Origin of the sequence: Streptomyces malaysiensis subsp. malaysiensis (assembly GCF_040653035.1) — a bacterium.
In the GTDB taxonomy this organism is placed as follows: domain Bacteria; phylum Actinomycetota; class Actinomycetes; order Streptomycetales; family Streptomycetaceae; genus Streptomyces; species Streptomyces malaysiensis.
Genome location: NZ_JBEZNG010000035.1, coordinates 1 through 56,233 on the forward strand (window position 1 = coordinate 1; position 56,233 = coordinate 56,233).

Annotated in this window: 48 protein-coding genes and 1 riboswitch; of the genes, 20 read left to right on the top strand and 28 right to left on the bottom strand. The window is 70.4% G+C overall.

Annotated elements, in window-relative coordinates; translation table 11 throughout:
- Nucleotides 1-230: helix-turn-helix domain-containing protein (locus AB0E24_RS40445; protein WP_359384634.1), on the top strand; the 230-nt coding region annotated here is incomplete at its 5' end.
- On the opposite strand, the gene AB0E24_RS40450 is transcribed toward AB0E24_RS40445, so the two are convergent.
- Genes AB0E24_RS40450 through AB0E24_RS40460 form a run of 3 tightly spaced genes read right to left on the bottom strand, consistent with a single transcriptional unit; the run spans nt 170 to nt 3,200 of the window.
- On the bottom strand, nt 170-1,051 hold the full coding sequence (locus AB0E24_RS40450; protein WP_359384636.1) for an ABC transporter ATP-binding protein: 882 nt from the start codon (nt 1,049-1,051) through the stop codon (nt 170-172). The two genes, AB0E24_RS40445 and AB0E24_RS40450, sit on opposite strands and share 61 nt — an antisense overlap.
- Nucleotides 1,048-2,163, bottom strand: coding sequence for a FecCD family ABC transporter permease (locus AB0E24_RS40455; protein WP_435865378.1), 1,116 nt, complete (start codon nt 2,161-2,163; stop codon nt 1,048-1,050). Before AB0E24_RS40455 ends, AB0E24_RS40450 begins: the two co-directional genes overlap by 4 nt.
- The gene (locus tag AB0E24_RS40460) at nt 2,160-3,200 is read right to left on the bottom strand and encodes an ABC transporter substrate-binding protein (protein ID WP_359384638.1); all 1,041 of its coding nucleotides are present in this window, start codon (nt 3,198-3,200) and stop codon (nt 2,160-2,162) included. Before AB0E24_RS40460 ends, AB0E24_RS40455 begins: the two co-directional genes overlap by 4 nt.
- A 30-nt stretch (nt 3,201-3,230) precedes the next feature.
- Nucleotides 3,231-3,420: riboswitch (cobalamin riboswitch) on the bottom strand.
- Between the two features lie 222 nt (nt 3,421-3,642).
- Between AB0E24_RS40460 and AB0E24_RS40465 the strand changes: the two genes are divergently transcribed.
- Nucleotides 3,643-4,530, top strand: coding sequence for a serine hydrolase (locus tag AB0E24_RS40465; protein WP_232636995.1), 888 nt, complete (start codon nt 3,643-3,645; stop codon nt 4,528-4,530).
- 16 nt (nt 4,531-4,546) lie between these two features.
- Here the strand turns inward: AB0E24_RS40465 and AB0E24_RS40470 are convergent, their stop codons facing one another.
- A complete protein-coding gene (locus tag AB0E24_RS40470; protein ID WP_359384641.1) occupies nt 4,547-6,673 on the bottom strand; it encodes a SpoIIE family protein phosphatase in 2,127 nt (708 codons plus the stop codon).
- 347 nt (nt 6,674-7,020) lie between these two features.
- Here AB0E24_RS40470 and AB0E24_RS40475 point away from each other — a divergent pair, with 347 nt between their 5' ends.
- Complete coding sequence (locus AB0E24_RS40475) at nt 7,021-8,349, top strand: hypothetical protein (protein ID WP_359384643.1); 1,329 nt, start codon at nt 7,021-7,023, stop codon at nt 8,347-8,349.
- Nucleotides 8,350-8,539: 190 nt separating this feature from the next.
- On the opposite strand, the gene AB0E24_RS40480 is transcribed toward AB0E24_RS40475, so the two are convergent.
- From AB0E24_RS40480 to AB0E24_RS40495, 4 genes are all read right to left on the bottom strand, one after another.
- The gene (locus AB0E24_RS40480) at nt 8,540-9,055 is read right to left on the bottom strand and encodes a DAPG hydrolase family protein (protein WP_359384695.1); all 516 of its coding nucleotides are present in this window, start codon (nt 9,053-9,055) and stop codon (nt 8,540-8,542) included.
- The gene (locus tag AB0E24_RS40485) at nt 8,979-9,362 is read right to left on the bottom strand and encodes a hypothetical protein (protein WP_347234963.1); all 384 of its coding nucleotides are present in this window, start codon (nt 9,360-9,362) and stop codon (nt 8,979-8,981) included. Before AB0E24_RS40485 ends, AB0E24_RS40480 begins: the two co-directional genes overlap by 77 nt.
- Nucleotides 9,359-10,288, bottom strand: a complete 930-nt coding sequence (locus AB0E24_RS40490) for an NAD-dependent epimerase/dehydratase family protein (RefSeq protein WP_251773750.1) — start codon at nt 10,286-10,288, stop codon at nt 9,359-9,361. Before AB0E24_RS40490 ends, AB0E24_RS40485 begins: the two co-directional genes overlap by 4 nt.
- A 90-nt stretch (nt 10,289-10,378) precedes the next feature.
- On the bottom strand, nt 10,379-10,861 hold the full coding sequence (locus AB0E24_RS40495) for an aldehyde dehydrogenase family protein (RefSeq protein WP_359384646.1): 483 nt from the start codon (nt 10,859-10,861) through the stop codon (nt 10,379-10,381).
- A gap of 169 nt (nt 10,862-11,030) precedes the next feature.
- Between AB0E24_RS40495 and AB0E24_RS40500 the strand changes: the two genes are divergently transcribed.
- Nucleotides 11,031-11,750, top strand: coding sequence for a TetR/AcrR family transcriptional regulator (locus tag AB0E24_RS40500; RefSeq protein WP_099016195.1), 720 nt, complete (start codon nt 11,031-11,033; stop codon nt 11,748-11,750).
- 107 nt (nt 11,751-11,857) lie between these two features.
- Here the strand turns inward: AB0E24_RS40500 and AB0E24_RS40505 are convergent, their stop codons facing one another.
- Nucleotides 11,858-12,640 (bottom strand): SDR family NAD(P)-dependent oxidoreductase, encoded by a 783-nt coding sequence (locus AB0E24_RS40505; RefSeq protein WP_359384648.1) that lies wholly within the window; start codon nt 12,638-12,640, stop codon nt 11,858-11,860.
- A 266-nt stretch (nt 12,641-12,906) separates the two neighbouring features.
- Between AB0E24_RS40505 and AB0E24_RS40510 the strand changes: the two genes are divergently transcribed.
- Complete coding sequence (locus tag AB0E24_RS40510) at nt 12,907-13,353, top strand: LLM class flavin-dependent oxidoreductase (protein ID WP_359384650.1); 447 nt, start codon at nt 12,907-12,909, stop codon at nt 13,351-13,353.
- A gap of 90 nt (nt 13,354-13,443) precedes the next feature.
- On the opposite strand, the gene AB0E24_RS40515 is transcribed toward AB0E24_RS40510, so the two are convergent.
- Nucleotides 13,444-14,025, bottom strand: a complete 582-nt coding sequence (locus AB0E24_RS40515; protein ID WP_359384652.1) for a TetR/AcrR family transcriptional regulator — start codon at nt 14,023-14,025, stop codon at nt 13,444-13,446.
- Between the two features lie 87 nt (nt 14,026-14,112).
- On the opposite strand from AB0E24_RS40515, the gene AB0E24_RS40520 reads away from it, so the two are divergent.
- Complete coding sequence (locus AB0E24_RS40520) at nt 14,113-15,300, top strand: MFS transporter (protein WP_359384654.1); 1,188 nt, start codon at nt 14,113-14,115, stop codon at nt 15,298-15,300.
- A 33-nt stretch (nt 15,301-15,333) separates the two neighbouring features.
- Here the strand turns inward: AB0E24_RS40520 and AB0E24_RS40525 are convergent, their stop codons facing one another.
- Entirely contained in the window at nt 15,334-15,909 is a 576-nt protein-coding gene (locus tag AB0E24_RS40525; RefSeq protein ID WP_359384656.1) for a CGNR zinc finger domain-containing protein, read from the bottom strand.
- A 37-nt stretch (nt 15,910-15,946) separates the two neighbouring features.
- Here AB0E24_RS40525 and AB0E24_RS40530 point away from each other — a divergent pair, with 37 nt between their 5' ends.
- The 3 genes from AB0E24_RS40530 (at nt 15,947) to AB0E24_RS40540 (ending at nt 21,234) form a co-directional block, all read left to right on the top strand.
- Nucleotides 15,947-16,831: an alpha/beta fold hydrolase gene (locus tag AB0E24_RS40530; RefSeq protein ID WP_102936236.1), complete on the top strand. Its 885-nt coding sequence runs from the start codon at nt 15,947-15,949 to the stop codon at nt 16,829-16,831.
- 183 nt (nt 16,832-17,014) lie between these two features.
- The gene (locus AB0E24_RS40535; RefSeq protein ID WP_359384659.1) at nt 17,015-19,471 is read left to right on the top strand and encodes a SpoIIE family protein phosphatase; all 2,457 of its coding nucleotides are present in this window, start codon (nt 17,015-17,017) and stop codon (nt 19,469-19,471) included.
- A 332-nt stretch (nt 19,472-19,803) separates the two neighbouring features.
- Nucleotides 19,804-21,234, top strand: a complete 1,431-nt coding sequence (locus AB0E24_RS40540; RefSeq protein WP_099016202.1) for a sodium:solute symporter family protein — start codon at nt 19,804-19,806, stop codon at nt 21,232-21,234.
- A gap of 31 nt (nt 21,235-21,265) precedes the next feature.
- Here AB0E24_RS40540 and AB0E24_RS40545 read toward each other — a convergent pair whose 3' ends face one another.
- From AB0E24_RS40545 to AB0E24_RS40555, 3 genes are read right to left on the bottom strand one after another with little or no spacing between them, the layout of a single operon-like run.
- Nucleotides 21,266-22,054, bottom strand: coding sequence for an MBL fold metallo-hydrolase (locus tag AB0E24_RS40545; RefSeq protein WP_147966398.1), 789 nt, complete (start codon nt 22,052-22,054; stop codon nt 21,266-21,268).
- A complete protein-coding gene (locus AB0E24_RS40550) occupies nt 22,051-22,614 on the bottom strand; it encodes an ester cyclase (protein WP_069874368.1) in 564 nt (187 codons plus the stop codon). The genes AB0E24_RS40545 and AB0E24_RS40550 overlap by 4 nt, the downstream gene beginning before the upstream one ends.
- Nucleotides 22,611-23,714, bottom strand: a complete 1,104-nt coding sequence (locus tag AB0E24_RS40555; protein WP_102936233.1) for an MBL fold metallo-hydrolase — start codon at nt 23,712-23,714, stop codon at nt 22,611-22,613. The genes AB0E24_RS40550 and AB0E24_RS40555 overlap by 4 nt, the downstream gene beginning before the upstream one ends.
- A gap of 178 nt (nt 23,715-23,892) precedes the next feature.
- On the opposite strand from AB0E24_RS40555, the gene AB0E24_RS40560 reads away from it, so the two are divergent.
- The 4 genes from AB0E24_RS40560 to AB0E24_RS40575 all read left to right on the top strand — a co-directional run bounded on the left by AB0E24_RS40560 (nt 23,893) and on the right by AB0E24_RS40575 (nt 29,533).
- Entirely contained in the window at nt 23,893-24,558 is a 666-nt protein-coding gene (locus tag AB0E24_RS40560; protein WP_100805053.1) for a TetR/AcrR family transcriptional regulator C-terminal domain-containing protein, read from the top strand.
- 325 nt (nt 24,559-24,883) lie between these two features.
- Nucleotides 24,884-27,904, top strand: a complete 3,021-nt coding sequence (locus AB0E24_RS40565) for a 3-keto-alpha-glucoside-1,2-lyase-like domain-containing protein (RefSeq protein WP_435865379.1) — start codon at nt 24,884-24,886, stop codon at nt 27,902-27,904.
- 278 nt (nt 27,905-28,182) lie between these two features.
- Nucleotides 28,183-28,950 (top strand): DUF8017 domain-containing protein, encoded by a 768-nt coding sequence (locus AB0E24_RS40570; RefSeq protein WP_347234950.1) that lies wholly within the window; start codon nt 28,183-28,185, stop codon nt 28,948-28,950.
- A 211-nt stretch (nt 28,951-29,161) separates the two neighbouring features.
- Nucleotides 29,162-29,533, top strand: a complete 372-nt coding sequence (locus AB0E24_RS40575) for a hypothetical protein (RefSeq protein WP_093702577.1) — start codon at nt 29,162-29,164, stop codon at nt 29,531-29,533.
- 72 nt (nt 29,534-29,605) lie between these two features.
- Here the strand turns inward: AB0E24_RS40575 and AB0E24_RS40580 are convergent, their stop codons facing one another.
- A complete protein-coding gene (locus AB0E24_RS40580; protein ID WP_359384666.1) occupies nt 29,606-30,874 on the bottom strand; it encodes a glucuronyl esterase domain-containing protein in 1,269 nt (422 codons plus the stop codon).
- A 495-nt stretch (nt 30,875-31,369) separates the two neighbouring features.
- On the opposite strand from AB0E24_RS40580, the gene AB0E24_RS40585 reads away from it, so the two are divergent.
- Entirely contained in the window at nt 31,370-32,596 is a 1,227-nt protein-coding gene (locus tag AB0E24_RS40585; RefSeq protein ID WP_250849361.1) for a cation:proton antiporter, read from the top strand.
- A gap of 18 nt (nt 32,597-32,614) precedes the next feature.
- On the opposite strand, the gene AB0E24_RS40590 is transcribed toward AB0E24_RS40585, so the two are convergent.
- The 3 genes from AB0E24_RS40590 to AB0E24_RS40600 form a co-directional block, all read right to left on the bottom strand.
- Nucleotides 32,615-35,026: a SpoIIE family protein phosphatase gene (locus tag AB0E24_RS40590; protein ID WP_359384668.1), complete on the bottom strand. Its 2,412-nt coding sequence runs from the start codon at nt 35,024-35,026 to the stop codon at nt 32,615-32,617.
- A gap of 254 nt (nt 35,027-35,280) precedes the next feature.
- The gene (locus tag AB0E24_RS40595) at nt 35,281-38,208 is read right to left on the bottom strand and encodes an alpha-glucuronidase family glycosyl hydrolase (RefSeq protein WP_359384670.1); all 2,928 of its coding nucleotides are present in this window, start codon (nt 38,206-38,208) and stop codon (nt 35,281-35,283) included.
- A gap of 269 nt (nt 38,209-38,477) precedes the next feature.
- Nucleotides 38,478-39,338 (bottom strand): LysR family transcriptional regulator, encoded by an 861-nt coding sequence (locus AB0E24_RS40600; protein ID WP_359384672.1) that lies wholly within the window; start codon nt 39,336-39,338, stop codon nt 38,478-38,480.
- Between the two features lie 147 nt (nt 39,339-39,485).
- On the opposite strand from AB0E24_RS40600, the gene AB0E24_RS40605 reads away from it, so the two are divergent.
- A complete protein-coding gene (locus AB0E24_RS40605; protein WP_359384674.1) occupies nt 39,486-40,454 on the top strand; it encodes an NADP-dependent oxidoreductase in 969 nt (322 codons plus the stop codon).
- 214 nt (nt 40,455-40,668) lie between these two features.
- Nucleotides 40,669-41,844, top strand: a complete 1,176-nt coding sequence (locus tag AB0E24_RS40610; RefSeq protein WP_250849362.1) for a PP2C family protein-serine/threonine phosphatase — start codon at nt 40,669-40,671, stop codon at nt 41,842-41,844.
- Between the two features lie 175 nt (nt 41,845-42,019).
- On the opposite strand, the gene AB0E24_RS40615 is transcribed toward AB0E24_RS40610, so the two are convergent.
- Nucleotides 42,020-43,129, bottom strand: a complete 1,110-nt coding sequence (locus tag AB0E24_RS40615) for a mandelate racemase/muconate lactonizing enzyme family protein (protein ID WP_174886101.1) — start codon at nt 43,127-43,129, stop codon at nt 42,020-42,022.
- 15 nt (nt 43,130-43,144) lie between these two features.
- On the bottom strand, nt 43,145-43,927 hold the full coding sequence (locus AB0E24_RS40620) for a creatininase family protein (RefSeq protein ID WP_079153796.1): 783 nt from the start codon (nt 43,925-43,927) through the stop codon (nt 43,145-43,147).
- Here AB0E24_RS40620 and AB0E24_RS40625 point away from each other — a divergent pair.
- Nucleotides 43,926-44,891: an ROK family protein gene (locus AB0E24_RS40625; RefSeq protein WP_404820427.1), complete on the top strand. Its 966-nt coding sequence runs from the start codon at nt 43,926-43,928 to the stop codon at nt 44,889-44,891. The two genes, AB0E24_RS40620 and AB0E24_RS40625, sit on opposite strands and share 2 nt — an antisense overlap.
- Here the strand turns inward: AB0E24_RS40625 and AB0E24_RS40630 are convergent.
- The 5 genes from AB0E24_RS40630 to AB0E24_RS40650 are packed head-to-tail and all read right to left on the bottom strand — an operon-like array spanning nt 44,878 to nt 49,877.
- Entirely contained in the window at nt 44,878-45,738 is an 861-nt protein-coding gene (locus AB0E24_RS40630) for an ATP-binding cassette domain-containing protein (protein WP_359384677.1), read from the bottom strand. The two genes, AB0E24_RS40625 and AB0E24_RS40630, sit on opposite strands and share 14 nt — an antisense overlap.
- On the bottom strand, nt 45,735-46,544 hold the full coding sequence (locus tag AB0E24_RS40635) for an ATP-binding cassette domain-containing protein (RefSeq protein ID WP_069874325.1): 810 nt from the start codon (nt 46,542-46,544) through the stop codon (nt 45,735-45,737). Before AB0E24_RS40635 ends, AB0E24_RS40630 begins: the two co-directional genes overlap by 4 nt.
- Nucleotides 46,541-47,377, bottom strand: coding sequence for an ABC transporter permease (locus tag AB0E24_RS40640; RefSeq protein ID WP_069874322.1), 837 nt, complete (start codon nt 47,375-47,377; stop codon nt 46,541-46,543). The genes AB0E24_RS40635 and AB0E24_RS40640 overlap by 4 nt, the downstream gene beginning before the upstream one ends.
- The gene (locus AB0E24_RS40645; protein ID WP_069874320.1) at nt 47,374-48,348 is read right to left on the bottom strand and encodes an ABC transporter permease; all 975 of its coding nucleotides are present in this window, start codon (nt 48,346-48,348) and stop codon (nt 47,374-47,376) included. Before AB0E24_RS40645 ends, AB0E24_RS40640 begins: the two co-directional genes overlap by 4 nt.
- Nucleotides 48,345-49,877, bottom strand: coding sequence for an ABC transporter substrate-binding protein (locus AB0E24_RS40650; protein ID WP_099016220.1), 1,533 nt, complete (start codon nt 49,875-49,877; stop codon nt 48,345-48,347). Before AB0E24_RS40650 ends, AB0E24_RS40645 begins: the two co-directional genes overlap by 4 nt.
- 95 nt (nt 49,878-49,972) lie before the next feature.
- On the opposite strand from AB0E24_RS40650, the gene AB0E24_RS40655 reads away from it, so the two are divergent.
- Both AB0E24_RS40655 and AB0E24_RS40660 read left to right on the top strand, forming a co-directional pair.
- Nucleotides 49,973-50,806 carry an IclR family transcriptional regulator gene (locus AB0E24_RS40655; RefSeq protein ID WP_100805043.1) on the top strand — a complete coding sequence of 278 codons (834 nt, stop codon included), beginning with the start codon at nt 49,973-49,975 and terminating at the stop codon, nt 50,804-50,806.
- Between the two features lie 179 nt (nt 50,807-50,985).
- The gene (locus AB0E24_RS40660) at nt 50,986-52,137 is read left to right on the top strand and encodes a serine hydrolase domain-containing protein (protein ID WP_359384681.1); all 1,152 of its coding nucleotides are present in this window, start codon (nt 50,986-50,988) and stop codon (nt 52,135-52,137) included.
- Here the strand turns inward: AB0E24_RS40660 and AB0E24_RS40665 are convergent.
- From AB0E24_RS40665 to AB0E24_RS40675, 3 genes are read right to left on the bottom strand one after another with little or no spacing between them, the layout of a single operon-like run.
- A complete protein-coding gene (locus AB0E24_RS40665) occupies nt 52,113-52,586 on the bottom strand; it encodes a winged helix-turn-helix transcriptional regulator (RefSeq protein ID WP_093704690.1) in 474 nt (157 codons plus the stop codon). The two genes, AB0E24_RS40660 and AB0E24_RS40665, sit on opposite strands and share 25 nt — an antisense overlap.
- Nucleotides 52,570-53,625, bottom strand: coding sequence for an LLM class F420-dependent oxidoreductase (locus AB0E24_RS40670; protein WP_359384682.1), 1,056 nt, complete (start codon nt 53,623-53,625; stop codon nt 52,570-52,572). The genes AB0E24_RS40665 and AB0E24_RS40670 overlap by 17 nt, the downstream gene beginning before the upstream one ends.
- The gene (locus AB0E24_RS40675) at nt 53,622-54,794 is read right to left on the bottom strand and encodes an acyl-CoA dehydrogenase family protein (RefSeq protein WP_359384684.1); all 1,173 of its coding nucleotides are present in this window, start codon (nt 54,792-54,794) and stop codon (nt 53,622-53,624) included. The genes AB0E24_RS40670 and AB0E24_RS40675 overlap by 4 nt, the downstream gene beginning before the upstream one ends.
- A 163-nt stretch (nt 54,795-54,957) precedes the next feature.
- Between AB0E24_RS40675 and AB0E24_RS40680 the strand changes: the two genes are divergently transcribed.
- Nucleotides 54,958-55,956, top strand: coding sequence for an NADP-dependent oxidoreductase (locus tag AB0E24_RS40680; protein ID WP_093704684.1), 999 nt, complete (start codon nt 54,958-54,960; stop codon nt 55,954-55,956).
- Nucleotides 55,957-56,233 lie beyond the last annotated feature (277 nt).

Sequence of the window (56,233 nt, forward strand, 5' to 3'; positions counted from 1 at the left end):
CCGTCTCCCGCGAATCCCTCATGGCACAGGTGTGGGACGAGAACTGGTACGGACCGACCAAAACCCTCGACGTCACCATCTCCTCGCTACGCCGCAGGTTGCAGACCGCGGCCTCCGCCACGCCCGGGCCCGTGACCCTGCCCGACCTCACCACCCTGCGCGGACACGGCTACCGACTCGACCCGCCCGGCTCCTTGGGCAGCGGCGAGGTGCCCCCGGAGCCCTTTTGAGCGGGCCGGTGGGGAGGTGGCGCCACGGGCGGGATCGCCGCGGTGGGCTCCCCCGGGAGGAAGGTCACCTGAGGTGCCCCCGTGCGCGGGTGGACGGCGACCTCGGCCGTCACTCCGTACACCTCGGCGAGCAGATACGGGGTGAGCACCTCGGCGGGTGTCCCCGACGCGATGACCTCGCCGGCGCGCAGGACGTAGAGGCGGTCGCAGTAGTACGCGGCGAGGTTGAGGTCGTGCAGGGCCACCAGAACGGTGGCGGGCAGCCGTCGCAGAATGCCGAGCACATCCAGCTGGTGGCGGATGTCCAGATGGTTGGTCGGTTCGTCCAGGACCAGCAGGAAGGGCTGCTGGGCCAGGGCACGGGCGATGAGCACGCGCTGGCGTTCGCCTCCGGAGAGGCGGTCGAAGGAGCGGCCGGCCAGACCGGCGGCGTCGACCGCCTCCAGGGCCGCGCCGATGAGCCGGGCGTCCTCGGCGGTGTCGCCGTCGAGCAGGCGTTTGTGCGGGGTACGGCCCATCGCGACGACCTCGCGAACGGTCAGGTCGATGCCGGCGCCGGACTCCTGGACCACGGCGGCCAGAGTGCGGGCCAGCCGCCGTACCGGCAGCGACCAGGCGTCCGCCCCGTCCACGCGTACGCACCCCGTGTCGGGGCGCAGCACGCGGTAGACCGCGCGCAGCAGACTCGACTTACCGCTTCCGTTGGGGCCGACGAGGCCGATGACCTCCCCGGGCCGGGCGGTCAGGGAGACGTCCCGTACGAGGTGGTGTGCGCCGGCGGTGAGCGTCAACCCCTCGACGGCGAGTTCGGTCGCGCTCATCCCACTCCTCGATCGGCGTCGCGCCGGGCGTCCCGGCGCATCAGCCACAGAAAGAACGGCCCTCCGCACAGGGCCGTCAGGACCCCGACGGGGATCTCCATCGGGGCGGCGACCGTGCGCGCGGCGACGTCGGCCCAGATGAGGAACACCGCTCCGGCCAGTGCGGCGGTCGGCAGTACGCGGCGGTGGTCGCCGCCCACGAACAGCCGCACGATATGAGGGAGGATCAGGCCGACGAAGCCGATCGGCCCGGCCGCCGCCACCAGGACCCCGGTGACCAGGGACAGCAGGACGAACATCCGGGCACGGAACCGGGCCACGTCCAACCCCATCGTGGTGGCGGCCTCCTCGCCCGCCAGAAGCAGGTTGAGCGAGCGGGCCTGGACCACCAGGACGACGGTGCCGAGCAGCAGGGCCGCGCCCGGCAGCCACAGCGTGCCCCACTGGACGCCACCGAGGCCACCGAGCGTCCAGGCGAGAACCGCCCGCGCCTCGTTGCCCCGGCCGGTGGTCAGGAGCAGCAGATCCATCACCGCGGTGAGCACCGACGCCACCGCCACCCCCGACAGCACCAGCCGGGCCGAGGTGATACGGCCGCCGGCCCGGGCCGTGGTGTACACGAGCAGCAGCGTGAGCAGCGCACCGGCGAACGCGGCGGCCGACAGCGACACCGGCCCGAACAGGCTCACCCCGAAGACGATCACGACGACGGCACCGAGCGAGGCCCCGGAGGACACCCCCAGCAGATACGGCTCCGCGAGCGGATTGCGCACCAGCGCCTGCATGGCGGCACCCACCACCGCGAGCCCGGCACCCGTCACGGCCCCGAGCGCCACCCGCGGAGCCCGTACCTTCAGCACGATCGTCTCGTGCGCCCGCGACGGAACCGGCGCCGACCAGTCGGCGCCCAGCGCGTGCGTCACGATGCGCCACACCTCACCGGGCGGCACATGGACCGAACCGATGGCCATGCCCGCCGTGGCGGAGACCAGGAGCAGGATGCCGAGCGCCGCCAGGACCATGGCGAAGGACACCCGGTGAGCCCCGCCCTCACCGCTCTTGCGTCCGGGGCCGGTATCCGCCGCCGGAGCGTTCCGTACGGTGTCCGTCACCGGAACTTCTCGGGGTGCAGTGCGCGCGCCAGATCCGAGGCCGCGTAGGGCGGACGGACGCCGATGACCGTCGCGGTCAGCGGAAGCACGACGAACCGTTTGTTCTTCACGGCGGGGACGTCGGCGAGTGCGGGCCGCGAGAGCAGGAACCGCTTCTTCCGCTCGACGCTCCCGGCACCCCCGTAGTCGTAGATCGCGATGACCTCGGGTTTGCGGGCGACGACCTGCTCCCACGACGCGTCACCGAAGACCTCGTCGAGGTCGTCGAACACGTTCCGGCCGCCGGCCAGCCGGATGATCTCGGTGCCCAGACCCTTGCCGCCCGCGGTGAACGCCGCCTTGTCCCCGCTGTCGTACACGAACACCGGCACGGCCCGTGCGCCCCGCACCGCCCGGGTGGTCCGCTCGACCCGCCGCTGGAGGTCGGCGACCACCTTGTCGGCGCGCTCCCGCACTCCGAAGATCGCGCCGATGGCACGGATCTCGTCGTAGGTGTCCTTCATCGACACGCGCTTCTCGCCGCAGTACTCGCGGTTGAGGTACGTGTTGATGCCCGCGTCCGCGAACGCCTTGCGGGAACGGCCCTCGTTCCCGGCGAACGCGCTGCCGTAGCCGCCGTAGACGAAGTCCGGATCGGCGTTGAGGACGGTCTCGAAGGACGGTTCCCTCTTCGCCAGTTCGGGAATGGCCGCGAAGTCCTTCCGGTACCGCGGCAGAACGGCCGAGTCGAGGAAGGCGGTGCCCACCATACGGTCCTTCAGACCGAGGGCCAGCATGAGCTCGGCGGGGTGCTGATGGATGGTGACCGCCCGCTCGGGCGGCTTCTCGTACGTGGTGCGGGTCCCGCAGTTGTCGATGGTGACCGGGAAGCCCTTGAGCGACGACGCCGCGCTCGCCGGCTTGTCCGCCGGGCCCTCGCCTCCGGCACAGCCGGTCAGCAGGGTCGTGGACAAGGCGACGGCGGCGGCGACGCGCAGGGCGCGACGGCGGGGAAACGCCGGGGGAGAGAAAACAGGACGGGACATGCCGTCGTACACGTAGAGCCTCCTGGGGAGTCCGCGCTCCTCGGAACGGGCCCGCGACAGACCAGTGTCCTGACTCCCGGATCGACGCTCCCCCGGCCTTCCCACGCGGTGCGCAGTGGCATGTCGAAGGGTTGCACTCCCCGGTCACAGTGGCGGGACCGTGCCGGAATCGCACCGGCTTCCTGTCTCCCGTCGCGGTGATGACCGGCTGATCTTACGTAGGGGTGGCCGAGGGGCGAAAGGGCGCCCGGCCGGAACCGTGCGTACGGGGCAGGGGCTCCCGGCGCTCAGCGATGCTGTGTCCATTGTGGAGCGATCTTGTGAGACTCGGACGCGTCGCTGAACCTCACCCGTCCCCGGCTCGTCATCCAGAGCCGGAGCACCGGGACATCTTCGCGATGGAGCGAAGTCCCCGTGTGCGGAAACGCACCGCGAACGAATGGACGAGCACGCCATGGGGCGACACCGACGAATATCCCAGCTTCCCCGTACCACCCTGGCGTCAAGAGCGGCGCTGGCCGCGGGGGTACTCGTGCCGACGGTCGTCTCGGTGGGGTCGGCTCACGCGGCCACCCCGCAGGCGGCGATCTGCGCCTCGGACAAGCCGGAACTCGCCGAGAAGCTCTCCGAGGACATCAACTCCGCACTGGACGGCGCCTCCGCCACGACGGCGATCAGCCTCCACGACCGCACCACGAACACCACCTGCGCTCTCGACGCGGACCGGAAGTTCGACTCCGCGAGCACGGTCAAGGTGACCGTGCTCGCCACGCTGCTGTGGGACGCGCAGAAGGACGATCGCGCCCTGACGCAGGAGGAGAAGGACCGTGCCACCGCCATGATCACGAAGTCCGACAACGATGCCACCACCGCGCTGTGGAACCAACTCGGGGCGGCCAAGGTCAACGCGTTTCTGCTGGCCGCGGGGATGACCAACACCGTCCTCGACAGCGAGGGGCACTGGGGGCTCACCCAGATCACCGCGAACGATGAGGAGAAGCTCCTCCAACTGGTGACCCACGCGAACCCGGTGCTCGGTGAGGACTCCCGCGCCTACATCCTGAAGCTGACCGGCGAGGTCATCCCCTCGCAGCGCTGGGGGACCCCGGCCGGTGCGCCGGGCGACGCACAGGTGCATGTGAAGAACGGCTGGCTGGAGCGGGCCACGAACGGCTGGCGTGTGCACAGCCTCGGCGCTTTCACCGGCGGTGACCACGACTACACGATCACGGTGCTCACGCAGGACAACGCCACGATGGACGACGGCATCGCCAACATCGAGGGCATCGCCCGCGCGGTCCACGAGAACCTCAACGCACCCGCGGCCGGCGCCCGGCCCTAGGCGTCTCCGCTTCGCGTCAGGCCGCCGGCCGGCGGTGCCCCCTGTGGGCGGCCGCCCGGCCGCTGTCGCCGGTGCGTGTCCGGGCCACGAGGAGCGCGATGTCGTCCTCCGGGGGCGCGTCCGTGGTCATCCTCGAGATGACACGGGCACACAGGTCATCGAGGCTCGCCGGGGGACGTTCCAGCGCGGTGAGCAGCCGCTCCAGTCCGGCATCGATGTCGCCGTGCCGGGACTCCACCAGCCCGTCGGTGAAGAAGGCGAGCAGGCTGCCCTCGGGCAGTTCGAGGTCGACGGATTCATAGCGACCGGCGCCTATTCCGACCGGCGGGCCCACCGGTGTCTCGGCGATCGTGGCATGGCCGTCGGGTGTCACCAGCATCGGTGGCGGATGCCCGGCGCGGGCCAGGGTGCAGATGCGAGTGGCCGGGTCGTAGACGGCGTAGACGCAGCTTCCGCCGGCGATCGAGGAGTACCCCGGGGACCAGGTGCCCCTCTCGGCGAGCTGGGCGGTGACCTTGTCCAGGTGGTCGAGCAGCTCCGCGGGGTGCTGGTCGAGGGCGGCGAGGGTGTGGACCGCGGTGCGCATCCTGCCCATGGCGGCGGCGGCGTTGATGCCATGGCCGATGACATCGCCGATGACCAGGGCTATCCGGCCGCCCGGCAGCCCGATGGCGTCCATCCAGTCCCCGCCCACCCCTTCGTGCCGGTCCGACGGCAGATAGCGGCCGGCCAGGTCCGCCGCGGCGCCGCCCGACAGCTCCTGCGGCAGGAGACTGCGCTGAAGGGCGAGGGCGGCGGCCCGCTCCCGTGTGTAGCGGCGGGCGTTGTCCAGGCTCAACGCCGCTTGGACGCAGAGTTCCTCGGCCAGCAGCAGATCGTCCCGGGAGAAGGGCACGGCGTTGTCGGTCCGCGTGAACACGGCGATGCCCAGGATGGTGCCGCGGGCCCTGAGCGCGATCATCATCACCGAGTGCATGCCGGTGTTGTGGATGAGAAGTCTGCGCTGCGGGTCGCGGTCGAGCCATGTCCCCGGGCCGGTTTCCATCGTCGGCTCGAAGTAGGACTGGTCCCCGTACAGCGCGGTGAGGAACGGCGATCCGGGCGGTACGTACACCACGTCCCCCACCAGGAAGGCGGCCTCGGGCACGCCCTCGTGGACGGAGGACTGACCCGCGCGGCGGAAGACGGGGATGCCGGAGGGGGCCTCGGGCATCCGCTTCAGCGGCTCCCCGCCCAGCGGCACGGTATCAACCAGATCCACCGTGACGTAGTCGGCGAGGGCGGGGACGGCCATGTCCGCCAGTTCCTGCGCGGTGGTCATCACATCGAGCGTGGTACCGATCTGGTTGGCCGCCCTGCCGAGCAGCGCCAGCCGCTCGCGCTGCCCACTCTTGGTGATCAGGGAGACGGTGCACACGCCCAGCGGGTCACCGCCCCTGGGGGCGAGGGGAAAGAGACAGGAGGAGAAGACCACCTCCCGGCCGTGCTCCGGCGACACCCACCGCAGCACGTGGTCGCCGACCGGCTCCCGCGATGTCAGCGCCTGCCGTATCACCGGCTCGACGACGGTCCGGTCGAAACCGCGCACGACGCGCCGCGTCGACCGGGTGGGCGCCTCCGTCCCGGAGCGGCCCACGACCTCTCTACAGGTCCGGTTCGACCACAGCGGCCGCGTGCCCGCGTCCCACACCGCCACGGCCAGCGGTGATCGGTCCAGGAGCGCCGCCTCGGCCTCGGCGGTCCGTACCCCGTCCGGCGCCTCCGTGACGGCGACGAGCCGACAGCTCTCACCGTCCGCGCCGGTCAGCGCGATGACCTCCACCGTCAGACGGAGGCTCCCGCCATCCCGGTGCCCGACCTTCACGACCGCGCTGGTGGCATGCCGACCGCCGAGCTGCCCCATGGCTCCCGGAGCCGGGGACCACCGCACCGCCTCGACGGGGGTCTCCAGCAGCCGCCGCGCCGACAGCCCCACGACGTCCTCCGCGCGGTGCCCGAGCAGCCGCCGGCAGCCCTCGCCCCATTCCAGGATGGTGCCGTCGGAGCCCAGTAGGGCGAGGGCCGGAGCGGGCGCCTCAGGCACGTCCGCGAAGCGGATGGACATCCGCTTCGTGTCGGAATCGGCCCCGGCTCTACGCGCCATCCGGATACCCTCCGTGGTCACCCCCACCGGTCGTTACCCTCTGGCAAAGGGTAACGCGCCTGAACAGCGGCCGGGCCGTGGAAGCCGCGGGAACGCACAGTGACGCGAGGGGCGGGATTCGTGAGTCGGCGCCGGGTTGGGCTGTGCCGGATCCCTCGGTCGGGTGGTTCCCGAATGAGCCAGGCTTCGCCGCTGCCGACATGGACGCGGCTGATGGCGCCGATCGACGGCCCGGCCCCGGGAAGAATGCCGTTTCGGGGTGGGACCGGTCCCGTGGACCCCGCGGTACGTTCCTGGCTTTGTCGGCTGAGCCGCTGAGTCGGCACCGAGCGCCAGGATGGAAACCGATGGATGACCTGCAAGAGCTGATCGACAGGCTGGAACACTGGCAGCGGGCCGATACCGGCTTCGACGGGCCGACTCCCAGACACCGGGCCATCGACGCGTTGCGAGAGCGCGGTCCGGGTGTGGTTCCGGCGCTCGTCGGTCGACTTGAAGACCTCCTGGCCGCCACCGCCCGGCATCACGAGAGGGTCGCCGCCGTCCAGGAGGTGTGGGACGCCTGGTACGAGGAGGGCGACAGGCTCACCGATGAGTACGGGTTGGGGGCCGACATCGAGCCCTACCGCACCGTTTCCAGCGACAGCCTTCCCCAGCAGTCGGCGCGGGACCAGGACTACCGAGATCCGTACCACCTCAAACAGGGGATCATCGAGGCTTTGCACCACCTCGGCGACCGACGCGCGGCGCCCGTGCTCACCGCCGCGCTGTCCGACCTCGCCTGTGTTCCCGCGGCGGCGCGGGCCCTGCGTGACATCCAGGCCGACCAGCCGGTGCCCGCGCTGCTGGACGCTGTCACCCTTATCGACCACCACGCCAATAAAGACATCGTGTTCGATCCGGTGTTGGCCGCGCTGCGGCATTACGGGGTCTCCGTGGGGCAGGCGCGGGAACGGTTCGAGGCCGAGAGCTCACCGCTCGGCCGGGTGCGCCTCATGCACCTGCTGGAGGAGCTGCCCGACGACGGTGCCGACCGACCCGCCAAGTCGCAGATCAGGGACTCACTCATCTTCCTGGCGATGGATGACAGGGACACCCTGGTCCAGTCCCAGGCCATTCGCGCACTCGGCGAGCTCGACAACCGCGGGATGGAGAGGGGATCAGGGGTTTCCGGGATGGACACGCCGCCCCCGGCTGCCGTCGTCCGCTCGGCGATCGCCTTGGCCGCTCATGGGAACCCGCCGGGCCACGACCGCGAGTTGACGAGCAGGCTCCGCCGCTTGGCGGTGGACACCCCGACGGTGTTTCGCGCCGTCGAGGCCGTCCTGACCCAGGATTTCCCCACGCCGGACGAGAAGGAACTCCGCCTCGCTCTGCGCCTCGCGCTACAGGTGAACATCTCCACGATGGACGCCGACGCCCCGATGCGGCTGATCCGTGCGCTGTACAGCGCGTCGTCGCACCCCCAGGTCGGCGACCGCGCGCTGTTCGTCCTGCGCCGACATGACTACGTCCTGTTCGAGCAGATGACGCAGGACGACGACGCGCTCCGTGCGGAGGCGCGAGCCATTTTCGAGGCCATCGCGGGACCCGGAGATCACGCCAGGTTGGCCCAGTTCAGCGCGGGCCGACGGGGCCGCTGGTCAAGGCTCCTCAGCCGGATCACACGCCGATGAGGCACTGTGGGCGGAGCTTGGGTGACCGGCCCGCCGCCGTGGCAACCGGCGACGGCAGGGACAACGGAGCGGGCCGACGGCGGAGGCCAGGGCTTCTGATACGGCGCTGGTCATGAGGCTCCAAAGGCAGAAGGGCACACGGATGAGAGGGGTGGGCCGCGCCGGTGAGGGCGGACACGGCCCACCCCGATCAGATGGCGGAGGGGGAGCCGAACTCGGCGTACAGCTCGGGCAGCAGACCGGCGAGGTGGGTCATGCCGACCTGGTCGTTGAACAGCTGCTCGTAGGCCGTCGTGGTGTTGATGAGCCGCCGTTTGAGGCCGAGCGCGCCGAGTGCGGGCGCCAGGTCGAGGGTGCCGACCGGGGTGGCGACACCGACGCGCTCGCCCAGCCAGAACCGGGTGCGCAGCTCGAAGCCGTGGTCGGTGCGGCGGGCCAGGCGCAGCATCCGGCCCACGCCGGCGCCGGCCAGGATGATCTCGCCGCAGACGTGGGCCACGATCCCGGCCTCCTTGAAGCGGCTGGTGTCCATCCCCCACGCGGAGGGGTCCACGAAGCGGGTCCTGACCTTCACCAGGTTCGGGCCCACGTACTCGGCCACGCGTACGGTGTTGCCCACATATCTCTGCTCATGGGTCAGTCCGGGCCGGGTCAGCGCCGAGGGGTCCTCCGCGCGGGCGGAGACGCGCGTGTAGGGGCCCCACAGGGAGTAGCGTTCGGACTCGCACTCGCCGGGTGGTGCCGTCGTCGGTGTGCTGGATGCCGACCCCGTCGGTCAGGGCGGTCCAGAAGTAGTCCAGGACGTGGCGGTGTGCGGGCAGACGCCCGCCCGGGGGCACCTGGATGCCCCATACCCTCAGGTCCTCGGTCTCCGACAGCAGCACGGAGCCGACCTGGTGGTTGAAGGCGTTGTCGGTGAACTCCTTCCGCAGCTCCGGGCTCCAGCCGTCGAACTCCTCGGCGACCAGCTCGCCGGCCGGGGGAGAGGTGCGGATGGTGCCGGGGGCGGTCACGGGGTCACCGCCTCGGTCACCAGCGACACCTCGCGGTGCCCCCACACCTTCCGGTAGGAGCCGTGCACCAGGTCCTCGGTCAGGGACGGCCCCTGGGGCGCCCAGCCCAGTTCGGTGCGTGCCTTCGTCGCGTCCACGCGGACGTTGCCGGCCATGCCCATCGCGTAGCGTGGCCCGATCGCCTCGGCCATGTCGTCCAGCGTGGTGGACACCGCCTCGCCCAGGCCGAGCACCTCGGCGATGCCCTCCGCGATCTCACGCATCGTGGCCTCGTCCGCGGCGAGGTTGTACTCGCTGCCGGGCGGCGCCGATTCCAGCGCCAGGACGTAGGCCCGCGCGACATCGTCCAGGTACACGTTGGGGTAGCGGTTCAGCCCCTGCCCGGTGTAGCGGCTGACCTGATCGCGCAGCGCCGCGCGCAACAGCAGCGGCAGTTGCTCGCTGCCGCCCTGCCCGTAGACCATGCCCGGGCGCAGTACGACGGTGTGCGCGCCGTTCCGGGCGGCGGCCATGACGCGCAGGTCCTGGTTGTAGCGGTGCGAGAGCTCCGGGATGGGGACGAAGTCGGTGTCCTCCGTGTGCACGGTGTCGCTGGGTTCGCCGCCGGACAGCTCGGTGTAGACGCCGACACCGCTGGTGCGCAGGTAGCGCTTGCCGGTACCGGCGACCAGCTCCAGCAGCGCCTCGGTGGCCCGGTCGTTGTCGGCGTCGCCGGTTTCGACGACCGCGTCGGCGTCCTCGACCGCGGTGCGCAGCGACACCGGGTCGGTCAGATCGCCGCGCACGGGGCGGAATCCGCCCGCGGCCAGGGCCTTCAGGCCCGCCTCGCCGCGGGCCATGGCGGTGACCTGGTGGCCTGCTCCGTGCAGGCGCTGGGCGACGGCCCGGCCCAGGTATCCGGTCGCTCCGGTGACAAGGATGTTCATGACGCTCCTCGATGAGTCATTCGGTGGGGTGATGAGTCATTCGGTGGGGTGGGGGAGAGGTCGGGGGTGGGGGAGGGTCGCGGCGGGGTCTCAGCGGATCCGCAGAGCCTTCAGGGCCCGGAGCGAGGCGGTGAACACGGCGCCCTGCCGACGGCGGGTGCGCAGCACGCCCGGGGCCTGCCGCGCCGCGTACAGGGACGCGGTGGCGGCCTCCAGCACCTCGTCGAAGGCGTCGCGGCGGGCTTTGCCGGTCTCCCACTGGAGCAGGTCGAGGATCTCGTCCTGCCGGGCCAACAGCACGTCGTGGAACCGCGTGAAGGGCCTGGCCCGCTGCCGCGGGGACAGCTCGGCCCACTCCCGCTGGGCCGCGCGGGCGGCGGTGAACGCCCGCTCCACATCGGCCGACGTGGACTGGGGGATATGTGCGAGGGGCCGCCCGGTGAACGGAGCGCGGGTGGTGACGGGCTCGGCGGAGGTGCCGACGCCGGCGGTCAGGCGCTCGACGAGCGCGGGGTCCAGCCGCGACCGCGCCGCGCCGGTGGCGTGGGGTCGCGGCTGTGTGGATGAGGTCATACGAGATCTCCGTGGGCGGAAACGGCCGGGCCGACGGCTGCGGCGTCGAGGAGCCGGGCCGATGCGAATGGGCCCGGGGACCCGGCACCCATCAGCTTAACTTAACAGCGTTCCTGTACGGCGTTCATGTATGCTATGCATGAAACATGTACGGGGTAGAGTTGTCAACATGGCGAACAGAAAGACCGCGGCCGCCCGGCAGGAGCGGCTGAGCCGGGAGGTGATCGCGGACAGTGCGATCGCCCTCGCCGATGACGAGGGCCTGGAGGCGGTCACCATCCGCCGGCTGGCGCAGCACCATCACGTCACGCCCACCGCCTTGTACTGGCATTTCAAGGAGAAGGACCAGCTGCTCGACGGCATGGCGGAGCGACTGTTCGCCGATGTCGCCCTCCCGCCCGAGAGCGCCGACCCGTGGCCGCGGCAGCTGCGCGCGGTCCTGGAGGCGTTCCTGGCCGTGCTGCGGCCCCACCCCGCCCTCGCTCCCCTGCTGCCGCCCCGGGTGCTCACGTCCACGGCCGGCATGGCCCTGACCGAGCGGACCCTCTCGCTGCTGCGCCAGGGCGGCCTGCCGCCCGACCGGACCGCTGAGGTCGGTGGCTACCTGCTCAGCGCGGTCGTCGCGCTGGTTGCGGCGGAGCCGGGGCGCGAGCACCCCAGCGATGAGGAGGAGCGGGAGGACGCCATCCGCGCCAAGCGCGCCTCGCTCACCGCGCTGTCGCCCCGCCGCTACCCGACCGTGGTCTGGTGCGCGGACGCCCTGGCCGACTGCGCGCGCCCGGACGAGTACTACGCCTTCAACCTCGACATGCTCATCGGCGGCGTCACATCCATGGCGCGAGTGCCGGCCCGGGGTGCAGCCGGCGCGGTGTCACCGGACGCCGGTTGAGCCGCGGCGGTGGGGCGGACCCGTCCGCGACGCACGGGCCCGTCCCACCGCCTTCGCCTCCGGGCCCACTACTCGAGCCGGCTGATCAGATCCGCGGCACTTGCTGATCAGATCTGCGGCAACGCACCGCCGTCCACGGTCCATTCGGCGCCGGTGACCTGCCGGGAGAGCGGGGAGAGCAGATAGGCGATGACCCCGGCGACATCGTCCGGCTCGCCGAAGCGCCCAGTCATGAGCGGCCTCAGCGTGGTCACGATCTGGTCGAGGGCCGACTCGCGGTCGACCCCGAGCGCCTGGGCGATCTGGTCGCCGAAGTCGCCGGGGCGATCGTAGAGCGGGGTCCGGGTCGGGTCGGGTGTCACCACGTTCGAGCGCACTCCCCGCGGGGTGAACTCCCCGGCCAGGGACTTCGACATGGACACCAGGGCGATCTTCGCGGCGGCGTAGTCAGGGGCGTTGGTGGCGGCCAGGCGCGCCGATTCACTGGCCACGTGGACCATGCTGCCCCCTCCGGCGGCGAGCAGCGCCGGCAGTGCGGCGGCCGTCATCCGGCGCGCGGCGTGGAAGTTGAGCTGGAAGGTGTGGAGCCAGCCGGCTTCGTCGACGTCCAGGAAGCCGGAGCGCAGCTTCAGTCCGCCTGCGTTGTTGACCAGCGCGTCGATGCGGCCGTGCCGCTCGAGCGCCTCCTCCACGATGCGCGGTGCGCTGTCGGCGTCGGTGAGGTCCGCCTGGATGGAACTGCCGCGCTCTCCGAGGCCGTCCTCGACCGGATTGCGGTCGACGCCCACGACGACGGCTCCTTCGTGGGTCAGCAGGCGGGCCGTCGCCTGCCCGATGCCTCCGGCCGCGCCGGTGATGACGACGACCTTGTCTGCGAGTTGCAAGTCCATGGTGCGGCTCCTGGCCTGGTGGTGGGGGCGGGAATGACCTGAGGGAACACCGGTCGCGACAGCGCTCACTTCGACAGGAAACCCCGCCCCGTAGGGAGCGGGGGAGCGGTCCGATACGGTGTACCTGCACGACGTACATGAACATAGTTCAGGAGAGGGTGTCAACATGCTGAAGAGCGGGCGGGCCGGTCTCCGTATGCGTTGTCGACGGGCTGCGACTGGACGCCTGCGCCCTCCCGGCGGAGGTCCCCGCCGTCCTGGCCGGTGTGCGCGGCCCCCGGTCCCTGGCCGTGTCCGGCGACGTGGCCGACGGCACCCTGCTCGCGGAACCGGTGACACCCGCCTACGTACGACAAGCCCTCACACACATCGCCCCCAGCCGCCCGCACCGCCTGGTCGCCTACAACATCGCGTCAGTCCACGACGACCCCGCCGCCGCACGCGCGGCCGTTCGCCCCGCCCTCGAGGTGGTCGGCGAACCCGACTGGCGCCCCCACATCACCCCACTGCCGTTCCACGACGAACTCGTCTCCGTGCGCTCACGCTGCGACAGCCCGCGGGAGTTCGCCCGGGTCCTGCCGGACGAGTGGGTGGGTCAGCTCGCCGTGGCGGGCACGCCGCGACAGGCCCGGTCCCGGCTGTCGGACCTGTTCGACGCGGGCGTCAGCAGTGCCGTCCTCGCCCCGGTGGGCTCCGACTGCCCCCGCCGCTGAATTCGCTCGCCGCGGTGCTGTGAACGGTCCATCGGCGTCGCCCGCGCGCCATCGCGGCGATCGGGCCATGCGGCGGGGAGGGCGAAGAGGTCAGAGCTGTTCGTCGGGGAGGTCGGGCGCGGCGCTGACGACGGCGTGCACGACTCCGGCGACCAGTTGCCGGTTGAGGGGGGTGGCGTCGAACCGGCGGTGCATGGGCCAGCCCTCGATCAGGGCGTCGAGGGCTCGCGCCACTCCGGGGGTGAAGTGCAGGGCGAGACTCTCCCGGCTGCGCCTCAGCCAGGAGCGGGTGGTCGCGGCCACCGCGGTGTTGTGGTTGGCGTAGGCGTACATCTCGAAGATGAGCGTCATATCGCGTTCGGTGGCGTAGGCGGGCCCGCAGATCAGCTCGACCACGGACGCCTCGGCCTCGGCGGGCGACCCGGCGCCGTGCAGGGTGCGGCGGTAGAGCTGGGACATCGTCTCGGCGAGCCGGGCGAACGCCAGCGCCAGCAGATCGTCCATGCCGTTGAAGTAGTACGTCAGCGAGCCCAGCGGGACGCCGGCCCGTGAAGCGATCTTGCGGTGGGTCGTCCTGTGCACGCCGCCCTCGGCGATGACGTCGAGGGCGGCATCGAGAATCCGGTCCCTGCGTCCGGGGTCGTTGGGGATCTCACGCCGTGTGCCGCTCACGCCACCAATGTGTCACAGGGCGACTCCGGTCGAGTGCGTACGATCGTACAGACTTCTCCGTTCGGTCATCCACTGGAGGCATGCCCTGTGACCGTCAGCCTCGGCAGGCGTCGGACCGCCACGTTCGCCCTGTTCTTCCTGCCCGGCCTGGCCATGGCGTCCTGGGTGACGCGCACCCCCGATGTGCGCGATCTGCTCGGAGCCTCCACCGGGCGCATGGGCCTGGTCCTGTTCGGGCTCTCGGTCGGGTCCATGGCGGGCATCCTCTGTTCGGGGCCGCTCGTGGCCCGCTGGGGCGCCCGGCCCCTCATCGCGGCCGGAACGCTGGCGACCGCCGCGGGATCCGGCGTCATCGGCCTGGGGGCCGCGGCGGGCGCGGACGCGGTCGTGGCCCTCGGGCTCGGACTCATCGGCCTCGGAATGGGCGGCGGCGAGGTGGCCCTCAACATCGAAGGGGCGGAGGTGGAGCGGCTGCTCGGCCGGTCCACCCTCCCCGCGATGCACGGCTTCTACAGTCTCGGTACGGTCGTCGGCGCGATCGCGGGCATGGTCCTGACAGCCGTCTCGTTCCCCGTCGGGTGGCATCTCGCCGTCGTCACCGCCTTGGTGCTGGCCGTGCTGGTGCCGACGATCCGATGCGTTCCCGCCGGGGTGGGCCGACGAACCGGCGACGGCGGCGGCGCTCACGTGCGGGCATCCGCCGGTCCCGCGGTGTGGAGGGAACCGAGGCTGCTGCTCATCGGCGGGATCATTCTCGCCCTCGCCATGGCCGAGGGCACGGCGAACGACTGGCTGCCGCTGGTCATGGTCGACGGCCATGGCTTCGACCCCGCGCTCGGATCGGCCGTGTACGCGGTCTTCGCGGCCTCGATGACCCTCGGCCGCTTCGTGGGCGGCCGGTTCGTGGACCGCTACGGACGCGCGGCCGCCCTGTGCGCCAGCGCGGTCGTCGGTGCGGTCGGCATCGCACTCGTGATCCTGGTCGACAACCAGGCCGTCGCGGCGACGGCCGCCGTCCTGTGGGGCATCGGCGCGTCCCTGGGCTTCCCCGTCGCGCTCTCCGCGGCCGGCGACTCCGGCGACAACTCCGCCGCAAGGGTCTCCCTCGCCGCCACCCTCGGCTATGTCGCCTTCCTCGTGGGGCCGCCCTCACTCGGCCATCTTGGCGAGCGCTTCGGACTCCGCAACGCGCTGTTCCTGGTTCTGATACTCGTGGTGGCCGCGTCCTTCGCCACACCCGCCGCCCGTACGGCCCATCCCGCCCGCACCCCGTGATCGGCGCCTCCGCGGCGTGTACGGGCGCTGGATTCAGCTCGGATTGTCCCGGGGGGCCGTCTCGCCGGTACGTCGCCTTCGGGCGTGGGTGCGGGCCTTCATCCGGTTGCCGCAGGTGGCCATGGAGCACCAGCGTGCCGTGCCGGGGCGGCTGTGGTCGACGAGGAACAGATTGCATTCCTCGTTCGCGCACGGCCGCAGTCGTCCCGGTAGCTCGTCGCGGACCGTCGACCATGCGAGGACGACACGGACAGCGAGCTCATGATCGCTCGCGGCTTCGAGCTGCCATTCCAGGCCCTCGCTCGTGGCCATGGGGCGCAGCCGGGCCTGCCCGAGGACGGCGTTGAGGGCGTCCAGGCCGGTGGAGGTCCCGCGGATCAGCCGGTGCAGAGCGTCGCGCACGTCTCGGACCGCTTCGCGCTCGGCCGCCGTTCCGCACCCTCCCAGCCCGCGGAGCCAGCGCGACGCTTCCTCTGCCGGTTCCAGTGCGTCCGTGGGTCTGCCGTCGATCACCGGAGCGCTGTTGACCACCGCGAGCAGCAGCTCCTCGCCCTCGACCATCCCCTGCTCCTCCTTGACAAACGCGTTCAGGCCACGAACACTCACCATAGCCTAACCGGTTAAATTGATTTAAGGGGTTACCGCCATGGTCGCTGTTCATCACCGCACTGTCGAGGTCGACGGGCTGACGGTCTTCTACCGCGAGGCCGGTCCGGCGGATGCTCCCGTGCTGTTGCTGCTGCACGGGTACCCGACCAGCTCGCACATGTTCCGGCACCTCATCCCGGCCCTGGCCGGCCCCTACCGGGTGATCGCCCCCGACCACATCGGTTTCGGGAGGTCGTCGGCGCCGAGCGTCGAAGAGTTCCCCTACACCTTCGACGCGCTCGCCGAGGTCACCCGCCGCATGCTGGCCGTGATCGACGTGGACCGTTACGCCATCTACGTCCAGGACTACGGGGCGCCCGTCGGCTGGCGGCTCGCACTGGCGGATCCGGATGCCGTGGTCGCGGTCGTCTCCCAGAACGGCAATGCCTACGAGGAAGGCTTCGTCCCTGAATTCTGGGCGCCGATCTGGGCCTATGGAGCCGATCCGAGCGCCGAGCACGAGGCGCGGTTGCGGCCCGCACTCGGACGCGAGGCCGTCGAATGGCAATACACCCACGGAGTGGCCGACTTCAGCCTGGTCGACCCCGATGCCTGGGAGCACGACCTGACCCTGCTGGCCCGTCCGGGAGTGGACCGCGCACAGCTCGCCCTGTTCGGCGACTACGCCACCAACCGTGCCCTGTACCCGGCCGTGCACGAGTGGCTGCGCTCCCGCGGTGTTCCGGTTCTCGCGGTCTGGGGCCGTAACGACGAGATATTCGCTCCCGCGGGTGCGGAGGCTTTCCGCCGCGACGCACCCGATGCCGAGATCCTTCTCCTCGACGGCGGGCATTTCCTGCTGGAAACGCATCTCGACGATGTCGCACAGGCGATCCTCGCCTTTCGCGAGCGGGTGTGCGGCGAGTACGCACTCCCCGGATGACGAGGGCGGCGCACCCGCCGCAGCGGAGGACCCGTTCCGTGCTGAAGGCACCCCTTCGGATTCCGGGCAGTTTGAATCCGACCCCGTTAGCCTGGAAGACGGTGAGGGTGGGAGGAAGTAGATCCCGGCCTTACTTTAGGGGTCAAGTTCTTACCTGTTGTAAGTTTGAGGGCTTATGGACTTATGAATCCGCGAGACTCCGATACCGAGTGGAATCGCCCGGGGCCACTGGAGACACGTCACACTGCCACGGTGCTGCTCGACGAGACGGGTGAGGTGATCGCGTGGAGCCCGGGGGCGAGTCGTCTGCTCGGCTACTCGGCGGCGGAGGCGGAGGGCCGTTCCGCGGAAATTCTCCTGGCCGCGGGCGAATCCGAAGCGGTTCGGCGTTTCGTCCTCGGTGCCGAGGCCGGAGCCATGACGGCCGTGCTCCGGGGAAAGGACGGGCAAAGCGTCACCGTCGAGTTGGTGGCGACCCCGTCGTATGAGCGGTCCGCCCGGTCAGCGAGCGGGCACCGGCTTCTGGTGCTCACGCCGCTCATGGATACGCGGCGCGAACTGCTCGAGTGGAGCTTCGATCAGTTTCCCTTCATCGCCGGAATCACCGACCTGGATCTGCACTACATTCGCCTCAACAAGGAGGCCGGAAAGGCATTTCAGGCCACTGAGGCCGATCTGGTCGGCAGGACGACCGCCGAGAACGTAGGGGGCCCGGAGGGGGACAGGATCGAGCAGGCCATGCGTCTGGCCAGGGACACGGGCGAGTCGGCGAGCCTGGACATCTACGTGAAGCTCCCGAACGAGCAGCTCGGTTACGCCTGGCAAGGTCATTTCGTGCCGCTCAAGGACGCCCGCGGACGGGTGCGCGGCATGTATGCGGTGGGCCTTGACGCCGGTGTCCAGCACCTTGCCCGGGAGCGGCTGGCCCTGCTCAATCAGGCGAGCACCACCGTCGGCAGCACCCTGGACGTGGCTCGTACGGCGCAGGAACTGGCGGAGGTACTGGTTCCGGGGATCGCCGACTTCGTCACCGTCGACCTGCTGGAATCGGTGCTGACCGACGAGGAGCCGGAGTTCCTGCCGGTGGAGCCGGGGTTCCCGCCGCCGAGCCGTGAGGTGACCATGCGCCGGATGGCGCAGCACTCCGTATGGGAAGGGGCTCCCGAGGCCGTCCTGAACCCCGGCGATGTGGACGTCTACCCGAGCGACGGTCCGCATGTGCGGGTGCTGGTCACGGGCGAGTCCTATATGGTTCCGCCCGGGTCCGACGCCTCATCCATGGACTGGGTCAACTTCTCCGAGCGGAGGATGGCCAGCACCCGGGCCTTCGGCCTGCACTCCGCGATGATCGTCCCGTTGCGTGCTCGTGGCACCTTGCTCGGCCTTGCCGTCTTCATCCGGCATCAAAAGCCCGAGGACTTCGACTCCGACGACCTGCTGCTCGCCGAGGAGATCACCACCCGGGCGGCGGTCAGCCTCGACAACGCGCTGCGCTTCACCCGCCAACGCGCCACCGCGCTGGCGCTCCAGCACAGTCTGCTGCCGCAGCGGCTACCCGAACAGACGGCGGTCGAGGCGGCCGGCCGCTATCTGCCCGCGGACACCAAGGCGGGCGTGGGCGGTGACTGGTACGACCTCATCCCCCTGTCCGGAGCACGAGTGGCCCTGGTCGTGGGCGATGTGGTCGGCCACGGACTGCGCGCGTCGGCCACCATGGGCCGGTTGCGAACGGCTGTGCGCACGCTTTCCGATATCGAAATGCCCCCCGACGAGCTTCTCGCCCAACTCGATGTCATCGTCGGCCGGCCCATCGCCGGTGAGTCCCCCGCGGAGGGGGAGCCCGAGGCGGACACGGGAGCCTCCTGTCTGTACGCGGTCTACGATCCGGTCTCCCGGCGCTGCACCTTGGCCCGTGCGGGCCATCCGCCACCGCTCCTCGCCTATCCCGACGGCAGGGTCGAATCCGTTGCGGTGCCGGTCGGTCCGCCCTTGGGCCTCGGCGGGTTTCCCTTCGAGAGCGTGGAGGTCGAACTTCCCGAGGACTCCCTCCTGGTCCTGTACACCGACGGTTTGATCAGGACCCGCGACGGCGACCTGGACGAGCGCCGGGAGATGCTGCGCCGCTCGTTGATCGACGCACCCGGCTCTCTGGAGGGGGCCTGCGACGCCGTGCTGCGGACCATGCTCCCGGACCGCGCCGAAGACGACATCGCCCTGCTGCTGGCCCGTACCCGGAGCCTCGACTGCGACCAGGTCGCGACGTGGGAACTGCCCATGGATCCGGAGGCCGTCGCCGAGGCGCGCGACCTCACCACCCGCCAGCTCTCCGACTGGGGGCTGGAGGAGGCGACCTTCACCACCGAACTCATCGTCAGCGAACTGGTCACCAACGCCATCCGGTACGCGTCCGGACCCATTGGGCTACGGCTGATCCTGCAAGACACACTGATCTGCGAGGTGGCGGACTCCAGCGATACCTATCCGCACCTCCGCCAGGCCCGCATCTATGACGAGGGCGGTCGTGGACTGATGCTGGTCGCTCAGCTCAGTGAGCGATGGGGAACCAGGCCCACCAGCAGCGGCAAGATCATCTGGGCCGATCAGTCGCTTCCGCCCCGCGTAGGTCGGTCCGCCGCCTGAACGCTCGCGCGGCACTGGACCGCATTGCTCGCATCGGCGCCGGTGGGGGACGCGCAGGAGGCCCGCGCGGAACTGCTGTCCATGCGCGCCGGACATGGTGTGGACACCGGTACCGGAATCGCCGCTTTCCATAATGACGCGGAAATGCCCGCCACTGCCGATGGAACCGGAATGGTGAACAGCGTTCTGTGGGGGGTTTATGTCAAAGACCGCCTTTCCGGGTCCAGTTGACGCGATTCGACGGCAGCCTTGCCTCACTCTTCGGAGTCGGCCGAGCGCCGGAACCGTCAACTCAAGGAGAAACAGTGTCGTCTTTCCAGATAGTTGCTCTGATGGCGGTGGCCTACATCGTCGTCATCGCGGCGGTGAGCTTCATCGCCCGTAAGGCGGGCGCGACTTCGGAAGGCTTTGTCCGCGGCGGCCGGGTCTTCCCCGCGGCCGTGATCGGTCTGTTCATGGCTTCCGAAGTCGTGGGCACCACGGCCAGTATCGGGACGGCCCAAGGCGCCTTCACTTACGGAATCTCCGCCGCCTGGAACCTCGGCGCCCTGGGAATCGGGTTCATCGTCTTCGCCGTGCTGTTCGCGAGGCGATTCAAACAACTCGACGAGGTGACCATCTCCGGTGCCCTGGAACGGGGATACGGAGTGGGCGTACGGCGAGCGGCTTCCGTGATCATGATCGTATCGCTCCTCCTGGTGGCCACCGCGGCCTATGTGAGCGGCGGAGCGATGATCTCGGCTCTGCTCAGGATCGATGCCAACTGGGCCGTCGTGATCGTTGGCGTTCTGTCGAGTGTCTACGTGGTGATCGGCGGAATGCGCTCCGTCATCTACACCAATCTGATCAACGTCTTCGTCAAAGTCGTGGGGATCGTCGTCGTCGCGGTGTCCGCGTACTCCGCCGCGGGGGGCTACGAACACATCAGCGTCTCTTTGCCGTCGAAGATGCTCGACTGGGACGGAGTCGGCTGGAATCAGATAGGCGCCTGGCTCATCGCCGGCGGCGGCGCCATGTTCGCGACGCAGTACGTAGTACAGGCGATGACCGCGGTCGACAACGAGGCCAAAGCGCGGAACGCGGGCTTCTACACCAGCCTCGTCCTGATCCCGTATGGCTTCCTCGCGGCATTGATCGGTGTCTGCGCGGCCGTGGTGCACCCCGACATCGACAGCATCCAGGCACTTCCGACCATGGTCGTCCGGCTCAGCCCGATTCTTCAGGGCATTGCGGTAACCGGACTGATCGCATCAGTGTTCGGCCTCATATCCGCCCTGACGATCGGCGCTTCCACTCTGCTGCTGAAGGACTTCTACCAGCCGTATTTCAACCCGTCGGACAACGAGAGGAAGGCCGTGCGATTCGCCCGGCTCTCCACCCTCGGCTGCGGGCTGATCCCGGTGGCGGCGGCCCTGGGCGCATCGGATGTGCTCGGCATGACGTTCCTCGCCAAGGCGCTCCGGGCCTCCCTGGCCGTGTTCGTCGTCCTGATGTTCCGCCGGCCGTCGTACGGCTCCCGGCAGGGTGCCCTGGCCGCCCTCTGCCTGTCCCTGCCCGCGGTCATCGGCTGGTACGCGGCGGGTGACCCCTTCGGCATCGACAATGCGTACATCGCCATCCTCACCCCCCTGCTGGTCATGACGATCGCCCAGCTCAGCGGGCGAGGCACCAAGGCGAGCGCACCCCTCGCCCGCACCCCCTCGACGGCGGCCACCGCATCGGTCGCCGACTCGTGCCGGGAAACGGCGCGCACGGACACATGAGGATCCCCCGCGGCTCGTTCGTCGTCTTGTCTCAGCCGGCCCGCATCTTCTCGTACAGGCCCGGGTCGTGGGCGCAGACGATCGCCAGGTCGGGTTCCGCGCGCCGGTGCAGTTCGGCGAGGCGGGCGTGGTTGGCGCGGACCTGTTTCAGGTCGTATGCGACGGCTGTTTCCATGCCGCGGAGGGCCGCGGGCACGGGGGTCCGGCCGTCGAGGGTGCCGGGGTGGTAGAAGGCGTCGCCGGCGTGCAGGATCCAGCGGGTGCCGGTGTCGACCGCGACACAGGCGTGGCCGCGGGTGTGGCCGGGGAGGGAGACCAGGACGATACCGGGGGCGATGGAGTCGAGCTCCTTGGCGGCGGCGAATCCGCGCCATGCTTCGCCGTCAGGGGCGTGTTCGACGATGCTCGGGCCGTGGGCCCACTGGGCGGGGCGGAAGCGGAGGCGTTCGCGCCAGGACGGGGCGTGGATCGCGCCGAGTGCCTCGGCCGAGGTGATGTGGACGGTGGCGTGCGGGAAGTCGGCGAGGCCGCCGATGTGGTCGGAGTCGACGTGGGTGAGAACGATGTGGCGGACGTCGGCGCGCTGGAAGCCGAGCCGTTCGACCTGGCGGGCGGCGGTTTCCTCGGGGTCGAAGGCCGGTCTGATGTAGTGGCGGACCGGGCCCAGGCGGCGGCCGGGGGCGGCGATGTCCATGAGGCCGAAGCCGGAGTCGACGAGCACGAGCCCCTGCGTGTCCGTCTCGAGGAGGAGGACATGGCAGACCAGCCGTGGTCCGCCGCGCAGGTGCATGGTGCCGCAGTTGAGGTGGTGGACCTTCACGACAGGGTGGCCTTCGGAGTGTTGACGAGGGCGGGGTCCGGGGTGCCGCCGGCTTCCTTGAGGAGTCCGCGCAGACAGCGGAGGGCCAGGGGCCAGTTGCGCGGGTTGCGCAGGTTCAGGCCGCCGATCAGCTGTTTCAGCAGCGTGAGGCTGTCGAAGTAGATCCGCTCGCAGACGAGGTTCTCACCGCCGTTTCCGTCGTCGTCGAAGACGAAGTACGCGGTCATGCGGACACGGAAGCGGTTTCCGGTGGGCGGGATCGCGCCCAGCGGGCCGAGGTGCGTGCCCAGCAGCCAGAATTCGACGATCACGGCGTCGTCGCTGTGGCGCAGGGCGATGATCTCGTGGTCCTGGTCGGGGAAGGCGCGGCGGCTGTGGCGGTAATAGCCGCGTACCGCCGCGTCGCCGTCGTGGACCGTCATGGTGGGGATCAGCTCGTAGCGCGGATGCGGGAAGGTGGCCAGGACGTCGTCCCACTCCTGGCGGACCTCGTCATGGAAGTGGTCCAGGACCAGCTTCTGGCGGGACTTGCGGATCTCGTCACTGATCAGGGTGGTCATCGGTGGGTTACCGCCTTGTGCGTGAAGGTGGGGCTGGTGCCGGGGTTGGTCCAGACGCCGGTCAGTTCGCTGGAGGGGAAGAATTGCAGGAAGCGGGGGTCGGCCTGGGCGTGGTCGACGAGCGTCTTCTCGACGATGAGCGAGTTGTACTGCTCGGCCGTGGTCTCGATGGTGTTGGCGTTGAGCACGACCTCCTGCTGCCAGGCGCGAGCCCAGCGGGCGATGCCGGGGACGCGAGAGTGCTCGGGAGTCAGGCACTCGGCGGCGATGGCGTTCTCGCTGGACGCCCAGATGCCGCTGGAGGTGTTCAACAGAAGGGTCTGGTTGCCCAGGACGTGGCCGGGGGTGGAGATGACCGCGACACCGGGGCCGAGGAGCAGCGAGCCGTCGACGGCGAGAAAGGCGTCGGGCCGCACGTCCCGGTAGGCGTCGGGCTGGTACCAGGGGCGCTGAAGCGGGTGGAGCTCGGACATGGCCAGCAGTTCGTGCCGCTGCACGATCACCTTGGCGTGCGGGAACACCGGCTCGACCGGACCGCCGCCCAAGTCCGGCTGGGGTGTGCTGGTGCCGATCCACCGGCGTAGGTCCTGGGTGTGCAGATGGTCGAAGAGGAGATAGTCGACATCCTCGGGCGCGATGCCGAGCCTGGCCAGATGCCCGAGGACCGTGCCGTGTTCGGTGACCAACAGGGATCGCACCGGGCGGGGTGTGCGGCGGGCGAGCGCGGCGAAGTACGGGGTGTTGCGGCCGAGTTCCACATCGCTCGGCTCGAACAGGAGCACACGCCGCCGCCCGTCGCTCTCCGTCCAGCGGACGACGAGCATGCGGTTGGTGATGGCGAGGAACGGGGCGATGGCCCGGGAGGCACGGAAGAGGCCGAACTTCGTCGGATAGGGAAGGGTGACCAGGTCACACGTGGTGACGCTGTCCGGTGTACCGGTCGCCGCGAACTCGGTACGCAGCGCCTTCGCCCGCGCACGGGCCCATACGAGCTGTGCGCCGTAGCCGCCGGGTATGTCACCGAGGCCGCTGAGGGTGGTGATCGGAGTGCCGAGCGTGGGCATGTCGAGGACGTCGGTGTCCTGCCAGGCGAGTTTCATCGGTGGGTCCTTCCTGGTCGGCCGAGCCGGTGGTTGGGGGTGCCGGTCCAGGTCGGCCGCCAAGTCCCGTACGAGGGCGAACCCAGGCGATCACTCAAAGCGACACTTGCACCGCAAGTCTTTCGATGGATCGGGACGCTAGACTTACGGTGCAAGTGATGTCAAGGGAAGGTGACGCATGACGGCGCGAGGGGCCGGACGTGGCAGGCGACTCGGCCTGACCCGCGACAAGGTGATCGCGGCAGCGGTGACGATGATCGACCGCGATGGCCCCGACGCCTTCTCCCTGCGCAAACTGGCCACGGAGCTCGGCATCGAGAACATGTCGCTCTACAACCACATCCCGAACAAGGACGCCCTTCTCGACGGTGTCGCCGAAGCGGTGCTGGCCGGCATCGTCTTCCCCGAACAGCGGGGCGGAACATGGCAGGAGAGGATCCGGGCTCACGCCGCCGCCTTCCGCGCCGCCGCCAAGCAGCATCCGAAAGCGTTCCCTCTGGTGCTGACCCGGCCCACGCAGTCGCCCGCCGCGCTGGAAGCCATGCGCTCCACGCTGGCCTGCTTCGACGAACTCCGCCTCGCCCCCGAGGAGGTGGTCCACGTCCTGCGCGGCTATACCGCCTTCATGGTCGGCTCGATCATGCGCGAACTGGGCTACGCCATCTACCTGGGCACCATGGACAACGACCAGGTCCAGCAGCGCACCGAAGCCATCGCCGCCTCCGGCGACCCGCTGCTGACCGCGACCGCGCCCTATCTGGCCGACAGCGATCCCGACACGGAGTTCCAGTACGGCCTGGAGCTGTTGATCTCCGGCCTGGCCGCCAGGGTCGGCGGCTCCTGAGACTGCGGCCGAACGGGAAGTACGACACCGGGTGTGTCATGAGCGGGACCGGGCCCCGAACGAACCGGTGACGGCGCCCGCCACCACCGTGCCGGCCCAGGCACCGACCGTCCGTCAGGAACATGGCGAGGGGCGGGGACTTTCGACTTGTTGTGGACAAAGTATGGACGGTTCGGGGCGATGTTCGTACGCTGGGCGTCGCTTTCGTAGGGACGTCTGCGTGCATCACGGCGGAATGCCGCCGCACCACCCGTACACGGACGAGCTCCACTCTATGCCCGCGGTCCGCCGTCGACCGCGCCCCTAGCGCCCAGCAGGAGGAAGAGTGACGCTACGCAAGTACCCGAGACCACATGGCCATCGCCGTGGACCGCGAAGAACCGGCCTGTTCCTCGCGGCGCTTCTGGCCGGCGCTCTCGTGACGCCGACCGCCGAAGCGGACGAGAAGCCCTTCGCGGATCTGCCGCCCCAGGAACCCGGCGTCACCCTCCGCGTCTTCGACATCCAGTCCCCGCTGAGCAAGCTCTGCGACCTCAAGCCGGCCCAGACCCCCAACGTGGACAAGCTGATCCCCAACGTCGACTGGTCCTCCACCGAGGGCTTCGGTTTCACCGACAACTTCGTGTCGCAGATCATCGGCAACATCAGCGTCCCCACCGACGGCACGTACACATTCCGTCTGATCAGCGACGACGGTTCCCGATTGCTCATCGGCGACAAGAAGGTCATCGACCACGACGGACTGCACGGCGCCGAGCCCAAGGACGGCGAGATCGCCCTGGCACCCGGCTACCATTCCCTGCGCATCGACCACTTCGACCGTGGCGGCGACCAGCAGGTCACCCTCCAGTGGAAGCCCCCGGGCGCCGACGACTTCTCCCTCGTCCCGAACTCCGTGCTCAGCACCGACGCCGGCGTCGTCCGTGTCACCGCCCCGGGCCGCAAGGAGTGCGAGGGCAACTACGACACCCCCGGCGACGGACTCCCGCTGACCTCGGTCAACCCCGGCTACACCCTCACCAATCTGCGCCCCGAGGGCTTCGAGCCCCAGGTCTCCGCGATGGACTGGCTGCCGGACGGCAAGCTGGCCGTGACGACGTGGGGCGGCAGCACCGAGACGAAGGGAGAGGTGTACATCCTCGACCATGTCACGGGTGACACCGGCCCGGAGAAGGTCACATACAAGAAGATCGCCGACGGCCTGCGGGAGCCGATGGGGATCAAGTACGTCGATGGAAAGCTCTACGTCTCGGAGAAGCACCAGCTCACCGAGTTGTCCGACATCGAGGGCGACAACACCGCGAGCGAGATCCGCAAGGTCGCCGATTGGCCGTACGGAGAGAACTTCCACGAGTTCGCCTTCGGGCTGCTCTACGAGAAGGGGAACTTCTATCTGAACCTCTCCGTGGCCATCAACTACGGCGGTGCCACGACCGATCCACAGCCCGTCGCGAACCGCGGCACCACCATCAAGGTGAACAAGAAGACCGGCAAGGTGAGTTACCTGGCGGGCGGCCTCCGCACACCGAACGGGATCGGGCGGGGCCCCGAGGGGGATCTCTTCGTCACCGACAATCAGGGCGGCTGGCTGCCCGCCTCCAAGCTGCTCCACATCAAGCAGGACCGCTTCTTCAACCACTACACCAACCCGGACGGACCGTTCGACGACCGCCCGGTCACCAAACCCGTGCTCTGGCTGCCGCAGAACGAGATAGCCAACTCGCCCAGCACACCGATGCTGTTGGACAAGGGACCCTTCGCCGGGCAAATGCTCTTCGGCGACGTCACCTACGGCGGAATCCAGCGCGCCGACCTGGAGAAGGTGGACGGCGAGTACCAGGGCGCGGTGTTCCGGCACACCCAGGGCCTGGAGGTCGGCATCACCCGCATCAGCACCGGACCGGACGGTGCCATCTACGCGGGCGGTCTCGGCGCCGACGGAAACTGGGGCCAGGAAGGCAAACTCCGCTTCGGCCTTCAGAAACTCACGCCGAACGGCAAGACCGCCTTCGACATCAAGACCATGCGCGCCACCCGCGACGGCTTCGAACTCACCTACACCAAGCCCCTGTCGGCGGAGACCGCCGCCAAGCTGACGAACGGCGCCTACTCCGTCGAGCAGTGGCGCTACGTCCCCACCCCGGCCTACGGTGGCCCCAAGGTGGACGAAGAGGCCCTCCCCGTCGCCGCCGCCCGACTGTCCGCCGACCGTCGCACGGTCCGGCTCACCATCCCCGGCCTCAAGACCGACCGGGTGGTGCACGTACGCTCACCGCGCCCCTTCGCCTCGGACGCCGGTGAGCAGCTCTGGTCCACCGAAGCCTGGTACACGCTGAACGCACGCCCCGGCCCGGAGCAGCCCATCACCTCGTACGACGCGGAATCGGCACGCCTGACCGGCGGAGCCGCCATCGACACCGAGCACGCCGGCTACACCGGCGGCGGCTTCGCCGACGGCTTCGGCACGCCGGGCGCCACCGCCACCTTCGAGGTCGACGCGCCCGCGAAGGGCAGCTACGACGTGGGGCTGCGCTACGCCAACGGCCCCCACCCGTTCACCGGCACCAAGACCATGGGCCTCACCGTCAACGGCGGCCAGGCGCAGCAGACCAGCCTCCCCTCCACCGGCGCCTGGAACCGCTGGTCCACCAAGACCGAGCGGCTCTCCCTGCGCAAGGGCCGCAACACCATCGCCTATGCCTATCGGCCCGAGGACACCGGCCACGTCAACCTCGACATGATCGAGGTGCGCGGATCCGGCAGCCGGATCGACCTGTTCTCCGGCGGCAGCGTCTCCACCGCCTGGCAGCACACCGATGGCCGCAGCGTCGAATGGCCGCGCTCCGCCGAGGACTCCATCGAGGTGTGCTGCGGCGACATCCGCACCAAACAGGCGTTCGGCGACTTCAGGCTGCACGCCGAATTCCGGGTGCCGAAGCTGCCGGACGATGTCACCGGGCAGGACCGCGGCAACAGCGGCATCTACCTCCAGGAGCGGTACGAGATCCAGATCCTGGACTCCTACGGAGTGGAGAAACTCGCCCCAAACGAGGCGGCGTCCATCTACAACAAGAAAGCCGCCGACCTCAACGCCGCCATGCCACCGGAAAGCTGGCAGACATACGACATCGACTTCCGCGCGGCCCGTTTCGACGCCGAAGGCAAGAAGACCGATGACGCCAGGATCACCGTGGTGTGGAACGGCAGGAAAGTCCACGACAACGTGGCGGTGGACGGCCCGACCGGCGGCGGCGACGCCGAATCGGCCGCGGCGGGCGCCATCCGGCTCCAGGACCACGGCAACAAGGTCCGCTTCAGAAACCTCTGGATCGAACCGCTGGACTGACGCCACGAAGAGAGCTCTCCCGGGCCGGTGAACCCACCGTGCCTCCGCCGGGCGCATGACGCGCCCATGCCCCAAGCCCCGGACACATGGCGTCCGGGGCTTCGGGCATGTTTCAGCCTTATGCGATGTGTCACGGGTAGGTACCCGTCTCGCGGTGGGGCGTCCACATGGGGGAGGGGCGGCAGCGCGGCGCGCATAGAGTGCCGATCATGTTCAAGCCAAAGACCCTCAAGCGCGTTGCTCAGCGTCCCCGGTCCACTCGGGGGCCGTCACGACGAATGAAGAAGACCCTGATCGCGGCCGTCGGCATCGGCATGGCCGTCTCTTTGAGCGGATGCAACGACGACACCGGCGATGCCACGGACAAGAACACCGACGCCGCGGGGTCGAAGGCGCCCTCGGCGGGGTCGTCCGAGTCCGCAGCCCCGGCGAGCCCCTCGGGCGATCAGCCGTCGGTCGCGGGATGGCAGACGCAGACCGCGCAGAAGCACCACTTCCGCTACGACGTGCCCGGCAAGGCCAAGAAGTGGAGGGTCTTCCAGGAGGACACGGCCCTCTCCTACACGGACAAGAACGGCCGGCCGATCGTCGTCATGACCGGGGCGGGCAACTACCGTGAGGGCGGCTGCGCATCGAGTCCCAACCCCAAGGCCCTCGGTGAGGCGGGCAAGGGTCAGCTGGCCACCGTCGGTACCACGGGCGGCGGCAAGGACGGCAGCCTCCAGGAGAACGCTCGTAACTGGGCGGGGAATTGGGGCTTCGCCGCGTACGGGGGTGAGGACCACAAGCCCAAGATCACGGTGAGTGAGGCCAAGCCGTGGAAGCACGGGGGCATCGAGGGCTACACCGCGACCGCCCAGGTGACCGTCACCAACCGCCCGAGCTCATGCGTTCCGCCGAAGGCGGTTGTGCACAGCGTCGCGCAGAAGCTCCCCGACGGCACCATGCACGGCTGGGTGATCTACGCGGACCAAGGAGTCCCGAACGCGCTGACGGCCGCCGAGATCGAGAAGGTCATGAGCACCGTCCGGTCGACGGACAGCTGACGCCGCTCGGCCCGTGAGGGCGGCGAGCCGCGTACCGCCCCGCACCCCTGTGTCTCCGCCACCGGGCCGGTGCGCGGCCGCGTGTGGCCGACTCTGTCCGAGAGCCGTCTTCAAGTCCCGCCGCTCCAGCGGAAGTTCTGTGATCGAGATCAAATAACTGCTTTAATTAGGTAGCTGATCTTGAGTCCCGGCCCTCGGAAAGGCAATTTTGATGTCCCCCGCCCGCTACCAGTCCCGCTCCCGTTCCGAGGTTCCGTTCGAGGCTGTCGGCGCCGGCGTTCTCCGCGTCCTGTCCGACTCCCGTACTCCGGTGTTTCTCACCGTGCACGCGAGTGGACGACGCCGGTACGGCTACTGGCAGCCGCACGACCACGCCACCGACAGGGGCGGCTGCTACGTGGCGCTGCCCACCCCCATCTGCGACAGGCTGTACTCCGAGGGGCGGATCGCGCTCGGTGACCCCCTGGTGGATCCGGCCAAGACCACATACCGCGTGTGGCTCGCCTATGACCCGGTCACACCGGTGCGTATCCCGGTGGCGCCCCTGTCCGCGGTGGCGGTGGCACAGACGCTCGCCGCGTGATCGCGATGCGCGTGAGCCCGTCGAGGTCGTGGCCCGAAGCCCGGCGCGTATCGCCGGGCTTCGCCACTCACCTCAGGACCCGGTGAGGACCGGAGTCTGCCAGTTCCGCCATTCGGCCAGGTTGCCGGCCTTCTTGCCCGAGACCCTGATCACGCCGGGAGCGTTGCCCGTCTTGAGTAGGAACTTCTGGATGTTCTGCTGCAAGGGGGCCTTCCACTCGGACCGGACGGCGCAGTGGTTGCCGTCCTGGATGTCGGACCAGTAGCTGATGTTGCTCCCCGCGCCGAGCGCTTTGTAGACCTCCGCTCCGCCCAGCGCCGCCACGCTTCCGGACTTGGCGCCCAGCCAGTCGATATGCGGGTTCTCCATGATGAACAGCCCCCGTGGCGCGACCATGCCCACGATCTCGTGGGTGTCCACCGGCAGCGTGGCCGGGTTGCCGGTGAAGGAGCCGAACGCGTCGCCCAGCCACGGCTGTTCGGAGTAGGCGCTGCTCAGCGGCTGTGCGCCGCCCTCTCCCGGAACTCCGCGGAAGATGGGGGCACCGGCGGTGCCGGACTCGATCGGCATGGTCAGGGCGATGCGCTGGTCGAACGCGCCGACCGCGAAGGCGCCCTTGCCGTACCGCGAGCATCCCGTGACGCCGACCGCGTCCGCCTTGAGAATGCCGCCGCCCGACTGCTCGATGACATCGATGATCCGGCTCGCACCCCAGGCCCAGGCCATGAGCAGCCCCGTGCTGCTCTGCGAGCCGTAGACGCTGTAGAACGCGCCTTGTTTGTTGTTCCGCGGAGTGCCCTCTCGGCCGACGGCGAGGGGGTCGTAGGAGATGACGGCCGCGCCGGAGGCTTTGATGGTGGCCGTGTCCGCCCCGAATCCGCCCAGGACGACGACGGCCGGGAACGGTCCGGTGCCACTGGGCAGCTCGACCTTGGCCGAGAAGCTGGAGCTGCGGCCCTGGTCCGTCACGTTCACGGTGATGCCGGTGCGGGAGACCGAGCCGGTGACGCTCGCGGGTTTCGTGTGCTTCTCGCCGTAGACGAACCTCTCCGCCAGCTTCTTGATCTCCGCCCGCCGGCACCGCCAGTCGGACACCGTGGCGATACGCGTACCGTTCAGCTTGGTGAAGGGGTCGGGAAGTTTGGCGTTGGCGGTCAAAGCGCCCGGGTCGGGCACCGCGCAGTCGGCACCGTCGTCCTCCGAACCGGGCTTGATGTCCGCGCCCGCCCCGATTCTGCCGGCGGCACCGGCCGGTGCGCCGAAAGCGGTGGCCGCCAGGCTCGCGACGGCCAGGAAGACCGCGGCTGCCCATGCCCGGGGCCGATGTCGATGAATGCGCATGGGGGACCTCCGTGGAAGGCGCACGATCGCGGCGGGCGATGGCCCCTGTCGGACGGCATGGAGTCATGAACGCGCCGGTGCACGCCAGATGGTGGGGAGTGCGCGGGCCAACGATGTCATCGAGGCCGCCCCCAGCCCCTCAATCGCGGTGCCCACGCGCTTTGGGAGCGCTCCCACTCTAGGAGCGGGCCGAGGCGCCGACAACGTCCGGAACGCCGCGCCGCGAAGTTGGCTGCTTTTCTTCCCCGTTGAACCACGTGAACCACGGGTCATGGCGTGCGCCCGATGCGATGTGCGGAACGTCTCCGACCGGTAGAACCCGTAACGTCGGTATTCGCCGATGTCATTCCGGTGGGAGTGCTTGATCGTGATGCGAAGGAAAGTCTGTCGGCTGAGCGGGGAGAGACGGCCAACGTGGGACAAAATGCCATAGCTGCCCGCTCCGCCGAGGCGGTGAGCGGAGACCTTCTCGCCGGGCTCGCCGTGATTCTCGCCGTGGCATTCGTATTCTCCCGGCTCGCCGTGCGGATGAGACAGCCGGCTGTCGTGGGCGAGATCATCGCCGGTATCGCCCTGGGACCGAGTCTGCTGGGTCTGTTTCCGGGCAACCCCACCGAAGCGGTGCTCCCAGCGGATACGCGACCCATTCTGCAAGCGCTCTCACAACTCGGCCTCGTCCTTTTCATGTTCGGTATCGGATACGGGCTCGACCTCTTCCATCTGCGCGGGAACAGCCGTCAGGTCACCCTGATCTCCCTGGGCTCGGTGACCTTGCCCTTCGCCCTGGGCGCCGGGCTGGCGGCGATGCTCTACCCCTGGTACGACAAGAGCCAGCTCTCCACCGATGGAGCGCTCGCGCCGGTGCTCTTCCTCGGGGCGGCGATGTCCATCACCGCCTTCCCCGTGCTGGCCCGGATCGTCGCCGAACGGGGCATGCGGCGCAGCCGCGTCGGCGTGATGGCTCTCGCCTGCGCCGCCATCGAGGACTTTCTCGCCTGGTGTGTGCTGGCCGTCATCGTCGTCGTCATCACCGCCGGTGGGCCCTGGCCCCTGGTGCGCATGGTGCTCGAGTCGGCCCTGTTCCTCCTGCTGCTCGCCTATGCCGTACGCCGCGGACTGCGCTGGCTGCTGGCACCGGAGCGGCGATGGGCGATCGGCGGCCCCCTCATCCACGCCATCGTCCTCACCGGGCTTCTGCTGTCCGCCTGGGCCACGACGGAGATCGGACTGCACGCGGTCTTCGGCGCCTTCGCCTTCGGGGTCGCCGTACCACGCGCCGAGATCGAGGCGTCGGCCCCCGAGGTCGCCGAGCGCATCGAGCAGACCAGTCTCTTCCTGCTGCCGGTCTTCTTCACCGTCACCGGGCTTTCGGTGGACCCGCGTGGACTCGGCGAGCACGGCATCACCATCATCTTCGCCGTCATCCTGGTGGCGTGTACGGGGAAATTCGTGGGAGCCGCCGTTTCCGCGCGCCTTTCAGGAGTCTCCCGGAGCGAGTCGGTCGTGCTCGGTGTTCTGCTCAACGCCCGCGGACTCACCGAGCTGGTCATCCTGAACGTGGGCCTGGAGCTGGGTGTGCTGGACAGCCAGATGTTCACCGTCATGGTCATCATGGCCCTGGTGACCACGGTCATGACCGGGCCACTCCTCCAGCGTCTCGGCTTTCACCAGGAGATCCGCCCCGCCTTCGGCTCGCGGAAGAGCGTCGGGACGAGTGTGTGAGCCCGAATCCGTCCGCTGCTATCCGGACGCGCCGGTCAGACGCTGTTCGGTCCAGATCGTCTTTCCCCGCCGGCCGTATCGGCAGCCCCACTTGGCGGTGCACTGGGAGACGATGAACAACCCCCGGCCGCCCTCGTCCATGTCCCTGGCCTTCCGCACCCGCGGCTGGGTGTTGCTGCAATCGCCGACCTCGCAGATGAGCAGGTCGTCGTCCCGGATCAGACGCAGGCGAATCCTGCCGCTGGCGTGGAGGATGGCATTGGTGACGAGCTCGCTGACCAGCAATTCGGTGGTGAAGGCAAGTTCGTCGAGATCCCACGCCGACAGCTGCCGGTCAACCGCGTCGCGGGCCCTGGCGACCGCCGCGGTCTCCGCCGGGAAGTCCCATACGGCGATGTGGTCGGGCGCCACCCGCCTGGTCCGGGCGAGCAGCAGGGCGATGTCGTCACGTGTCGCGGCCTCGCCGTGAAGAAGGGCGTCGCCGATGGTGTGCAGCGGAACACCGGCTTGTATCTGTTCGGCGAGTTCCCGCCGGAGCCGCGCGAGCCCCGCGTCCCCGGAGAAGCGCTGGATCCCGAAGATCCCGTCGGTGTAGAGCGCGAGTACGCTTCCGGGCGCCAGCGTCACCGAGGTGGTCTCGAACAGGTCCGATCCCAGGCCGAGCGGCGCTCCCGGACGCACATCCACCAGCTCGGTCGAGCCGTCCGGGTTGATCACCAGGGGTGGGTGATGGCCCGCGGTCGCGATGCCGCACTGGCCGCTGGTCGGGTCGTACACCGCGTACAGGCACATGGCCGCCACCGTGTCACGCCGGTCGGCCGTGGTCTCGGCCGCCAGCTGCTGGACGAGGTCGTCCAGATGGCCCAGCACCTCGGTCGGGTCGAGTTCCAACGTCGCGTAGGTGTGGATGGCGGTGCGCAACCGGCCCATGGTCGCGGTGGCGCTCAGACCGTGCCCGAAGACGTCACCGATGACGAAGGCCACCCGGGTCGACGGCAGCGGGATGACGTCGTACCAGTCGCCGCCGATGCCGTAGTGGCCGGCCGCCGGCTGGTACAGGCCCGCGGTTGTGGCGGCCGAGCTGTCCGTCGACGCCTGGGGCAGCAGGAGTTTCTGGAGGGACAGGGCCGCTTGGCGCTCCCGGGTGTACCGCCTGGCGTTGTCCATGGCGAGAACCGCCCGCGAGGCGATCTCCGACACGAGGTCGACGTCGCTCTCCTCGAACGGGGTGCCCTCCTCGTAACGCCAGACGGTCACACTTCCCTGCATCAGCCCGCGGGCGAACAGCGGTACGGCGAGCACGGCCTGGGCGCCGGAGGGCAGGAGCAGCCTGGCCACCTCGTCGCCCTCCAGGGCCACGGCCATACGGTCCCGTTCCAGGCGGATCGGCTGTCCCCGCTGGAGCTGGCGCAGCTCGGGGCTGTCGGGGAGCCTGGGGTACCGTCCGCCCACCGGCAGCAGATCCGGCGGATACGCGATGTGCAGGGGGGCTCGGGCCACCCGCACCATCGACGTCTGGAGGGCCCCGACGGCGGTCGGGGGCTCGTCGCCGGAGAGGATCGACTGTGACACGTCGACGGTGACCAGATCGCCGAGACCACCGCTGTACACCACGTCCGCCAGCGACTGCGCCGTCTCGGCCATGTCCAGGGACATGCCGATGCGGTCGGCCGCCAGGTGCAGCACGGCCCGGTGCCGGCGTATCCGGTCCCGCTCGGTCTGGTCCTGGGAGACGAGGATGACCCCGAAGGGAGCCCCGCGGTGGTCCACCATGCGGAAGGCCGAGAGGGAGAGAAGCCATTGACGGCCCGGCATCGCGAGTGGCCGCATGCGGAACGACTCGGAGATGATGGCCTCGCCGGTGTCCAGAACACGCCGCATCATCGCCTCGATCGCCGACGCGTCTTCGGACCGCATGACGTCGTGGAATCGTTCGCCGGGGCCGGCCGCGGGGGCTCCGAACATCTCGGTCGTGATATTCGTGGCGACGAGAGCCATGTCGGTGTCATGGATGGACACGCCGAAGTATTCCTGGACGAAGATGGCGCGCAAGAAGGCCGTGGCTCGCTCCCACTGGGTTCCGCTCTCCTCGGGCATGGCGAGGACGAGCCGATCCGTCGTGCCGTGGCCGGTCGGTCCGCTCCGCAGCGGCACGACCCACACCCGACGGTGGCGCATTTCGCCCGTGGATCCGGCCATACGCACATACCCGTCGAATGCCGGGCCGCCCGGTGCCACGGCGGCCCTCGCCTCGGGATCGGGGAACAGCTCGCTCAGCGGCCTGCCGAGCAGATCGGAGTCGACCTCGCCGAGCAGATGCCCGGCCTCGGCCGAGGCGCCTGTCACCCGGCCGGAATCGCCGACGATCAGCGCCGCCAGCTGTGCGGCGTGGATCGTCGGGTAGCGTCCGCGGTCATCGGGTTCGGCCATCTCACCTCCCTCCCTCGAACCGCTGTCTGGAGAGACGCAAGAGAGCATCGACCGAAAGTGTCCCAAAGGGCGCATCCGGACATGGGCAGCTGTCCTGAGCCACACCCCCAGTCTAGAACCGGACCCGGGCGTGCGGCCTGATCAGCGGCCCTTTGTGCGCGTAGCGTGCCGATGCCGCTACCGACGGATATAACGATGCCGCCCGGCAACGCGCTGGGCGCGGTACCGGGCGGAACGTGTACCCCAGACAGGCCCTAGACCCGACTCCGGTCGTCCGCCAGTACCACGCAGGCGCTGAGATGCCAGGTCTCGCGCTCGTTCGCGGACAGTTCCAGGTCCACCGCGCGTCCGGAGGATCCGCCGTCCAACGGGATCCGGAGCCAGGTGAACTCCCGGCCGTCGAGCTGCTCACTGCGGGCCTTCTCGACCCCGTTCACACGGACGATCAGCGACCTGTTAAAGGTATTGGGGTCGCCGGTGAGCAGATGCGCGGTGCAGGGTCCGGCGGGCAGCCTCAGCCGCAGCACGGCCGGGGCGCTGTCGCGTACGTAGTCCCGGCGGACGACATCGAACAGTCCGGTGTCCGTGGCGTCGGGTGTGTTGCCGACCCAGCCGAAGTCGGCGCCCTCGTGCCAGCCGCCGGCCGGTGAGAGCCGGGTGTAGCCCGTCAGCACCGGCGCCGAGTCGGGCCCGGCGTCCAGCGCGTGTACGCATCGTGCGGCGGGCGGGACGACGACGACCTTGGCCAGGCTGCGCAGCGAGGAGTCGAGCACCCGCACCGTGCCCGACCTCGGGCGCGCGTGCAGTGTGGCGAGCGCGGGGGCGGACGGCGGCACGACGGGCATCTTCACCGTCTCGCCCTCCCGCGAGGCCACGTAAGCGGTCGCCTCCTCGGACCGCCAGCCCTCGGGTACCTCCAGCGTGGTCACCGTGCGCAGCCCGGCGCCCGTGGCGTTGACCACCTGCACCGGCAGTTCGTTGCGCTCCCCGCCCAGCAGCGCCGTGTCGGCCGGGGCGACGATCGCCTGGAGCCAGCCGCGGCGCTCATCGCGGATCCGGCTCAGGTCGAACCAGTAGGCGACCAGGGTGTCCCGCCACTGGGCGGCCCCGGTGAGCTGCTCCCCGAACTGGCGGTGCACATCGGTGAACCGCCGGAGGTCGACACGGCGGCGCAGCCCCTCCCACTCCGTGCGCATGTCCGCCACCCGCGCCGCGCCGGAGAAGTGGGTGTCGTAGATGTGCTGGATCACGGTCTTTCCACTGGCCAGCCGGTGGGTGTACGGGACGTGGTGGAGGAAGAGGAGCAGTTCCTCCGGGCAGTTCTCCAGCGACTCGTAGGCGTCCCGGGTCGCCGGTGCGTACAGCTCGGTGAAACCGTCGCCGGTGGCGGCGGTGCGGTCGTAGCCGATGCCCTCGCGGTCCGACTTGTGGAACTGGGTGGTCGTCGTCGGGCTGGGGTCGAAGTGCCCGGTGACCGAGCCGTCCGGCGGATGGGTGAGGTATCCCGTGCCCAGTGGCGAGGTGTAGTCCTCGTAGGTGTGCCAGGAGTCCAGGAGCAGGGCGGAGACCGTCTCGACGACGTGCGGATCGTTGCCGAAGGTCATCCGGGTCCACTCGGTGGCCAGGTCCTGAGCGGACAGGTCCGGGTTCCAGGAGAGCCGTCCGTAGCCATGGGTGTTGGCGGCGGCCAGGTGTGAGCCGGTCCAGTTCCTGGCATCGCCGAAGTTCAGCACTCCGGCGAAGCCGAAGTGCGCGTAGGAGTGCACCCGGCCGGTCACGACACGGGCCACGGTGCTGCCCTCGCCGGCCTTGAGCGTGTCGAAGTCCAGGACTTCCTTCCACTGCGGAACGAGATAGCACAGATGGGTGGCGTGCCCCGTGTACTCCTGTGTCACCTGGAGTTCGATCATCGAGTTGGTCCGTGGCAGCGAGCCGAAGAGGGGGTGGGCGGGCTCGCGGACCTGGAAGTCGATCGGCCCGTTCTTGATCTGCACAATGGCGTTGTCCGCGAACTTCCCGTCCAGCGGTGTGAAGTCGAGGTATGCCTGCCGGTCCCACTTCGCGTCGGTGTCGTGCACGAACGCCCGCCACATCACGATCCCGCCGTACGGTCTCAGCGCGCCCGCCAGCACATTGGCCCCGTCGGCGTGGGTGCGTCCGTAGTCCAACGGCCCGGGGCGGCCCTCGGAGTTGGCCTTCACCAGGAAGCCGCCGAAGTCCTCGATCCTGCCGTAGATCTCCTCCGCCTTCCTCGTCCACCAGGTGCGCACCTCCGGGTCGAAGGGGTCGGCGGTGTCCAGCCCGCCCAGGTCGATGGGGGCGGCGAAGTTGGCCGTGACGTACAGCGCCACTCCGTAGCGGCGCAGAACACCGGCGAGCGCGGCCAGCTTGGTCAGGAACGGCTCGGCGAGGTAGTCCGCGGGTGTGTTGACATTGTTGATCACGGCGCCGTTGATGCCGAGCGAGGCCAGGACACGTGCGTAGTCCGTGTACCGGTCGTCGAGTCGCGGCAGCTCCTCCCAGTCGAAGAAGGACAGGCCCGCATAGCCGCGCTCGATCGAACCGTCCTTGTTGTCCCAGTGGTCGGCCACGCGCAGCGGGGCGGCCGGGCGCTCGGTGAGGTCGACGCGCTCCAGCGGCTGTCGGGTCTGTACGAGACGCAGCAGGTGGAACGCACCGTAGAGCACACCGCGGTCGGCGTGGGCCGCCACCACGGTGAAGTCCACGCCGCGCCGGGTGACCCGGCGGACGATGTAGCCCTCGTCGCCGAGCTCGGCCAGGTCGGCCGCGGGGACGAGCTCCCGGACCAGGGGTGAACTCGCCGGGGTGCCCACCACGAGTGCCGCGTGGGAGGGGGCGTCGGCGCGTGGCCGCACCCGGGTGCCGAGCAGCCCGGTGAGCCCGCGGGCCAACTCGTCCGCCGCGGACCGCTGGAGGGGGCCGCCTCCCTGTCGGACCAGGGTTCCCAAGGCGGCCCGGTACCGCTTGAGTTGACCGGGGTCCTCCACCCGCCGGTACCGCAGCCACAGGTCGTACCCGTCCTCGGCGGGCAGTGCGGACGCCGGTGGTTCGGCGCCGGGGACCGGCTGCGCGGAGGCGGGTGAGGAGAGACCGAGCGAACCGACCGTGCTTCCCAGAGCGGCCGCGGACAGAATGCTGCGGCGCCGTATTCCTGAGCTCATGAGTCCCACTTCCGTTGCGGAACGAACAGTGCACATCCAGGTCAGGACCACGCCCCGCCACCGTCACACGCGGTACGACAGGTGTCAACACAATGAACCACAAAGGAACATGGCGACCTTGGGTACGCAACGCCCCTGGTTCATCAGTGAATTGATCGTGCCGTGTCCATGCGCGAGTTCGGCACGGTATGACGGGAGGATCTCCGCATACATGAACGCCGGTCGTGTATGCCAACGATCAAAATCAAACACACCTGAAGGAGCGTCAGCTACGACGGCGGGCTCATGCCGCGCTGCTGGGCGACGGTGGTCGCCGCGCGGACCAGCGTGGCCACGCCTCGGCTGCGGGAGTGCTCGGGCCAGGCGATGACCAGGGTGGCCGGAGGGCAGTCCTCGATGGGTGCGTAGACCACCGCGGGCCGGGGGTATCTGGCGGCAACCGAGCTCGGAAGTACGGTGATCGCTTTGCCGAGCGCCACGAGCGCGAGCAACTGCGCCAGGTCCTGCACGCCCTGCTTGTCGATGTCGCGTTCCGCTCGTTCGTCGACGTCCTCGGGGTCGATGTCGAGATCGGCGAGTCGTAGCCGCGGGGCTCCGGCGAGGGCGTGGTCGGCGGGCAGCGCCGCCACACGGGGTTCGGTGGCCACGATGTCGGCGTCGATTCCCTGTGGATCGTAGGGCTCGAACATGAGCGCGACATCGGCTTCGCCTGTCCGCAACAGCCGAGTGTGCTCCTTCCAGCCGCACAGACGCACCGCGACGGGTTCGGCGCCGGGCTCGGCGGCCACCGCGGCGAGGGTGTCTTGCAGCAGCCCCCCATCGGCGTCGGCCTTGACCGCGAGCAGCACGCTGCGATGAGGCTCGGACGCGCGCACGGCACGGCGGACCGCCGCGTCGAGGGCTTCGAGCGCGGGCCGGGCCTGAGCCAGCAGTACCGCGCCGGACTCGGTCAGCTCCACCACCCGTGTCGAACGTTCGAAAAGGCGCGCGCCGATGTCGGCCTCGAGGTTGCGGATCGCTCGTGACAGCGCGGGGCCCGCGATGCCGAGCCGCCGTGCGGCGCGAGTGAAGTTGCGCTCCTCCGCCACCGCGACGAAGTACCGCAGGGGCCGGGACTCCGCTGCTGCCATGCTCCCCACATTACTGCCTCATCGGCATCGCCATTGCTACCCATGGGGTCATAGTCGCTGCTGGATCGGTCCTTCTCCGGAGCCTTGCGCCGACCGCAGGCTGGTGCCGCCGCGATGCGGTGAATGCTCGGCGAAATGGGAGAGAACATGCGAGCGATTGGTATCGAGCGGTTCGGCGACACCCCGGAACTGAGGGAGCTGCCCGTGCCCGAACCCGCCTGGGGGCAGGTGCAGGTCGCCATCGAGGCAGCGGCGATCAACCCCCTGGACATGGCCATTGCCTCCGGGTCGCTGAGGACGCTCGGGGAGTACCGGTTCCCGCTCACGCTCGGCATGGACGGCGCCGGTACCGTCACCGCCATCGGCGGTGGAATCACCGAGTACCGCGTCGGCGACCGCGTCTTCGGCCAGTTCTGGAGCCAGCCGTTGGAGTTCGGCACCTTCGCGGAGGTCTGTGTCGTACAGGAGGCCCCCGCGTTCGGTGCGCTGGCAGCCATTCCCGACGACATACCGAGCCAGGTGGCCGCCGCGCTTCCGACCTCGGGCATGACCGCGCTCGGCGCGATCGACCACACACATGTGCCCGAGGGCGGCACACTGCTCGTCATCGGCGCCACGGGCGGGGTCGGCACCTTCGTCGTGCAGACCGCCGCCGCCCGTGGGATCAAGGTCATCGCAACGGCCGCCGCCCACCTCGCCGATCAGGTACGAGGACTCGGCGCCGACGAGATCGTCATCCGCGGAGAGCAGCCGATCGAGGAGGCTCTGAACAAGATCGCGCCCGACGGCGTGGACGCGATCATCGACGCCGTCGGCGACCACCGCATCACCAGCGCCGTGGCCACCGCCGTGCGGGACGGCGGCTCGCTGCTGTCCACCGCATTCGGCCTCGACCAGCGGCTTCTCGACGACAGCCGCATCCACACCGCCAACTACCGGCTCGATCGCAAACCCGAACGGCTCGCCGAGCTCACCAGGCTGGCCACGGCGGGCACCATCCGCCCCGTCATCGGCACGGCACTCTCCCTCGAAGAGGGACCGGCCGCCCTCACCGGCGGTGCGGGCAGCACTGGGCTGCGCGGCAAAACCGTCCTCGTGATGCGTCATCCCGCGTAGGGCGGCCGGCCTCGGGACGCCACCGTCGCCCCATGGCGCCGCGGTGCGGTGATCCGCGCGGGCGCTTGGTGGCGCCCCTTCACCCCCGCCCGCCACCGATCGGGCGGTGATCGGCGTGGGGGCCGTACTCCTGCCGTGCCGTCGGGTATGGCGGTACCGGCGGGAGAGCCCTCTCTCCCCACTGTGGCGGGACACCGGAGCGGGAGATGAGCGGATGGCAGGCGAGATGAGGTCCGGTGGCCCCGGAGCCGGTGACCCGGGAGCCGGTGCGCGCCGGAATGTGGTGGGCGGGCCGGAGGAGCGGGCGCGCGGTGGCTGGGCCGGGGTGCTCGTCATGGTTCCGGTGCTGCTGCTGATCGGCGGTGTGGTGCTGGACGCCTTCGGGCCGGTGCCGTACGGCGGGCTCCCCCTGTTGTCCGCCGCTCCGCTCGCGGCCTGCATGGTGCTGACGTTCCGGGGCGCGGCGATCACCGCGGCCGGCGCGTGTGTGGTGTCGGTGTGTGTGGACGTGCTGGTGGGCCGCCCGCTGACGGCGCTCGTGGTGGATCTGCTGGACGTGGCGGTGATCAGCGGAATCGCGCTGTGGCTGAAGTGGGTGGTCCAGAGCCAGGGGCAGCGCTTCGCCGCGGTGCGCGCCGTGGCCGAGGTGGCGCAGCGGGCGGTCCTGCCACCGCCGCCCGCACGGGTGGGGGCGGTGTCGGTGGCCACCCGCTACGAGTGTGCGTACGCGGAGGCGCTGATCGGCGGTGACTTCTACGCGGTGCGCGGTTCGCCGTTCGGGGTGCGGGCGCTGATCGGGGACGTACGGGGCAAGGGGCTGCCCGCCGTGTCCACCATGGCCGTGGCGACCAGCGCTTTCCGTGAGGCGGCGGAGCAGGCGGCCACGTTGCGGGAGCTCGCCGAGTACATGGAGCGGGCTCTGGTCCGGTTCGCGGCGGACGTCGGCGACCAGCCGGACGCACTGGAGCGGTTCGCCACCGCCGTACTGGTCGAGGTCAGCGAGGAGGAGGGGCGGGTGCGGTTGTACCACCGCGGTCATCCGCCGCCGTATCTGATCCGCGGGGGCCGGGTGACGACGCTGGAGCCATCGGTTCCTGGGCTTCCCCTGGGGCTGGGGATGCCGGAGGGCGTCGGCGCCTCCGGCTGTGACATCTTCCCCTTCCACCAGGGGGACTATCTGCTGCTGGTGACCGACGGTGTCACCGAGGCGCGCGACCGGCACGGGGTCTTCTACGAACCCCGCACGAGACTGGCCGATCGGGAGTTCCGCACCGCGTCGGAGGTGGTGGACACGCTCGCCGCGGATGTCACCGACTGGACCGGGGGCCAGCGGCACGACGACATGGCAATCGTGGTCCTCACACCGCTTTCCGCCCGGTCACCGGACTAGGCAGGTCGGAGGAAGTCCGCTACGGCTCGGGCAGCGCCCCGAAGGGGCGCGGGGCTGTGTCGATATGCGGCTCCGCCGCGGCTGTGTTGATATGCGGCTCCGCCGCGTGGGACCAGCCACGACGGCGCTGCGGTCGGCCGACGACGCATCGCGACACTTCCAGCGGAGCGCTTGGTCATCCCGTCAGGTCGCCCTCCCGCTCGTTCACCGCCGCGTAGTGCCGCAGCTTCTCCTCGTCGACGCGTACGCCCAGGCCCGGGCCCTGCGGGACGGTGAGGCGGCCGTCGATGAGCGGGATCGGATCGGCGATGTCATCGGCGTGCAGGTAGTACATGCTGTCGATGGCGCGGCTGAGCACCGGAGTGCTGGCGACCACGGCGAGGTGGGCGGCGGTGGCTATGCCGAGCTCGCCGCCGCTGTGCAGGTTCATGCCGAGGCCGAAGGTCTCGCAGTGGGCGGCGAGGGCCTTGGTCGGTGCGATACCGCCCCACTTGTAGACATCGCCGTGGACGATGTCCACCGCGCCGAGCCGCACCGCCGGTGCGAAGTCCTCGAAGCGGACGACACACATATTGGTGCACAGCGGGATGCGCACCTTGCTCCGCACCTGGCTCATGCCCTCGATACCGGGGCACGGGTCCTCCAGGTACTCCAGGTTCAGGTCCTCCAGCTTGATGCCCGCGCGTACCGAATCCGGCACCGACCAGGCGGCGTTGGGGTCGACGCGCAGCTCGGTGTCCGGCAGCGCGGCACGCAGCGCGCGGAGGTTGGCGACATCGCCGTCCACATCGCCGGTGCCCTTGAGCTTGACCGCCCGGAAGCCGCCCTCGGCGACCACCCGGCCGGCGTGCTCGGCGAGGGCCTCCGGGGTGGCGCCGTCGGCGCGGGTGACCAGCGCGGTGAGCGGCACGGTGTCGCGTACCGCCCCGCCGAGCAGATCGGTGAGCGAATGGCCGGTGGCCTTGCCCATGGCGTCCCAGCAGGCCACGTCCAGGGCGGCGATGGCGGCGTAGCCGAGGTAGCCGTGGAAGAACGGCACCATGTGCTGCTTGCGGTGGAAGGACTCCAGGGCGAACGGGCTGGTGCCGATGAGGTCGGGCGCCAGCTTGCGGACCAGCGCGGCCACCGGCCGCCCCCACATCGTCTCGCCCCAGCCCTCCACCCCCTCGTCGGTCCGGATCCGGACCACGGTGCGGGTCTCACCGGTCTTGGTCTCGAAGGAGCTGGTGAACGGGGAGGTGAGGGGGAGGTTCACGACCCAGACGTCGACGTGTGTGACCTTCATGTGCGGGGTTCCTCCTCAGATGGCGCCGGGTGCGGTCGCTTCGGCGAATGCCCGGATCGCCCGGGCCAGTTCGGTGGCGCGGATGGTCAGCCCGCCCGGGTCGGGGCGGGCGGCGGACGGATCGTCGGTCATCCCGCCCACCCGTGCCCACTCGCCGTGCCGCTCGGCGGTGAGACCGGGGTGCGGCGGGGCGGCGAAGAGCGGCGGGGCGCCGGCGGGGGTGTGTGGCTCGATGGGGGTACGGACCAGGTCCGGGTGGGCGGCGAGCATGAGGGAGGTCTCGTAGCGGCCGGCGTGCCCGGGGTTCTCCGGCGCCTCGCCGAGGCTCCAGTAGGAGCAGGCCGCGAACGCGCCCTCGGCGCGGAGCGCGTGCTCCTTGACCGCCAGGCGCATGATCTCGTCATTGCCGCCGTGGCCGTTGACGATCATGATGCGTCGGAAGCCGCTCTCGGTGAGGGACCGCAGGACGTCGGCGAGTACCGCCGCCAGGGTGCTCGCCGACAGCGACACCGCGGCCGCGAAGAGGTGGTGCGGGCTGTGTCCGTACGGCAGGGCGGGCAGGCGTACGACCGGCGGGCCGTCGCCCGCCAGCAGTTCGGCCGCCCGGTCCACCACCGCGGTCACCAGCAGCGTGTCGGTGCCCATCGGCAGATGTGCGCCGTGCTGTTCCTGGGAGCCGATGGGCATCAGGGCGATGGCGCCCGCGCCCGCGGTCCGGGCCTCGCGCCAGGTGAGTTCGGTCAGATGCGGCAACGTGGTACTACCTCCTCGGTTCCTGCCGTGGCAGAGTCTGCGCATGGCTGCACTCGCCCCCGACGGCGGACGCCCCCGGCTCCGCCTGGTGCCCGATCCCCCGGCCGCTCCCGCCCGCCCGCTGCTGGGCGCGGTCGAGATGCTGCCCGGACAGGTGCGCGCGGCGCTGGTCGACCGCGCCGGGAAACTGCTGCGCCGTACCGCGGCCGGTTTCGACCCGGCGGCGCGGGAGGCGGCCGGTGTGGACGCGGCGGTGCGGCAGGCCGCCGGGGAGTGCTTCGACGGGTGTGAGCTGACCGGTGTCGGTGTGGCCGCGGCCGGTCTGGTGGACCCGGAGCGGGGCAGCTTCATCGAGGTCAACGAGGTGCCGGCGCTGCGCGGCTACCCGGTCGCGGAGGTGCTGCGGCGGGCGCTGGGGGTGCCGGTCTACGTCGAGCACCGGGCCCGGCTCCAGGTGCTGGGCGACCGGTGGTTCGGGGCGGGCCGTGGCCTTGAGTCCTTCGCCTCGGTGTCCACCGGCGAGGTGCTGGGTGTCGGGGTGTTCTTCGACGGTGAGTTGCTGGCCCCGCACGGTGGCCGCAGCGGCGCTCATATGACGGTGCTGGCCGGTGGCGAGCTGTGCACCTGCGGGGCGCGCGGCTGCTGGAAGACGGTGGCCACGACGCGCTGGCTGCGGCAGCGGGCGCGGGCGGCGGGGCTGGGCGCCGAGGTGACGCTCGCGGAGCTGGTGCGACGCGGGGACGGTGGCCGGCCGGTGGTCGAGGAGTACGCGGACAACCTCGCGCTCGGCCTGGTGAACATCCAGCAGCTCTTCGCCCCCGGCCTCTTCGTGCTGCACGGCGAGGCCGTCGAGGGCGGGGAGGGGTTCCGGGCCCGGGTCGAGGAGCGGCTGCGGCGGGACAGCGGCTGGTCGACGGCGGCCCCGCCGCGGGTGGTGCTGGGCGAGGCGGGCCGGCCGGACGATGTGGCGCTGCTCGGGGGTGCGGGGCTGGTCCTCACCCACCGCTAGTCCCGGTGCCGGTCCCGGCCCTGGTCCGGTACGCGTCGGGCCGTGGTACGGCGGCCAGCAGCTCGCGGGTGTACGGGTGGCGAGGAGCCCCCAGCACGGCGCTCGTCTCCCCGCACTCGACCACCTTGCCGTACCGCAGCACCGCCACCCGGTCGGCGATCTGCCGGACCACGGCGAGGTTGTGCGAGACGAACACGTAGGTCAGGCCGTGCTGTCGCTGGAGCTCGACCAGCAGGTCGAGGACCTGGGACTGGACGGAGACATCGAGGGCGCTGGTCGGCTCGTCGAGCACCACGAGCCGTGGCGCGGGCGCCAGCGCACGGGCGATGGAGATGCGCTGGCGCTGTCCGCCGGAGAACTCGTGCGGGTACCGGTCCTGCAACCCCGCCGACAGTCCGACCGACTCCAGCAGCTCGCCGACGCGTTCCCGCCGCCTCGTCCGGGCGCGCCGTCCGCGGTAGGCGGCGTCATGGGTGACCAGCGGCTCGGCCACGATATCGGTGACCTTCATCCGCGGATTCATGCTCGAGTACGGGTCCTGGAGCACGACCTGCATCCCGGCCCGTATCGCGCGCAGCTCGGCCGGTGACAGTCCGGCGAGGTCCTGGCCGTCGAAGCGGACCGTCCCGGCGGTGGGGTCCAGCAGCCCCAGCAGCAGCCGGGTCAGTGTCGTCTTCCCGGAGCCGGACTCGCCGACGAGGGCGAGGGTCTCGCCCTCCGCCACGGTGAGCGTGACGTCGTCGACGGCGATCGTGCGGGCGGCGCCGGGTCCGGTGAACTCCTTTGACAGGCCGTCGAGTTCGAGCAGTGGCGTCTTCGCGGGTGTCCTCGTCCTGGCGGTCGTCATGATGTCGGCTCCAGTCGCGGGGTGGCGGCCAGCAGATCGCGGGTGTACTGCTCGCGGGGCGCCTCGAAGACCTCGGCCACGGTGCCGTGCTCCACGACCCGGCCGGCGTTCATCACCACGACCCGGTCGGCGGTCTCCGCGACCACCCCGAGGTCGTGCGTGACCAGCACCACCGCCATACCGTGCCGGGCGCGCAGATCGGCGAGGAGGTCCAGGATCTGCCGCTGTACGGTGACGTCCAGCGCGGTGGTCGGCTCGTCGGCGATGAGCACCCGTGGCCGGCCGACCAGGGCTGTCGCGATCATCACGCGCTGGCGCAGCCCGCCGGACAGCTCGTGCGGGTACTGCCGCGCCCGCAGCTCCGGATCCGGGATACCGACCTCCGCCAGCGCCCGTACCGCCTCCGTCCGGGCCCCGGCGCGTGTGGCCCCGCGGTGCCGGCGCAGCACCTCGGCCACCTGGTTGCCGACCCGCTGGAGCGGGTCGAGGCTGGTCATCGGGTCCTGGAAGACCATCGAGACGTCGTTGCCGCGCACCTCGCGCAACCGCTTCTCCGGCAGCGCCAGCAGGTCGCGGCCGTCGAGGAGGATCTCGCCGCCCGGGTAGGCGCAGGGCGGCTCGGGGTTGAGCCGCAGCGCGGCGAGCATGGTGGCCGACTTGCCGCTGCCGGATTCGCCGACGACGGCCAGGGTCTCTCCGGCGTGTGCCGTCAGGCTCACACCGCGCACGGCGTGCACGGTGCCGGTGGCGAGCCGGAAGTCGACGTGCAGATCGCGGATCTCGAGCACGGGAGCGTGTGTGGTCATCGGCGGTACGCCTTCGGGTCCGCGACGTCGCGAAGGGCGTCGCCGGTGATGTTGATGGCCAGGGAGGTGAGCATCAGCGCCAGCCCGGGGAAGACCGCGACCCACCATGAGGTGCCCAGATAGAGCTGGCCGTCGGCGAGCATCGAGCCCCAGGTGACCGTCTCCTTGGGCACCCCGAGCCCGAGGTAGCTGAGCGATGCCTCGGCGACGATGGCGGCCGCGATATGCAGCGTGGCGATGGTGGCCAGGTGCGGGAGGACGTTGGGGAGCAGATGCCGGCGCATGATCGTGAGATCCGTGACCCCGGTCGCCCGGGCCTGGGTCACATAGTCCCGGGTGCGCAGCGACAACACCTCGGAGCGGACCACACGGGCGTACGCCACCCAGCCGGTGAAGCCGAGCACCAGCACGACGTTCCACAGCCCGGAGCCGAGGAAGCCGACGATGGCGAGCGCCAACAGCAGGGAAGGGAAGGCGAGTTGGATGTCGGCGAAGCGCATCAGCACCCGGTCCGGCCATCCGCCGCGGAAACCGGCGAACAGCCCGCACACCGCCCCCACCACCCCCGCCAGCAGCGCCGCCCCGATGCCGACGAGGAGCGAGACCCGGGAGCCGTAGATGACGCGGGAGAGCACATCGCGGCCGAGCTGGTCGGTGCCCAGCGGGTGTGCGAGGCTTCCGCCGCCCTCCCACGCCGGGGGCTCGAGCCGGGCGAGGAGCTGCTGCTTGGCGGGGTCGTCCGGGGCGAGCAGGGGCGAGAAGACGGCGGCGATCACCAGCAGCGCGAGGACGCCGAGGGCCACCAGGGCGAGCCGGTTGCGTACGACGGTCATGACTGGGCCCGCACTCTCGGGTCGAGGAGGCTGTAGGAGAGGTCGACAAGGAGGTTGACGATCACGAAGGCGGCGGCGAAGAACAGGACGGCCGCCTGCACCAGCGGGAAGTCCCGGCGCGAGATGGCCTCCACGGTCAGCCGTCCGATGCCCGGCCACGAGAAGACCTGCTCGGTGAGGATCGCCCCGCCGAGCAGCCCGCCGAACTCCAGGCCGATCACGGTGACGGTCGGCAGCGAGGCGTTGCGCAGCCCGTGCGCGAACACCACCTTCGCCGGGCCGAGCCCCTTGGCCCTCGCCGTACGGATGTGGTCCGAGCCGAGGACGTCGATGAGCGAGGAGCGCAGCAGCCGGGCGATGACCGCGATGGAGTAGACGGACAGCGTGACGGCCGGCAGCACCAGATGGGCGAAGGTGCCGTAGCCGGAGGCCGGAAGCACTTTGAGCCGTACCGAGAAGAGCAGGACCAGCAGGATGCCGACCCAGAACGGCGGGGTGGACTGGCCGAGCAGTACCGCCGTCATCACACCGGTGTCGCCGGCCCGGCCACGCCGCGTGGCGGCGTAGATCCCGGCCGGAATGGCGATGACGAGGCTGAGCACCAAGGCACCGGCGGCGAGTTCGAGGGTGGCCGGGATACGGTCGGCGATGACCTGGCCGACCGGCTCGTTGTAGACGAGCGAATCGCCGAGGTCGAGCCGGAGCAGCCCCCACAGGAAGTCGCCGTACTGCGCGATCAGGGGCTGGTCCAGCCCGAGTTGGGCGCGCAGCGTGGCTTCCTGGGCGGCGGTGGCGTCCGGGGGCAGCAGCTGTTTGACCGGGTCGCCGGAGAGCCGCACCAGAAGGAAGGCCAGGGTGGCGGCGGCGAGGAGCACGCCGACGGCGGTGGCGAGGCGGACCAGGATGTGGCGGAGCAGGCCGGACTTCGGCGTGCGGACCGTGACCGCGGGCCGGACGGAGGCGGCCGTCATGTCCTCACCTCCGCGCTCTCCATGGCCAGCGAGCCGTTGACGACCGGTGTCCAGCGCACCCGGGTGGTACGGGCGAGGATGATGTCCTGCTGGTAGAGCGGTACGAACGGGGCCTCACGCTTGATCAGGCGCTGGAGCGCGGTGAACGCGCGCTGCCGGTCTTCGGGGTCCATGGACAGCTCCTCGGCGTCGACGAGCCGGTCCGCCTCCTTCGACACCCACCGGCTCTGCCGCCGGTCATGGCGCACGTTCGACTGCACCATGGACGCGCCGTCGAGCGTCCAGACGGTGGAGGCGGCGAGGTAGACGGGGCCGAGCGCATGCCGGTTGTCGGAGGTGAGGCGGGCGGAGAAGGTGCCCGGGTCGAGCAGCTCGACACGGGCACGGATGCCCGCGCGGTCGAGCAGACCGGAGATGGCCTCGGCCACCTGGGCGTCGTCGTTGGAGGCGGCGAGCGTGGTGGTGAGGCCGTGCGGATGGCCGGCCTCGGCGAGCAGCCGCCTGGCGGTGCGCACGGAGCGCCGGAAGGGCTCGATCGACCGGTCGAAGCCGACGACGCCGTGCGGCAGCATCGCGGGCACCTCGCGGGCCTTGCCGTCCAGGACCGCCTTGATGAGCAGCGGCACATCGATGGCGTGGTTGAGCGCCTGCCGCACACGGCGGTCGCGCAGCGGCCCGGAGGTGGTGTCGAGATTGAGGTACGCGGTCCGCACGCCTTGGTGGTTCTCCAGCTCCACGCCCGCGTAGCCGGACAGCTGCCGGGCGGCGTCCGGGGTGAGGCCGGTGACCAGGTCGACCTCGTCGCTCTGCAACGCGGCCAGCGCGGAGGCGGGGTTGGGCAGTGCGCGGAAGACCAGGCGGTCGGCCCCGGGGGAGCCGTGGAAGTGGCGGCGGTTGGCGCGCAGCCGTAGCTCGCGATCGCGTCGGAAGGACTCGAAGGTGAACGGTCCGGTGCCCACCGGGCGCCGGGCGAAGGCGGCGTCGCCGACGTCGGCGAGGTACTTCGGCGGCACGATCACCCCGCCGAAGAGCGACAGCTTCGCGGGCAGGATCGGGTCGTGCAGTGTGGTGTGCACATCCACGGTGTGGCGGTCGACCACGCGGACCGAGGTCACATACCGCAACTCGACGATGGGCGAGCGCGTCTTCGGATCGAGGATCCGCTCGATGGAGAACTTGACGGCATCGGCGTCGAACTCCTCCCCGTTGTGGAAGCGCACGCCTTCGCGGAGGCGGAAGCGCCACACGGTCCTGGAACGGGGCTCCCAGGAGGTGGCGAGCCGAGCGGCGAGCCGGCCATGAGCGTCCCGGGTGGTGAGGGCGTCGAAGATGTTGATCAGGACGTTCATGGAGAACATGTCGCCCTGTTTGTGCGGGTCGAGGGTGGTGGGGTCGGACGGCTGCGCCACCCGGAGCGTGCCGTCACCGGCCGTGCCCGCGGCCGTGCCGCATCCGGTGAGCGCTGTCGGTGCGGCGATGGCGGGCAGTGCTGCGAGCCCGCCCAGCCGCAGGGCTCTACGGCGTGACATTGATGGAGGAGTCACGATCTGCCCTCCGCGAGATGTTCCGCTGAACAGTTCGATCGTTCCGGCATCCGGAACGCTGATGCGATAAGCTAAGCGACATGCCGAAGCCGGTCAATACCTCCGCGCCGCACCGTGAAGAGCCGACCGCCGCCGCAAAGGGGCCCGTGGACAAGGCACTCGCCGTGCTGGACGCCCTGGTCCAGCCCGATGCCCCGCACCGCCTGGCCGACCTCGCCGCCCATACGGGGCTGTCGAAGCCGACCGTCCACCGCCTGCTGCACACCTTCGCCGAGGCCGGTTACGCGGTCCCGGGCCCCGGCGGCAACTACCAGGCCGGACCGCGCCTGCTGGGGCTCGCCGCCACGGCGCTGGCCGCCAGCCGCGAGCTGGTGCTGGCCCGCCCGGTCCTGGACGATCTGCGGCTGCGCACCGGCCACTTGGCCCACTTCTCGGTGCGGGACGGCGCCGTGGCGGTGCATGTGACGCAGTCGGAGCCCTCGTCCACGTACCGCATACCGCTGACCGCGGGCGGCGAGGTCCCGCTGTACTGCTCGGCGGTGGGCTGGGCGATGTTGTCGGCCCTGCCGTCCCCGACCGCGGCGGAGCTCCTGGGCCGCGAGCGGCTCCCGGCCCGTACGCCACGGACGGTGCGGGACCCAGGGGCCGTGCTCGCGGCCCTGCCCGCCGTGCGCGAGCGGGGCTACGCGGTGGACGACGAATACGCGGAGCAGGATGTCCGCGCCATCGCCGCCCCGGTGCTGGGGCCGGGCGACCGGGTCGCCGGTGCGGTCGGCATCGTCGGGCTGACGTTCACGCTGGACGAGGAGAGCGTGGCGGTGCTGGGGCCGATGGTGCGAGCCGCCGCCGGCACGGTGTCGGCGGCGCTGCGCGGCGGGGCGGGGACGCTGGGGCTCGTACGGGGGCAGGAGTGAGCGGGGCTGTGGGCGGCCGGACCACACAGGGGGCGGAGCAACGAGGGGCGGAGCGGCGGACGGGACCGGCCGGCCCGCCCCCGGCGGACCGGCCGACAGACCCACCGGCGGACCGGCCGACAGACCCACCGGCGGACCGGCCGACAGACCCACCGGCGGACCGACGAGCAGAACCACCGGTGGACCGACCCGCACGGCTCGCGGCGCTCCTGGCGGCCGGTCGCCGGGCCGGGATCTACTCCGCGGCCGCCTGGTCGGTCGGCACCGCGGCCGGACGGGAGACACACGGGCACCTGGGCACACGCCGTTGGGGCGGGACGGAGCTGAACGGCACCGAGCTGTGGGACCTGGCCTCGGTGACGAAACCGATCGTCGGCCTGGCCGCACTGCGGCTGGCCGAGGCGGGAGCGCTACGGCTGGACGACACGGTCGGTGTGTATCTGCCGGAGTACCGCCGGGTGCCGGGCAAGGCGGACATCACCGTCACCCAGCTGCTCACCCACACCTCCGGCCTGCCCGGCGGGACCCCGCTCTGGCGCGCGCACTCCGACCGGGACGGACTGCTGGCCGCCCTCCGCGAGCTGCCGCTCCGCGGGGCACCGGGCACGGTGGTGGAGTACTCCTCCGCGGGTTTCGTCCTCCTCGGCCTGATCCTCGAACGGGCCACTGCCACCGGCCTGGACGAGCTGGTGGCGCAGCAGGTGTGCGAGCCGCTCGGCATGCGTGAGACGGTGTTCGCGCCCGGCCCCGCGGCCCGTGAGCGCGCGGTCTCCACGGAGCTGTGCACCTGGCGCGGCCGCCTGGTGACCGGTCAGGTGCACGATGAGAACGCGGTGGTGCTCGGCGGGGTCTGCGGCCACGCGGGCCTGTTCGCACCGCTGGCCGACATGGACCGGCTTGGCCGGGCGCTCGCCGCGGGCGGCGACGGCCTGCTGAGCGCGTCCGGCTTCGCCCGTATGACCGCCTGTCATACGGAGGGCCTCCCGCTGCGGCGCTGTCTCGGCTGGCAGGGGCGGGACGCGGTGGGGTCACCGGTCGGTACGTCGATGGGCCCGTCCTCGTACGGCCACACGGGCTTCACGGGGACGAGCCTGTGGGTGGACCCGGCGGCGGACGGGGCGGGGACGGACCGGGCGGGAGCGGACGGGACGGGGGCGGAGGGCCGCTACTACATCCTCCTCACCAACCGCGTCCACCCCAGCCGCGGGCCCCGCCGCTTCCCGGCGGTCCGCCGCGCCTTCCACCATCACGCGGCAGCCCTCGCCGGCCCAGCGGATACGGAGGCAGCCGCCGTGGCGAGGCCGGCTCAGGGCGTGTCGCGCGTGGGGTGAACGTTGTGCGCGGTGACGGGTTCCCCGCACTGGTCGCAGATCAGCCTCGGGTGTGTGGGCGATCCGCACACATCGTGTGTCCAGGTCACCGTGGATCGCCCCGCCGGGTCGTCCGGGAGGTAGGTGTTGCCCCATGCCATCAGGATCTGGATCGCCGGGAAGAGATCGAGACCGGCCTGGGTGAGGCGGTATTCGTAGTCGCTGCGGATCGGGCCGCCCGCGTAGCGCTCCCGGCTGAGCAGGCCGACGTCGACCAGCTTGCCGAGCCGGTTCGACAGGGTGGGGCGCGGGATGCCGAGGTTCTGGGCGAACTGTCCGTAACGGTGCACCCCGAAGAAGGCTTCGCGGAGGATCAGCATCATCCATCGCTCGCCGACCAGGTTGAGGGTCCGCGTGACCGAGTCGTCGCCGCGCGGTTCCCGGGGCTGCGCCTCAGCGTTGTCCGTCACTGATCGATCGTATCCCGCCGCCGCCGACCGGCCGTTTCGCCCCGGTCGGTCCTGGGACGAGGTCCGGAGCGTGTTCGCTGATGAAAGCCAAGGTCTCGGCGCCGTCCCGGTCGTCCGCCGTCGTGGGCACCAGCCCGATGTGGTCGGCGCCCGCGTTGAAGTAGGCGTCGATACGCCGCAGTACTTCAGCTCCTGAGCCGATCGCGCCGACGGCCGCCGGAAGTTCGGGCGGAATGTCCTCGACGAGCGTACGGCGGCCGGTGGTGGCACGCGCCTGACGCACGAGGTCGCCGAAGCCGAGTTCGGTGAACATCTCGCCGTAGCCCGGCGGGCGGAGGTAGACGGCCAGCTGCGATGCGAGCTGGCGATAGGTGGCCGGGCCCGGTTCGACGGAGCAGGCGACCCACACCGCGAGCCGCGGCGCGGGCCGCCCGCGGGCCTCGGCGAAGGCGTCGATCGAGGCGCGGACCTGGGCGATGTGCGCCGGCGGCACCAGGTTGAGCACGACCTCATCCGCGGTCTCCGCGGCGACTTCGGTCATACGTGGCCCGAACGCCGCGACGCCGATCATGGAGTCCGGTTGTGGTTGGCGGAGCCGGAAGCCCCGTGTGCGGATGTGGCGGCCGGAGAAGGCGGCCCGTTTCCCGCCGAGGAGTTCGCGCAGCACCGCGACCGACTCCCTGGTGCGCCGGGGGTTGCCGCTCCAGCTGCGGCCGTGCCAGTCGGAGACGATGTGCGGGCTGGACGCTCCCAGCGCCACATCCACATGTGTGCCCGTCAATGTGGCGACGCTGGCGGCCCCCATGGCGATGGCGACGGGGGAGCGCACCCCGACGGCGAGGGGGCCGACCGTCAGCCGGGGGATGGAGGTGCCGCCGGCGACGGCGGTGGCGAGGGCGAACACATCGAAGGTGGCCATCTCGCCCAGCCACAGCCGCTCGAAACCGCGGGCGCTCGCCTGCCGAGCGATCCCGAGGGCTTCCAGATCGGGCCGGTCCAGCCAGTACGGGAGCACCACGCCGAGCGATCGCCGCCTCACAGCTGCGCCACCCGCGTCGGGACCCCGAGCAGGATGCGCCCGGTCGTCTCCCATGTGGCCGGGCTCACCTGGAGGTGGGCGGTGGCGGTGGTCGCGTCCCGGAAGCGGCGCTGGAGCGGTGAGCTGTCGTAGATCGCCGATCCGCCGCCGAGGTCGTACATGGCGCGGACGACCTCCGCCGACGTACGGGCGGCGTGGGCCGCCGCCAGACGCAACCCGGTGCGAAGGCCGAGTGTCACCGTCTCGCCGGTGCACGCCGCCTGCCAGGCGTCGTCGATGGCGGAGTAGAAGAAGGCGCGTGCGGCGCGCAAGGCGGCCTCCGCCTGCCCCACCGCGGCTTGTGTGGCCGGCTTCTCGGCCAGGCTCCGCCGCGAGCCGGTGGCGACCTTGTGGCCCGCGAGGTCCATGAGGTCATCGATCGCCCCGCGTGCGTTGCCCAGGGCGGCCGCGGCGATGGACAGCGCGAAATACCCGTAGATCGGGAATCGGTACAGCGGAGCGTCGATCAGTGGACCGTCGTCCAGCGCCAGAACGCGGTGCGCGGGAACGAACACGTCCTCGGCCACGGCGTCGTGGCTGCCCGTCGCGCGCAGGCCGGACGTGTGCCAGGTGTCGACTATCCGCAGCTGAGCGGTCGGGATCCCGACCGCACGGAGCGTCGGCGCACCGTCCTTGTCGCCGCTGCCGTCGTCCAGGACGCAGCCGCCGAAGAAGTGGTCCGCGTGGGTGATCCCGCTACAGAACGACCAGCGGCCGGAGACGACCACACCTCCGTCGACCGGACGGGCCTTGGCCCGCGGCGCCCACACGCCCGCCGCGATCGCGCGCGGGTCACCGAGGGTTTCGGCGGCGCCCTTCTCCGGCAGGTACGCCGCGAGCAGACTGCTGGTGAGAGCGATCGAGACACACCAGCCGGTGGCCGCGTCGCCCCGCGCGATCGTCTCGGCGCACTCGAGCGAGAGAGCGGGCGGGGCCTGCGCGGCTCCGAGAGTCTCGGGCGCTCCGCAGCGCATCAGCCCGGAGTCACGGAGGGCGTCGATCAGCTCCGGCGCCAGCCGGCGGTCCCGTTCGTTGTCGGCGGCCACGGCCCGCGCCTGGAGACGGATGCGATCCGCCGCCTCTTTGAGGCCGACCCGCCGCGAGTCTGCCTCATGAAGCGTGTGGGGCATGGGAGACCTCTCTCTGACCCAAGTGGTTCATTTGCTTTACTAGTTCAGTAGTTATACTTTCGGCGCCACGGTAGTCAAGTCGAAGGAAGCGGCAGCGAGTTCGCGGCCGCGGGCATCGGGGCGGCCGCGGCAAGGGGACGAAACGCGACGGAGATGGAAACCAATGGACATCAATCACCGGATGGTGCTCACCGCACACCCCGAAGGCGACGTCAAGGACTCCGACTTCGCCCTCACCACCGCCGAGATACCCGCACCAGGTGATGGCCAGGTGGTCGTCAAGGTCGATCTGATCTCCATCGACCCGGCGATGCGGAGCTGGATGAACCCCGGCGCGTCCTATGTGCCGCCCGTGGAGCTCGGCTCCGTCATGAGGGCCGGTGGGATCGGTACGGTCATCGCGTCCCGGCATCCCGACTACGCGATTGGCGACGAGCTCTACGGAGCCTTCGGCGTACAGGAATACGCGCTGTCCGACGGCACGGACCTCCGCGGGGTCGACACCACCCTCGCACCGAAGACGACGTACCTCGGTGCGCTCGGCATCACCGGCCTCACCGCCTACTTCGGTCTCTTCGACGTCGCCCGTATCCAGCGAGGCGACACCGTCGTGGTGTCGGGCGCGGCGGGCGCCGTCGGCAGCGTGGCGGGTCAGCTCGCCAAGATCACCGGCTGCCGCGCCATCGGCATCGCGGGCGGCCCGGAGAAATGCCGGACCCTTGTCGAGACGATCGGCTTCGACGCGGCCATCGACTACAAGACCGACGACGTGCGGAAAGCCTTGCGCGAGCACGCCCCGGGCGGCGTGGACGTGTATTTCGACAATGTCGGCGGCCCGATCCTGGACGCGGTGCTGACCAGGCTCGCGCGCGGGGCACGCATCGTCATCAGCGGCGCGGTGTCCCAATACAACGACCGGCGCCCGAAAGGCCCGGCGAACTACATGTCACTGCTCGTGAACCGGGCATCGATGACCGGCATGGTCGTGTTCGACTATGCGGACCGCTACCCCGAGGCGACCCGACAACTCGCACAGTGGCTTGCGGAAGGCCACTTGACGTCGGCCGAGCACGTGGTGAAAGGCGGTATCGAGGACTTTCCCGGCCTGCTCCGCGGCCTGTTCACCGGAGCCAACACCGGAAAGCTGATCCTGGAGCTGTAGGACCGCCATCGCCGAATCCGAGAATGAGCCGCCGATGTCCGCCTTCCAGGAGGTGATGGCCGGTGTGGCCACGCATCACACCGAGCGCGCCGGGCGGGGACCGCCCGTCCGGCCCGGAGCCGGCCGCGCGGGCGACCTCGGTGCCATCACCGGCCGGATGGTTCGGCCGCGACCGGTCCGTAACGGTGGCTCTCGCTGATGCCGATCCCGCCGTGACGCCTAAACATGGAGGCGTCCAGGTGGGTCGTCCACTGTCAGGACGGCAACGGTATGAGAG

Bases quoted from the DNA above. Each gene is read 5' to 3' on its own strand.
- AB0E24_RS40450 (WP_359384636.1), bottom strand. From the start codon at position 1,051: ATGAGCGCGACCGAACTCGCCGTCGAGGGGTTGACGCTCACCGCCGGC.
- AB0E24_RS40465 (WP_232636995.1), top strand. From the start codon at position 3,643: ATGGGGCGACACCGACGAATATCCCAGCTTCCCCGTACCACCCTGGCG.
- AB0E24_RS40470 (WP_359384641.1), bottom strand. From the start codon at position 6,673: ATGGCGCGTAGAGCCGGGGCCGATTCCGACACGAAGCGGATGTCCATC.
- AB0E24_RS40475 (WP_359384643.1), top strand. From the start codon at position 7,021: ATGGATGACCTGCAAGAGCTGATCGACAGGCTGGAACACTGGCAGCGG.
- AB0E24_RS40490 (WP_251773750.1), bottom strand. From the start codon at position 10,288: ATGAACATCCTTGTCACCGGAGCGACCGGATACCTGGGCCGGGCCGTC.
- AB0E24_RS40495 (WP_359384646.1), bottom strand. From the start codon at position 10,861: ATGACCTCATCCACACAGCCGCGACCCCACGCCACCGGCGCGGCGCGG.
- AB0E24_RS40500 (WP_099016195.1), top strand. From the start codon at position 11,031: ATGGCGAACAGAAAGACCGCGGCCGCCCGGCAGGAGCGGCTGAGCCGG.
- AB0E24_RS40505 (WP_359384648.1), bottom strand. From the start codon at position 12,640: ATGGACTTGCAACTCGCAGACAAGGTCGTCGTCATCACCGGCGCGGCC.
- AB0E24_RS40525 (WP_359384656.1), bottom strand. From the start codon at position 15,909: ATGGTGAGTGTTCGTGGCCTGAACGCGTTTGTCAAGGAGGAGCAGGGG.
- AB0E24_RS40530 (WP_102936236.1), top strand. From the start codon at position 15,947: ATGGTCGCTGTTCATCACCGCACTGTCGAGGTCGACGGGCTGACGGTC.
- AB0E24_RS40535 (WP_359384659.1), top strand. From the start codon at position 17,015: ATGAATCCGCGAGACTCCGATACCGAGTGGAATCGCCCGGGGCCACTG.
- AB0E24_RS40540 (WP_099016202.1), top strand. From the start codon at position 19,804: ATGGCGGTGGCCTACATCGTCGTCATCGCGGCGGTGAGCTTCATCGCC.
- AB0E24_RS40550 (WP_069874368.1), bottom strand. From the start codon at position 22,614: ATGACCACCCTGATCAGTGACGAGATCCGCAAGTCCCGCCAGAAGCTG.
- AB0E24_RS40555 (WP_102936233.1), bottom strand. From the start codon at position 23,714: ATGAAACTCGCCTGGCAGGACACCGACGTCCTCGACATGCCCACGCTC.
- AB0E24_RS40560 (WP_100805053.1), top strand. From the start codon at position 23,893: ATGACGGCGCGAGGGGCCGGACGTGGCAGGCGACTCGGCCTGACCCGC.
- AB0E24_RS40570 (WP_347234950.1), top strand. From the start codon at position 28,183: ATGAAGAAGACCCTGATCGCGGCCGTCGGCATCGGCATGGCCGTCTCT.
- AB0E24_RS40575 (WP_093702577.1), top strand. From the start codon at position 29,162: ATGTCCCCCGCCCGCTACCAGTCCCGCTCCCGTTCCGAGGTTCCGTTC.
- AB0E24_RS40580 (WP_359384666.1), bottom strand. From the start codon at position 30,874: ATGCGCATTCATCGACATCGGCCCCGGGCATGGGCAGCCGCGGTCTTC.
- AB0E24_RS40590 (WP_359384668.1), bottom strand. From the start codon at position 35,026: ATGGCCGAACCCGATGACCGCGGACGCTACCCGACGATCCACGCCGCA.
- AB0E24_RS40595 (WP_359384670.1), bottom strand. From the start codon at position 38,208: ATGAGCTCAGGAATACGGCGCCGCAGCATTCTGTCCGCGGCCGCTCTG.
- AB0E24_RS40600 (WP_359384672.1), bottom strand. From the start codon at position 39,338: ATGGCAGCAGCGGAGTCCCGGCCCCTGCGGTACTTCGTCGCGGTGGCG.
- AB0E24_RS40605 (WP_359384674.1), top strand. From the start codon at position 39,486: ATGCGAGCGATTGGTATCGAGCGGTTCGGCGACACCCCGGAACTGAGG.
- AB0E24_RS40610 (WP_250849362.1), top strand. From the start codon at position 40,669: ATGGCAGGCGAGATGAGGTCCGGTGGCCCCGGAGCCGGTGACCCGGGA.
- AB0E24_RS40615 (WP_174886101.1), bottom strand. From the start codon at position 43,129: ATGAAGGTCACACACGTCGACGTCTGGGTCGTGAACCTCCCCCTCACC.
- AB0E24_RS40625 (WP_404820427.1), top strand. From the start codon at position 43,926: ATGGCTGCACTCGCCCCCGACGGCGGACGCCCCCGGCTCCGCCTGGTG.
- AB0E24_RS40620 (WP_079153796.1), bottom strand. From the start codon at position 43,927: ATGCGCAGACTCTGCCACGGCAGGAACCGAGGAGGTAGTACCACGTTG.
- AB0E24_RS40630 (WP_359384677.1), bottom strand. From the start codon at position 45,738: ATGACGACCGCCAGGACGAGGACACCCGCGAAGACGCCACTGCTCGAA.
- AB0E24_RS40635 (WP_069874325.1), bottom strand. From the start codon at position 46,544: ATGACCACACACGCTCCCGTGCTCGAGATCCGCGATCTGCACGTCGAC.
- AB0E24_RS40640 (WP_069874322.1), bottom strand. From the start codon at position 47,377: ATGACCGTCGTACGCAACCGGCTCGCCCTGGTGGCCCTCGGCGTCCTC.
- AB0E24_RS40645 (WP_069874320.1), bottom strand. From the start codon at position 48,348: ATGACGGCCGCCTCCGTCCGGCCCGCGGTCACGGTCCGCACGCCGAAG.
- AB0E24_RS40650 (WP_099016220.1), bottom strand. From the start codon at position 49,877: ATGTCACGCCGTAGAGCCCTGCGGCTGGGCGGGCTCGCAGCACTGCCC.
- AB0E24_RS40655 (WP_100805043.1), top strand. From the start codon at position 49,973: ATGCCGAAGCCGGTCAATACCTCCGCGCCGCACCGTGAAGAGCCGACC.
- AB0E24_RS40675 (WP_359384684.1), bottom strand. From the start codon at position 54,794: ATGCCCCACACGCTTCATGAGGCAGACTCGCGGCGGGTCGGCCTCAAA.
- AB0E24_RS40680 (WP_093704684.1), top strand. From the start codon at position 54,958: ATGGACATCAATCACCGGATGGTGCTCACCGCACACCCCGAAGGCGAC.